The sequence below is a fragment of the Pseudonocardia terrae genome (assembly GCF_021343995.1).
Taxonomy (GTDB): domain Bacteria; phylum Actinomycetota; class Actinomycetes; order Mycobacteriales; family Pseudonocardiaceae; genus Pseudonocardia; species Pseudonocardia terrae.
On sequence record NZ_JAJTTE010000023.1, the window covers coordinates 1 to 56501 of the forward strand.

A 56501-nucleotide genomic window follows, 5' to 3' on the forward strand; every position below is an offset into this window, starting at 1 on the left:
CGCCCCCCACGCCCGCGATCCGGGCCGGGCACGCCGGATCCTCGACGAGCGGCTGGCGGCGGGTGAGATCGACCTGGTCGAGCACGAACGGCTGCGGGCCGCGCTCGCGGGCCGGGAGGGAGCGACCGGTGACCGCGGGAACTGAGCGAGCACGGTCGGCAGACGTCTGCCGGGCCGTCGCGCGGTCTGCCGTGGAGACGACCCGCCTGCTGGTCACGGGTGCCCTCACGGCGCCGACCGGCCTCGTCGGCCACTGGGTGAGTTGCGACGACGGCTCGCGGTCGTTGGTGTTTCGGGAGACCGCCGTCCGGGGGCGCAACCCCGCGGACCCGGTCGTGCTCGTCGTCCGGTTCCGCCTCCGGTGGATCGGCCGGAGGCGTTGGGCGCACGCCGTCTTCCGGTCCACCTGCCCGATCAACACGCCCCTGTTCGCCGGTTCTCCGGGCTTCGTGACGAAGCTCTGGCTCACCGACCCGCGCACCGGGGTCTACCGCGGCCTCTACGAATGGGACGGGGCCGAGCGCGCCGAGCGGTACGCGACGCAACTGGCCCGCGTGCTGGGCCTCGTCGCGATGCGTGGCTCGATCGCCCACACGGTGGTCGAGGGCGTGGACCGGACGGGATACGTCGACGGTGGCCGGCCCCTCCCGGCCAACGCGCGTGCCGATCGGAGAGCCGCCTCGTGACGAACAGGAAATCGACGGCTGATCCCGATGTCGGCCCGGAATCCGGGGAGTGACGATGACCGTGACAGCTGGATCCGGCACCTTTCGGACGCCGGTAGGGAGTCCGCGGCGGATCGTCGTGCTGGCCTGCTCCGCCGGAGGGCTCGACGCGCTCTCCCGCGTACTGCAGCCCCTTCCCGCGGACCTGCCCGCCGCGGTCGTCGTCGTGCAACACCAACGGCCGGAGCAGGGGAGTCTGCTCGCCCCGATCCTCGCGCGGCGGTGCCGCTTGCCGGTCCACGACGTGCATCACGGGGAGCAGCTCAGGGAAGGCCACGTCTACGTCGTCCCGCCCGGCCGGCACGCGCTCGCGACGACCGCCGGGACACTCGCCCTGATCTCGACCGACGGACCGCCTCCCTACCGGCCCTCGGCCGACCTCCTACTGACCTCGTTGGCGGTCACGGCGGGTCCGCGGACCACCGCGGTCATCCTCTCCGGGGGTGGTCGGGACGGGGCCACGGGCGCGGTGGCCGTTCACGACTTCGGCGGTACCGTGCTGGCGGCCGACGAGGCCTCGTCCGCCCACTTCGCCATGCCCGCAGCGGCGATCGCGCGCGACGACGCCGTCGACCGGGTTCTCCCGGTCGACGACATCGCCGCGGCCCTCGTCGCCTCGCTCGGCCACGGTGACAGCCCGCCGACGACCGCCGGACCGGTCACCGGTCCGGTCGGTCGTGGCGGTGGCTGAGTTCGGCGGAGGGGCTCATGGGCCTCCGTGCGGCGGGCACGACGGCCCTCCTGCCTTCGCCGCGACAGGTGGAAGGTCGCACGAGGACCAGACGACTACCGGGAGGACACCGTGCACGAGGCGAAGCGCTGGACCGTGTCGATCGACATCGACGAGTACGAGGGCAGGACGCGCGCGGTGGCGCGGTTGCACACGCGTGACAGCGACCGCGTGGTGGGGACCGGGCTGGCCCGGTTGAACCCCGCCGATCGCGACGTGCCCGAGATCGGCGACGAGCTCGCGGCCGCGCGCGCGTTGTCGGAGCTCGCCCACCGGCTGCTCGACGTCACTGCGAGCGACCTCGAGCGGGCGAACGAGAAGGTCCGGCACGGCTGACGGGCCACCGCGAGCGGCATCCGTCGCTGCGGTCGCACCGCGTCATCGTCCGGGCCCACCGCCCGGTCCTCGTGGCTCCGCCGGAGGAACGAGAAGCTCGGGACGCCCCAGTAGCCGGACGGTCTCGCGCAGGAGCCGTCCACCCGTGGCTCCGTCGCTCGCCCGGTGATCCGCCGCGAGCGTGAGGTCCACGATCGGGCGGGGGACAACGGCGTCGTCGACGACCCACGGCCGGGTCCGTACCGCACCGACGCCGACCAACGCCACCTGCGGCGGGTAGATGACGCCGACGACGCTGTCGACGCCGAGATCACCGAGGTTGGTGACGGTTGCCGTGGCCCCGCCGACCTCGGACGAGCGAAGGTGCCCGTTCCGGGCGCGTGCTCCCGCCTCGGCGAGGGCTCGCATGAGCGCGTCGAGAGCCAGGGTGTCGGCGTCGCGCAGCACCGGCACGGCGAGCCCTCCGCCCCGCAGCGAGACGGCGACGCCCAGATGGACGCGCTCGGACGGGCGAAAGGCGTCCTCGACCCAGTGCCCGTTGAGCTCCGGGACCGCGCGCAGGCCCAGCGCGACCGCGCGCAGGAGCAACGCCGCCGGCAGCACCCGGTCCGGCATCGGGATGCTCCGGTTGTGGGCGCGGAGGCACTCCAGCGCCGCGGTCAGGTCCGCCTGAGTGCTGAGGTAGTAGTGCGGGATCTCGCGCTTCGACCGTGCCATCAGGGCCGCCGTCACACGGCGCGGGTCCGGGACGGAGCGCGAGCCGGGGGCGTCCGCGGTCAACGCCGGCAGATCACGGGCTCGGACGAGCCCGTGCGGCCCGGAGCCGCGGACCGCTTCGAGGTTCAGCCCGCGCTCGACGGCGAGGCGCCGCGCGTACGGGGTCACCCTTTGACGGTGCGGCGGGACGCGCCGCGGCTGCGCCTCGGGATAGAGGACGCGATCGAGGTCAGCCTTCGTGATTGTGCCGCCAGGCCCCGTGCCGGGCACGGTACGCAGGTCGACCCCGGCCTCGTGGGCGTGCAGACGGACCAGCGGGGACGCGACCCGCGGCTCGCGTGGCGCGAGCGGCGACGGCCCGGGCCCCGGCGTGGGACCGGGCTCCGGTGGCGGACCGGGTTCGGGCGGGGGCACGGGCGGCCCGGGTTCGGGTGGCGGTCCGGGCTCGGGCGGCGGCACCGGCTCCGGCGGGGGATGCGGCGGCGGAGGTCCGGGCGGCGGCGCCGGCGGCGGAGGCACGGGTGGTCCAGGCTCGGGCGGTCCGGGCTCGGGCGGCGGCACCGGTGGCCCGGGCTCGGGTGGCGGCACCGGTGGCACCGGGGGCGGCTCAGGACCAGGCGGCGAAGGCGGCCGGGGCGTAGGCGGCGGCACCGGCTCCGGGCCGGGCCGCCGGGCCGGGGTCTCGGACTCGATCACGGCGAGTGGCGTGCCCACCGGGACCTTCCGTCCGACATCGACCAGAAGCCGTTGCACCACACCCGATTCGAAGCACTCGACGTCGATCACCGCCTTGTCGGTGTCGACGACCGCGATCACGTCTCCGCGGTGGACGTCGTCGCCGGGGGACACCAGCCATTCCACGACCGTGCCCTCGGTCATGTCGGCCCCGAGGGCCGGCATCGTGAACTCGTTCATGTCAGCCGACCGCCCGGCGGGCCGCCTCGACGACGCGTCCCACCGAGGGCAGCGCCGCCTCCTCGAGCTGCCGTGCGTAGGGGATCGGCACCTCGACCGCGCCGATCCGCTCGACCGGCGCGTCGAGCTCGTCGAGCGCCTCCTCCGCCACCCGTGCGACGACCTCGGCCCCGGGGCCTCCGGTGCGCCAGGCGTTGTCCACCACGACGAGCCGGTGGGTGCGGGCGACCGACCCGATCACGGTCGCCGTGTCGAGGGGGCGCAGTGTGCGCAGATCCACGACTTCGGCGGACACCCCGCCCGACGCCAGCTCGGCGGCGGCCTCCAGGGCCGGCGCGAGCGTGCCGCCGTAGGCCACCACCGTGACGTCGGATCCGGGCCGCCGGACCGCCGCCCGGTCGAGGCCGACCGGACCCGCGGGAGCGGCCAATTCCCCGCGCACCCCGTAAAGCCCGATCTGCTCGAAGACGAGCACCGGATCGGGGTCGGCGAGCGCGGCGGCGAGCATGCCCCGGGCGTCCTCGAGGGTCGCGGGAGCCATCACCCGCAGGCCCGGGACGTGCGCGAACCACCCCTCCAGGGTGTGCGAGTGCTGAGCGGCGAGCTGGCGTCCCGGCCCGGTGGGGATGCGGACGACGAGCGGCACGTTGAGCTGCCCACCTGACATGTGCCGCAAGGTCGCGGCGTTGTTGACGATCTGGTCGAGCGCCAACATGGCGAAGTTGACCGTCATGATCTCGACGATCGGGAGCGTGCCGCCGAGGGCGGCGCCGATCCCGGCACCGACGAAGGCCGACTCGGAGAGCGGGGTGTCCCGGACTCGCTCCTCGCCGAATTCCTCGAGCAGGCCCTGACTGACGGCGAAGCAGCCGCCGTAGCGGCCGACGTCCTCGCCCATCAGGAAGACCCGCTCGTCACCCGCCAACGCCTCACGCAAGCCTTCCCGGAGGGCCTCACGGAAGGTGAGGGTGCGGGGCTCGGCGGTCAGGTTCACGTGCCGACCTCCGGATAGATCGTGGTCACGAAGCGGGTGAGGTCCTCGACCGGCTCGAGCGGAGCGGCCTCCGCCGCGCACACCGCCTCGTCGATCTCCCGGCCGACCGCCTCCTCGAGCTCCTTGCGGGCCGCCTCGTCGAGGAGGCCGTCGGCGGTGAGGGACCCGGCCAGCACCTCGACGGGATCGCGTGCACGCCAGGCCTCGATCTCCGCCCGGTCCCGGTAGCGGTCGGCGTCGTACATCGAGTGGGCCCGGAAGCGGTAGGTGCGCAGCTCCAGGAAGCAGGGCCCACCGCCTGCGCGGGCGGTGTCGACCGCGAGCGCGGTCGCCTCGTGCACCGCCACGGCGTCCATGCCGTCGACGGCCCACGACCGCACCCCGTACGACCCTGCCCGAAGCGCGAGATCGGTCTCGGCGTGGCTGCGGGCGAGCGCCGTGCCCATCGCGTACCGGTTGTTCTCGCAGCAGAAGACCACGGGCAGGTGCCACAGGGCGGCGAGGTTCAGCGACTCGTGGAACTCGCCCTCCGCCACCGCACCGTCGCCGAACAGGCAGGCGGTGACCCGAGGACGGGCCCGCAGCCGATCGGCGAGGGCCAGGCCCACGGCGACCGGGATGCCACCCGCGACGATCGCGTTGCCGCCGTAGAACCGCCGGCCCGCGTCGAACAGGTGCATCGAGCCGCCCCGGCCGCGGCTGCACCCGGTCGCGCGGCCGAACATCTCGGCGAGCAGCGACTCCATCGGCATGCCCCGCGCCAGTGCGTGCCCGTGCTCGCGGTAGGTGGAGACGACGGCGTCGTCGGGGGCCAGCGCCGAGAGCACGCCGGCGGCGACCGCCTCCTCGCCGACGCACAGGTGCAGGAAGCCACGGATGGCGCCCGCGCTGTAGAGCTCGACGCACCGTTCCTCGAATCGCCTGATCCGCAGCATCGTGGACAACAGCTCGAGGGCGTCGGCGCGGCCGCTCATCGTGGGACCGCCTCGGCGTTCTCCAGCGTGGAGAGATCCCCCTCGGGCAGCCCGAGCTCCCGGGCCCGGAGCAGCCGGCGCATGACCTTGCCACTGCGGGTGTGGGGGAGCGCCGGGGAGAACTCGATCGACTTCGGGGCCACCGCGCCGAGCTCGCGGCGGGCGAAGGCGAGCAGCTCGCGGCGCAGCTCCTCGGACGGGTCCGTCCCTGCGCGCAGCGTGACGAAGGCCTTGACCAGCTCGCCTGCTGTCGCGTCCGGCACGCCGATGACGCCGGCCTCGGCGACCGCCGGGTGCCGCACGAGCGTGCTCTCGACCTCGAAGGGGCCGACGAGGTGGCCCGCGGACTTGATGACGTCGTCGGCCCGGCCGACGAACCAGTACCAGCCGTCCCGGTCGCGGCGGGCGATGTCGCCGGTGAGGTACCAGCCGTCGGCGAAGCACGCGGCGTAGCGCTCCGGAGCGCCCAGATAGCCGCGGAACATCGAGGGCCATCCTGTCCGGAGGGCGAGCTCGCCCTCCGCTTCGCCGTGCAGCACCTTGACCCGGCCGTCCGGTGCCACCAGAGCCCGCCCGTCCGCGCCCTGCTCCAGCAGCCCGGCGCCGATCCCCGGCACCGGACGCCCCATCGAGCCGGGTCGGATGTCCGAGGCGGCGAAGTTCGCGATCATGATCGCGCCGGTCTCGGTCTGCCACCAGGTGTCATGGACCGGCCGGCCGAGCACCGTGTCCGCCCAGGCGACGACCTCACCGTTCAGCGGTTCGCCGACACTCGCGATCAGCCGCAGCGCCCACAGGTCGTGTCGCGCCGCCTCCTCCGGCCCGGCGGCCATGAACATGCGTAGCGCGGTCGGCGCGGTGTACCAGACCGTTACCCGCTGTTCCTCGAGGACGCGGTACCAGCGCCGCACGTCGAACTCGCGGGCGTCGGCGACGAGGGTCGCCCCGCCCACGAGCGGTGCGACGATCCCGTACGAGGTCCCCGTGACCCAGCCGGGATCGGCCGTGCACCAGTAGACGTCCTCGGCGCGCAGGTCGAGGGCCGCCCGGGCGGTGGCATGGTGCGCGACCACCGCCTCGTGCACGTGCAGAGCGCCCTTCGGTGTGCCGGTCGTGCCACTGGTGAAGTGCAGCAACGCCGGGTCCTGCGGATCGGTGGGGCCGATGACGTGGTCCGGGGCCGCCGCGTCGAGCAGGGCGTCGAGCGAGCAGCCGTCGCCGCCGGTCGGCCCGACGAGCAGCACGTGGCGTAGGCGCGGCAGGCTGTCGCGGATCGGGGCGACGGTCCGGCGGTACAGCGCCGGGGTCGTGACCAGCACCGCAGCCTCGCCCAGCTCCAGCCGTCGGCGCACCGGTTCCGGGCCGAAGGCGGAGAACAGCGGTGCCAGCACCGCCCGCGCCTTCAGGGTGCCGATCGCGGCGATGTAGAGCTCCGGCCGGGGGCCGAGCAGTGTGAAGACCCGCTCACCGGGCCCGACGCCGAGCGTGCCGAGGAGGTTCGCGAACCGGCTGCTGCGGCCGGCGAGCTCGCCGTAGTTCAGGTCGTGGACCGAGCCGTCGCGGTCGAGGAACCGCACGGCGGTCCGGTTGCGACGAGCAGGGTGCGCGGCGTGCCGGTCGACGGCCTCGTGAGCGATGTTCAGGCCTGCGCCGCCCGGTAGCCCCGACAGCTCCAGCCGGGCGTGCGTCCAGCTGAACTCACGCCGGGCACGGGCGTAGTCACCCATGACCGCGGCGCGCCGCACGTGGTCCGGCTTGCCGATCGTGGCGTAGGACATGCAACAAGGCTGGCCAGGGCCGTGCGGACCTGGCAGGGGCCCGGGACCTCGCGTCGCGGGGACCTCCGTCCCCGATGGACCGGGCGGGTCGGCGTAGCCGATGGGATAGGCGAGCGCGGCGCAGGCCCCGTACTCGGTGAGCAGATCCGAGAGGTTGGCGCAGCCGGTGCGGCCCGGCAGCAAGGCCGCGAGGACCGGCTCATTCGCCGGCCGGAACCACCCGCACGTCGACCACTCCCGCCACGTTCTGCGCGATCACCATGGCGATGTGGCGCTCAGTCGGATCGCCGTCGTCTTCCGCGAGTGTCACCACGCCGTCGCGCACCGACACACCCCATCGGTCCCGGCCGGCGTAATTGCGCAGTCCGCGCCGCACGGCGTGCTCGATCCGGTCGTCCGGGCGCCCGACGGCCCCGAGGACGTCGCGGCGGCTGACGATCCCGACCAGCCCCCGCCCCGGCTCGACGACGGGGACCGAGCGGATGCCGCGGGTGGTCATGTCCTCGACGAGGTCGGCGGCGTCGGTCCACGGGAGGGCGGTGACGACCTCGGTGGTCATCACCTCGCCGATCAGCGCAGCCGGGGGGCCGGTCGAGAGCTCGGCCGCCAACAGGGGAGAACGGGCGTCGTGCCGCAGACGCCCGGCGAGCAGGTCCGCCTCGGTCACGATCCCGAGCAGCTCGTTGTGCTCGTCGACGACCGGTAGCGCGGTGAAACCGCGGGCGGCCAGGAGACGGGCCACCTCGCGGACCGTCGCCTGCGGTCGAACGGTCACGACGTCGCGGGTCATCACGTCACGGGTGAGCACGGCACGGTCCTTCCCGAGCGGACGACGTACGGTTCCGTCGTCCTCGCGTCGACACTGCTGCCCGTTGTACGGCGGTGTCGACCGTCCCGGGCAGGGCCGCCCGGCCCGACCCGCCACGGGCCAACGCCCGGAACGCGTTCGGCGTGCTAAGGATGCGTGGTGAGATCGGCTGCGGCGCGGTCCTGTCCGCTGTCCGAGGCCGCGGCGGCGAACTCGCGGAAGGCGTCGAAGGCGCGCGGGCCGTAGACGGTGGCGGGGCCGCCGTTCATCAGGATCGCGACGCCGATCGCCTCGGCCACTTGGGCTTCGCTCGCGCCCTGTCCGGATGCGCCTTGCGCGTGCGCCGCGATACAGCCGTCGCACTCACGCGTCACCGCGATCGCGAGCGCGATGAGCTCCTTGGTCCGGCCGTCCAAGGCGCCGTCGCGCAGCGCGGCGTCGTGGAGTGCGGCGTAGCCGCGGTAGACCGCCGGGATCGCCCGGCGCAGCTGCCGACCGAGATCGCGGACCTCGTCCCGCACCGTCGCCCCGTGCTCGTGATGTCCCATCCTCGACCTCCGCTCCTCGACGTGCTGCCTCCGGCAGGTCGAGTCTCGCGGTCGGCACGCCGCCCGGCCCCTGCCGGACGCACGGTGTCCGGGCGCCGACCGGCCCCCTCCACCCGGATCGCCTGCGGGCCCGCCGTGCCGAGGCCGAAGGTCCCCTCACGACGGGCCGATGCTCCGCGGCGGCGGGATGGCCGTGGGTCGGATCCTCGGATCAGACGGACGGAGGCGATCATGATGGAGGGAACACGCCGGGATTCACCGCGGGACCCCGCGCTGGCTCCGGCGCCGGCGGTGGTCGTGGGCATCGACGGCTCGCGCATGGCGATCGACGCCGCCACCTGGGCGGCCCGGGAGGCGGATCGACGGGGCGCGGTGTTGCGTCTGATCGAGGTCGTCGAGTGGCAGGCGGACGCCACCGACCATCCCGAGGCGTCCGACGCCGCACGGCGCAGCCGCTCGCTGCTCCGTCGCGCGGCCCGCCGGCACGTCGACCGGGCGGCCGAGCACGCCGCGTTCCTGGTACCCGGAGCGCGGATCGTCCGGCAGGTGCTCGAGGGTGCCCCTTCGGAGGTGCTCGGCAGGGCCTCGGACGAGGCGGATCTGGTGGTCGTCGGCGGTCCGGTCGGCGGGTGGTCCGGATCGCTGCTCGCCCTCGCGCTCGCCGCCCGCAGCAGCTGCCCGCTGGTCTTCGTGGAGCACGCCGGTGATGCGCGGGCTGACAGCCCGGTCGTCGTCGGGGTCGACGGGTCGGCGGGCGGCGACGCCGCGTTGCGGGTCGCGCTGCGAGAGGCCCGCGACCGCGCGGTCCCGCTGGAGATCGTGCACGCCTGGAGCGACACCCCGCTCGATCCCTACCTCGAGCCGACCGTGGACTTCGCCGCCTTCGCCCCGGACGTCCGCGTCGCGCTGGACGAGCGGGTGGCGCCGTGGGTCGGCGCGTTTCCCGAGGTGGAGGTCCGACACACCATCGCGCGGGACCGGCCCGAGGCCGTGCTGGCCGAGGCCTCGCGGGGAGCGCGCCTCCTCGTGGTGGGTGGCTGTGGACGGCACGAGCGCGCCGGACTTGCGCTCGGTGAGGTCGCACGCCGCGTCGTCCTGCTGGCGCACTGCCCCGTGGCGGTGGTCGGACCGCGCTGGCGCGGCCCCGGCCGGTCCGCCACCGCAGGCGCCGCCCCCGTCGCGGACCCCACACGGCCGGCGGCCGGCGCCGCCGGCTGAGGCGCGGTCTCCGCGAGCCGTAAGAGATCACGTCCGGATAAGGGGCACGGCCGCGGCCGCCGTGGCCTGACGAGGGACGAGGGGTGTGGCCCCTGATCAAGCTCCGGTGAGCAGCCGGATCCAACCTGCCATGTCCGCCAGGCCGTCGTAGTCGTCCTCCTCGATCCTCCGCCCGGTCCGCTGCGAGACACCGATGACCAGGTTCCGGAAGTCCAGGGAGTCCAGACCGAGCATCTCCCGCAGATCGTCGTCGGGCCGGAGCGCCTCGAGCTCGGGGCCCGGCGCGATCCCGCGCAGGACGTCGACGACGAGCTCGCGGGCGTCGTCCGCTGTCGGGGTGGCGGCTGCGATCGGGTCGGTCATGGCGCACCTCGATGTACGACTCGGCGTGGATCTCGCGGTCCGGCCCGGACGACCGGGTGCCCGGTCCTGCCACGGTGCGCCGCGATCCCCAACTCGCGGCAGGGCCGGAGGGCCCGGACGGCTCAGGCCGTAACCGATGGCCCTTTGTCTCAAATGGACAGGGGGCCGGGCGTCTGGCCGCTGACGATGTAGATGATCCGGCGGGCGATGGACACGGCGTGATCGGCGTAGCGCTCGTAGAAGCGCGCGAGCAGGATCGCGTCGACCGCGGCGGCGACGCCGTGCGGCCAGTTGCGGTCCATCAGCTGGCGGGACATGTGCTCGTGGAGGTCGTCCATGGCGTCGTCGTCGGCCTCGAGCTGCGCGGCCCTGACCAGGTCGCGGCTCTCGATGTCGCCGGCGGTATGGATGGCAGAGCGACGCTGCGCAGGTCGGTGGCGATCGGGGCCTGTAGCACCAGCAGCTCGAAGGCTTTCTCCTCGGCCTCGTGCCACGTGAGGTCGATGCTGCGGTCCTCGTCGACGACCTGCCGTCCGTCCACGCCGGCCGGCCCGGGGTCCCGGCCCTTCGGTGCGGCCCGCCCCGACGACCGGGGACGTTCGCCCCTGATCGCCGCGCCGCGACGTTCCTAGCGTCGGTGCCACGCCGAAGGAGAAGCCATGCGCGCCAGCACACCCTCGACCGACAGGGAGCCCGACGACGGACCCGGGGGCCGAAGCCCCGCGCCCGAGTCGCTTCCCGGAGTCCTGACGGTCGGGCGGGTCCCGGGGGTGCCGGTCGGGTTGCACTGGTCGGTGCTGGTCGTCGTCGCCGGGCTGTCCTGGTTGCTCGCCGTCGGGGTGCTGCCTGCGGCCGCGCCCGGCTCCACACCGGTGACGATCTGGCTGGCCGCCGGCGGCGCCGGCGTGCTGTTCGTGGCGACCATCGCCGCGCACGAGCTCGCGCATGTGATCGTGGCGCACCGGTTCGGGGTCGACGTCCGGAGGGTCGTCCTCTGGGCCATCGGCGGGGTCTCGGAGATGGCGAGGGAACCGCGCGGGCCGCGCGCGCTCGCCGTCGTCGCACTGGCCGGTCCGCTCGTGTCGGCCGTGCTCGGCGGCGGCTTCCTGGCGCTCGCCGCGCTGGGCCACGCCGAGGGGTGGCCCGCGATACTGCCCGCCGTGCTCGGCTGGCTGGGTTCGGCCAATGTGCTGCTCGCCGTGTTCAACCTCCTACCGGCCGCCCCGCTCGACGGTGGCCGGGTGCTCCAGGGGCTGCTGTGGGGACTCACCGGTGATCGTGAGCGGGCGCGCAGGGCCTCGGCCGCGGCAGGCCGCGTGCTCGGCCTGCTACTGGTCCTCCTCGGCGCGATGCTGCTGTGGCGCGGCGAATGGTCCGGGCTGTGGGTCGCCGGTATCGGGTGGTTCATCAGCGGCACCGCGGCGACCGAACAGGCCGGCGGCAGGGTCGTCGCCGCGCTGGCCGGCCGGACCGCCGCCGACGTCGCGCACCCACCGGACTTCGTCGCCCAGGCCGGCTGGACCGTCCAGACCCTGGCGGCCGAGCTGCGTGCACGCCCGTGTCGCGACGCTGCGCTGCTCGTCGTCGGCCTCGACGGGGATCCGATCGGCCTGGTGACGATCCGCGACCTCACGCGGGTCGGAGCGGACCGGCGGGCGACGACCCGGGTCCGGGAGGCCGGCCGGCCGTTGCCGCCACAGCGCGTCGTCGCCCCCGACACACCGCTCGAGCGGCTGGTCCGACCGGGACCCGTTCCCGGCACGGACCTGCTGGGAGTGGTCGTCGACCACGGCCGGGTGACGGGGCTGGTCACCACGACGAGCGTGGCTCGTCTCGTGGAACTGGAGGCGCTGGGCGCGCAGGACCGGTCGTGACCGCCCCCGTACGGGCCCGGGACGACTGGACACTGGTCTTCGAGGGGTTCGACCCCGTCGACGAGGGCCGCCGTGAGGCCCTGTGCACGCTCGGCAACGGCTACCAGGCGGTGCGGGGTGCGGCTCCCGAGAGCCCGGCCGGCGGTCCGCACTACCCCGGGACGTACGCCGCCGGGTTCTTCAACCGCCTCGTCGACGAGGCCGGCGGCACGGTCGTCGAGACCGAGAGCATGGTCAACCTCCCGAACTGGCTGCCGCTGCAGGTGGCGGTGGCGGGGGAGTGGCTCGACCCCCTCGATCCCGAGCACCTGCTGGAGCACCGCCTCACCCTCGACATGCGCCACGGGCTGCTCGACCGGGTCCTGCGCTTCACCGACGCCGCGGGCCGGCGCACCGCGGTGCGCCAGCGCCGGTTCGTCCACATGGGGCGCCGGCACCTCGCCGGGCTCCAGACCGTCGTGACGCCGGAGAACTGGTCGGGACGCCTGTGGCTGCGCTCCGGTCTCGACGGGCGGGTCACCAACTCCGGTGTGTCGCGCTACCGGGACATGGCCGGGCGGCACCTGCGGGTGGCGAGGATCGACGAGGCCGACCCGGAGACCCTGCTGCTCGTCGCCGGGACGACTCAGTCCGAGCTGCTCGTGGCCGAGGCGGCGCGTACCCGGATCGACGGGAACGGGGGGGCGACGGCCCGCCGCCGGACGGTGCGCGAGCGCGAGCGGGTCTTCCACGACGTGCACCTCGAGGTCACCGAGGGTCGCGCGCTGACCGTCGAGAAGATCGTCGCCCTGGTCACCTCACGAGACGTCGCGATCTCCCATCCCGCCCTGACGGCCGTGGAGCAGCTCGCCGACGCACCGTCGTTCCAGGACCTGCTGACCGGCCACGAGCTGGCCTGGGAGCAGCTGTGGCGACGCTTCCGCGTCGATCTCACCGACGGCCGACCCACCACGGCCGAGACCCTCCGGACCCTGCGGCTCGGGCTCTTCCACGTGCTCCAGACCGCCTCGCCGCACGACCTCGACCTCGACGCCGGAATACCGGCACGAGGGCTGCACGGCGAGGCCTACCGCGGCCACGTGTTCTGGGACGAGCTGTTCGTGCTCCCGGTACTGACCCTGCGCATGCCGCAGCTGACGCGTGCACTGCTGCACTACCGGGTGCGCCGGCTCGATGCCGCCCGCCACGCCGCCCGCAGGGCGGGGCACCGCGGGGCGATGTACCCCTGGCAGTCCGGCAGCGACGGCCGGGAGGAGAGCCAGCGGGTGCACCTGAACCCCCGCTCCGGTCGCTGGCTGCCGGACACCAGCGAACTGCAGCGGCACGTCGGCCTGGCGGTGGCCTACGACATCTGGCAGTACTACCAGGCGACCGGCGACCTGGACTTCCTCGCCGGGCACGGTGCCGAGGTGGTGCTGGAGGTCGCCCGGTTCTTCGCCGACCTCGCCCAGCACGACCCCGCGCTGGACCGCTACCGGATCCGCGGCGTGATGGGACCCGACGAGTACTCGACCCGCTATCCCGGCGCGGCCCGGCCGGGCATCGACGACAACGCCTACACCAACGTCATGGCGGTGTGGGTGTGGCACCGGGCCCGCGACACCCTCGCGGTACTGCCCAGCACCCGCCGCACCGAGCTCGTCGAGCGGCTCGGGCTGACCCCCGCAGAGCTGCTGCACTGGGAGGACCTGTGCCGGCGCACGTACGTACCCTTCCGGGCCGACGGCGTCCTCGAGCAGTTCCACGGGGCGAGCCGGCTCCCCGAGCTGGACTGGGACGACTACCGGCGCCGTTACGGCGACCTCCAACGGCTCGACCGGATCCTCGAGGCCGAGGGCCGTTCCGTCGACGACTACCAGGTCACCAAGCAGGCCGACGCCCTCATGCTCTTCTACCTGCTCTCGGCGGACGAGCTGCGCGAGCTGCTCCGCGGCCTGGGGTACGCACTCCCGCCGGACGCGATCCCGCGCACCATCGACCACCACCTCTCCCGCACCGTGCACGGGTCGACGCTCAGCGCCCTCGTCCACGCCTGGGTGCTCGCCCGCGCCCACCGCGAGGACGCGCTCGACCACTTCGAGCGGGCCCTGCGCAGCGACCTCGCCGACGTGCAGGGCGGCACCACTGCCGAGGGTGTGCACCTGGGGGCGATGGCCGGATCGGTCGACCTGCTGCAGCGCTGCTTCGCGGGCCTGGAGACGCGCGCCGACGCACTGTGGTTCAACCCGCACTGGCCCGAGCGGTTCGGGGCGCTCGAGTTCGGCGTGGAGTACCGCAGCCTCACCCTCGACGTCCGCGTCAGCGGCCGCGAGGTCCGGGTCACCGCCGCGCCCGGGCCGGGCACGCCCGTGCGGGTGGGTTGCGGCGACGACGTCCGGCTCCTGCATCCGGGCGAGGCGCACCGGTTCGTCGCGTTCTCCAGCGTGTCCGATCAGTCCGCGGCGACGGACCCGGCTCGGATCGCGTCCTGCTGACGCTTCGACGCCGGCTCGGCGAGTCAGCGGCGGCGGGTGAGGCCGCCGTCGTCGACGCGCCAGGTCAGGTGCGACACCACGTCCACCACGCCGTCGAGCCGGCGTACGAGCCGCTCGGCCGCCTCGGCGGTGCTGCGTTCGCCCAGCTCACCCGACAGGGAGACCACCCCGTCGACGACGTCGACCTCCACGGCCGTCGGGTCCTGCCAGAGCAGGTGGACCAGCACCTCGCCGAGTACGTCGGCGCGGATGTCGTCGTCGGACCGCAGGAATGCCCGGAGCAGGTCGGTCCGGCTGACCACGCCCACGAGATGCCGACCGTCGCCGTCGAGCACCGGTAACCGCTTGACTGCATGGCTGGTCATCGACCTGGCGGCGCGGGCGAGGGGGACGTCGGCGAGGGTCGTCACGACCTTGGTCGTCATGACGTGGCCGACCGTGTCGCCGGCGCTGCGCCGGAGCGTGTCGCGGCGGACCGGGGACTCCCACCAGTGCGTGTCCCGAGGAAGCTGCGCGGCCTGGGTGAGGAGAAGGTCGCGCTCGGACACGATCCCGACGAGCTGGTCGTCCTCGTCGAGCACGGGCATCGCGCTGATGCGCCGTTCGTGGAGCACCCGCGCGGCCTCCTTGAGGGGCATTGCGGGGCGAGCGGTGACCACGTCCGCGGTCATGACGTCGCCGACGGTCAGGGTCTTCATGGACCGAGCATCACCCGCTCGGGGTGTCGTCGAGCAGGTGCGCCGGTCCTGAGCAGGCAGGGCCCCTCGTCGTCGGTGGGAGGGCCGAGCGGCCGCCGGGTCGTGTCATGCCGGAAGCGGTGCTGTACGGTCCTTGCGTCGTGCCGGCCGGCCCCCGGTGTCGGGGCCCGGCACCACGAGGACGGGACAGTGAGCTGCCGCGACGACCGCGGCGGCAGGCGCGCCGGCCAGGGTCCGGGTGAGCCCCCCGCGGCCCGAGCGACCGACGACGAGCAGCTCCGCGTGGCCCGACAGCGAGGTGAGCAGAGGCGCGGCGTCGTCGTGCACGACGAGGGGGTGCAACCGCAGCGCGGGACTCGCTTCCCGCCAGGGGCGCAACGCTTCCAGGAGCTCACGTTCCGCGCGGGCCGCCCGGTCGTCCCACCGTGTGAGCATCGCCGGGAGGACTCGGCCGAGATCGACCAGCCGGCTGCTCCACGCCCGCACGGCGACCAGTTCGGCGTGACGCCCGAGGGCCTGTTCGACCGCAGCGTGGAGCACCTCGCTCCCCGTCCAGGGCGCGACCCCGACGATCACCTTCCCCCGTTCCGGCTCGCCGGCCGGCACGACGGCTGTCGGGCACCCCGCGGAGGAGAGGACCACCGCAGTGGCCGGAAAGGGCAGGACGAGCAGGGCGGCGTCGTGGGTGAGCCGGGTCAGGGACCGGTCGACCGGCGCGGGCAGGGACCGCAGGTGGACCGCCAGCCCGGGGTGCGCCTCGCGGAGTCGGTGCACCGTCCGGGCCGCCGCCACGTCGTCGCGCGGCACGAGCACGTGCAGCGGCACTCGGCGACGGGACGCCTCGCGCGCCGCCCACTGCTGGGCCGCGGTGCGGGCGGCATCGCCGACACCGTCGCCGCCGGCGTCCAGAACGAGCACGGAGCGTGGGATGGGGCTCGCCCGTGAGGCGTCCATTCTGCTCGGCTCGTTCACGACACCGAGCGTCCGGGCCCGGGTCCCCGTCGGCCAGAGCCCCAGGTCCCCGTCCGGCTCGGGCGGTGCATCGGGTCCTTCGGCAGGATTGCCCCCCGGGGGCGACACGTTCGGCCCGTGCGACCGGTGGCCACCGGCGCGCGGGCGGCGGACCTAGGGCCCTGACGGACATGCCGCAGGCGTCGAACCATTATCGGCATGAACGCGTTGCTGGACGTCCGGGCCGATCAGGCCGCGCCCGAGGCCGGCGACGGCATGCTCGGGGCCGGCGACGGACCCGGCGACGAGGAGCACGTCCTCGAGGCCCTGTACGGCGACGAGGCCGATGTCGATACCCCCGTCGACGCGGCGCTGCTCGCCCTACCCGACGTCCCGGGCGTGCGGGTCGATGACGAGGGGGAGACACGATGAGTCGCACCGGCCCGGTCGTCCGGACGGTCGCCTCCGAGGAGGTCACCTCTGATGCGCGCCGATGAACACGCCAGTCCGTCGCGACGCAGCGCCCACAGGCTTCCCCGCCGGCGGTCGGATCGGGTCGCCGACCTGACGGCCTGGGGGGTCTGCGCTGCCGTCCTGTTGGTGCTGGGCGCCGCCGTCGTGGTCGGACTCGGGGTGCACAGCAGCCTGTCCGAGCGGGCGAGCTCCGAGGCCCGGGACCGCACCCGGATCACCGCGGTCATGACCGAGGACCTGCCCGTCCTGCCCGAAGGCGGCAACCGCATCCCGGCCGCCGTGCGCTGGACCGACCGCGACGGCGTCGTGCACGTCGGGCGGACCACGGTCAGCGGTCCCCGGCAGGCCGGGGATCCGGTCGATGCCTGGGTCACGACCGACGGCCGGTTGGTCCCTGCTCCGTTGACCACGGTCGAGGTCGCCTTCTGCACCGTCGCGACCGCAGGCGCCGTCCTGCTGATCGGCGAGTTCGTGGTCGCCGCGCTCGGTCACTTCGCCTTCCTCGGGATCGGCCGGATGCACGCCGCCGAGTGGGAGCGGGAGTGGGACGAGGTCGAGCCGAGCTGGCGGAGCACCCGATGAGCCCGGCAACGGGGAGCGGGCTGCGGGCCGACGACGTGATGAGCAGCCCCGTCGTCACCGTCCGAACCGGAACCCCGATCGCTCCGGCTGCAGCACTGCTGGCTGCGCACGGCTACACGGCCGCGCCGGTGGTCGATACGGAAGGGCGGGTGCTCGGCATCGTGACCGAGGCCGACCTGGTCCGTGACCGGTTCCGTCCCGAGGGATGGCCGGAAGGGCGCCCTCCCGAGAGCGTCGACGACGTCATGTCCGGGACGCCGCTGTCGATGCGCCCGGAGGACGACCTCGCCGACGTCGTGTCGCTGATGCTGGCCGCGCACGTGCGGTCCGTGCCCATCGTGGACGACGGTGATCTGGTCGGCATCGTCACCCGCAGGGACGCGCTCAGAGTGATCGCGCGCGAGGAGCACAGCGCGGAGCAGGTGCGCAGCCGGCGGGGCCTGCCGGATCGGCCGGCGCCGCGTGTCGAGTCCCCGCGCGGCCGGATCGTCGTGGGCGACGACGGCTCGCCCGGCGCCGCCGTCGCGCTCCGGTTCGCGCTGCGCGAGGCGGCTCGCCGGGGGACACCGGTCGAGGTGGTCTCGGCGTTCACCGTGCCCGCGCCCTGGCCGGAGGTGTACGGCGTCCCGCAGGTCCCGACATCCCGCGGACTGGCCAGGGAGATCGAGCACGAGCTTCGCGTCCGGGCCGCCGAGGCGACCGAGGAACTACGAGCTGAGTACCGGGGCGTTCCGCCCGAGGTCGCGGTGCGAGCGGTTCCGGGTGAGCCGGGCCAGGTGCTCAGCGGTGCAGCGGCGGGAGCCGATCTGCTCGTGGTCGGGTCTCGCGGACGCGGAGCGGGCGCCAGCCTGCTCCTCGGGTCGGTGGGCCTGCACTGTGTCCTGCACGCACCCTGCACGGTCACCGTCGTGCGGACGCCGGGTGGGCGCGACCATGCTCCGCGACGCGGAGACCGCGCGGAAGCCGTGGGGGTGGCCCGATGACGCCGATGCGCCGGACCCTCGTCGCGGACGTCATGACGACCGATGTCGAAGCGGTGAGCCCGGATGCGCCGGTGGCCGAGGTGGTCGCCGCACTTCGCCGGCGTGGAGTTCGTGCCTTGCCCGTGGTCGACGGTGAACACCTGCTCGGGGTCGTGTCCGAGGCCGACGTCCTGCGCCTCGTCGAGCACGACGACGTGGAGCCACCCGTGTACCACCGGCGCCGGCGCTGGCGGCAGCGATCGGAGATCCATCCCCACACCCGAGCCCGGGACCTGATGACGACCGATGTCGTCGCCGTCGCGCCCGATGCGGGCGTGGCCGAGGCGGCGCGTGTCATGGCAGAGCACCGGTTGGGATGGCTCCCGGTGGTCGACGGACCCACGGGGAATCTGGAGGGCAGGCTCGTACGCCTTTGCGGCGTGCTCGGGCGCTCGGACCTGCTGGAGGTGTTCGAGCGGCCGGACGACGACATGATCCGCGAGGTCCGCGAGGAGGTCCTCGGCCGCATACTGCTGATCGACCCGGGGCGGGTGGACGTGACGGCGTCGGGCGGAGTGGTCGAGCTGAAGGGCCGAGTGCCCACGCACGCCGACGCCGTGGTGGCCGTCGCCCTCACCCGTCGGCTGGAGGGTGTGGTCGACGTGGTCGACCGGCTCACGCACGACGTGGACGAGCGGACCGTCGACGTGAAGTCCCTCTAGTCAGCGGCCCGGAAGGGTGCGCGCCATGATCCCGAGGAGGTCGGCCACGCGGTGCACGTGCCCGGCTTCCGGGTCGTACCAGCCGATCACGGAGACCAGCTCCCCGCGCGTGCGGATCAGACCGAGGTCGGCGAGACAGGAGGCCGTCTCGCCCACCACATCGCGCGAGACCAGTGGCTCGCGCGTGCAGTCCAGCAGGGCCTTCAGCGCACCCTCCGACGCGGTGGTCAGGCAACGGCGGACCTGACCCGGTGTGGCGGGGGCGCTGAGCCGAGCGGTCACGTCGACGAGGGCGGCGTCCACGGTGGGCACCCGCAACGCCAGCCCGTCGATCCGCTCCCGTAGCTCCGGCAGCAGTGCGCCGATGTCCGCGCCCACCCGGTCCGCGGTGGGGACGATGTTCACCGCGGCGTCCCGGACGAGATGGGGGTCGGTGGGATCCGTGATGGGCGCGGTGCGGCCCCCCACCGTGGTGACCAGCGCCTCGACCACGCCGAGCCCACGATGCAGCGGGGCGAGGAGAGCCGCCGCACAGGCGGCCTCGGCCGACGACGCCGAGACCACCCGGTGCCGCGGAGCGTCGTAGACGTCCTCGTTGAGACCGGGCACGACGGTGACCTCCGCTGCCGCGTCCGCCCCGCCGGCGACAAGGACCGCCCGCACACCGTGCGGGAACCCGGCATCGGCGGGGGTCGGCGCGCCCGCGCAGGTGTCCCCGGTGCGGACGACGATCTCCACGTCGGCGCCGGCCCAGTGCGGATGGTCCTCGTGGAGGACACGGATCGTGTGGTCGTCCACACCCAGGTGCTCGTCGGCGATCTCGACCCGATGATCCCAGCGCCCGTGCGTGGAGTCGTGCAGGAGGCGGCGACCGATGTCGGCGGCCGGTGCGGCGTCACGCAGGGCGACGACCTCGAAGTCGGGCTCGTGCCGGTCGGCGATCGTGCGGAGCAGCTGCCGGCCGAACCGTCCCGCGCCGTCGACGCCCACGCGGACGCGCATGGCGGCTCCTCTCGTGCCGGAACGGCGTGCCGCGCCCGGATCGGCGCGGCACACAACGCAGGGTTCAGGAGCTGCTGACCGGGATGCTGGTCGGCTTCTTGGCCTCCGGCACGGGTGGCATCGGGATACGGATCTCGAGCATCCCGTCCTTGTAGCTGGCCGTGATGTCGCCCTCGCTCACGTTCTCGGGCAGCGGGAGCGTGCGCATCATCGAGCCGTAGCGGATCTCGTGGCGGGTGTAGCCCTTGTCCTCACGGTCCTGCTCGATGCGCCGCTCGGCCCTGATACGCAGCATGCCGTCGGCTGCGGTGATCTCGACGTCCTTCGCCGGGTCGATGCCCGGCAGGTCGGCCTTGATCACCTGGGTGTCACCGTCGCGGTACTCGTCGACCCGGATCAGCTCCTCGCCGGCCGGCCAGTCCAGCCCGAAGGGCCGGCGCATGGGCAGCGCGCGGAACCACTCGTCGAACAGACGGTCCATGCGGGTGAACGACGTGACGTCGGCGCCCTTGTCTCGGCGCGAGATCATGCTCATGGAAGATCCTCTCCTCGTGGGTCCCCCGGGCGCGTCCTGTCCGGCGGGACACCGTCGACACTCCGCTTCCGTCTCGCCGGTGCTCAGGGCCGTCCGCCCCGCGACGGACCCGCCGGACGTCACCGTCCGGAGAGGCCGTGTGACGGTGAGGATCGAGGACGCGGGAGGCCGGCCGGTGCCCGACTCAGGACGAAGCCCTGTCGTCGGATCCCGGTCCTCTCCGCTCAGGTGGACGACGGGGCCAGCGCCGGCTCCTTCTGCTTGCGGGGCTTGGTTGGTGGGTCGTGCGGGAGGTTCCGGGTGGACATCAGGGCGAGCAGGGCGAGCAGGGCTGCGGTCAGCAGGCCGACCTTGAGCGAGCCGAGCTGGGCCTGGCTGTAGTCCTGCGCGATCGCCGTGGTGGTGGCCGGGTCGAGCCCGGCCTGGTCGGCGGCGGCGTGCACCTGGTCGGCCGAGACGAAGTCGATGCCGTTCTCGACGGCCACGCCCACCTGGGCGGAGACCTCGGCGGTGATCCGCGGGTCCGCCTCGACGGTGCTGACGAAGCCGCTGGTCAGCCCGGTGAGCACGATCGCGCCGATCAGCGCGACGCCGAGGGAGGAGCCGAGCTGCTGCCCGGTGTACTGCAGGCCGCCGGCCTCGCCGCGCCCGGAGGCGTCGACCGAGGACTGCACGACGTTGCCGAGCTGGGAGGCGATGAGGCCCATCCCGATGCCGAGGATCGCCATCGAGACGGCGAACCCCGCGTCGCGCAGTTCGGGCTGGACGGTGGCGAGCAGGATCAGGATCGCCAGCACGGTGGTGGTGAGCCCGGCCCGGACGATCCCGCGCACGGTGAAGCGGGTCGACAGCCGCGAGCCGGCCGCGGCGGCCAGGAACATGGTGATCGAGATGGGCAGCATCTTGATGCCGGTCTGCAGCGCGTTGAGGCCGAGGACGAGTTGCAGGTACAGCGGCACCACGAAGAAGACGCCCATGAGGATGAGGTTCTGGCCGAACAGCCCGGCCAGGCCCGAGCGCAGGGGCGGGATCCGCAGAAGGCTCAGGTGCACGAGCGGGTCGGCGCCGGTCTTCTCCCGGTGGCGCTGCCAGACCGTGAACGCCCAGAGCAGGACGGCGCCGCCGGCAATCATCCAGATGGTCAGGGAGAAGCCCAGCGGCGTGATCGGGGAGGCTTTGGGCACCACCCAGCCCCAGGTGCTCGACTGCAGCGTGCCGAGCACGATGACGCCGAGGCCCACGGCCGACAGGACGGCGCCCAGGTAGTCCAGCCGCGGTTTCGGCCCGCTGCGCTCGGCGTCGTCGACCTTGCCGGTCATGGCGAGGATGAACACGACCAGCACGACCTCGCCGGCGAACACGGCCCGCCAGGTGAGCTCCGTCGTCGCCCAGCCGCCGAGGATCGGGCCCACGGCGATGCCGGCCCCGGCGACGCCGCCGATCACCGCGTAGGCCACCTTGCGGGAGGCCCCGGTGAAGTTCCCGGCGATGAGCGCGGCCAGCGCCGGCAGGACCAGCGAGGCGCCGAGTCCTTCCAGGACCGACCAGCCCAGGGTCAGCACCGCCACGGTCGGCGCCAGCGCGGTCACCAGCGAACCGCACCCGTAGATGACCAGCCCGACGACGAACGCGCGGCGGCGGCCGATGATGTCGCCGACCTTGGCGCCGGTCAGCATGAACATCGCCATGACCAGGCAGTACAGCGTGATCACGGCCTGGATCGTCGTCACCGTGGTGTCGAAGTCGACGACCAGCGTGCTGATCGACACGTTCATCACCGACTGGTCGAGCACCATGACGAACTGCGCGGCGGCCAGCGCGATCAGCGCCACCCAGCGGATCGCCGGTCCGGCCGACATGCCGGGCGTCGCGCTGACGGCGTCCGTCGTGTCGGTCATGGTCGGGTCCCTTCAGCGCTCCGGCCCGCCGGCCACCTCCTGTGATCCGCCCGACACGCCGGCAGGCACGGCGATCGGGAAGCCGCGTCGGTCTTGCCCGACTTCCGGACACAGAATGTTCGCTCGTCAGTTCTTTCTCGGAGGCACGCCGAGGAGGCGGCCAACGATCGAGAGGGGCGCGAGCGGCGGCATCGCCCAATCGGGGTGAACCGCGTTTCGCCGTCGTGGAGCCGGCACGGGATGCACGCTCCGGCCGGCCGTTGCTGCACACAGACCGTCGCGGTCATCTCGTCGGAGAGCTGCCGCCACGATCACGACGACGAACACGACGGGAGCGGACAGGCCTTGACGCCGTCCTGGTGCGATGTTCGTGTTGCCCGGTCGGTCGTGAACCCCGGGCCTCGGCTCCGCGCGTGAGAGGGTCCGAACGAGCCGGCTCCCGCCGGATAGGGCCGGACGACCCTGCTCCGCGGTCGTGTCCTCGTCCTCTCGCCGTGCCGCGGTGCCCTGTCCCGGCCGGCCCCGCGGTGGGAGCGTGGCCCACGACGACAGGACCGGGGACGAGGGGGATGTCGTGCTGGACTTCGAGCGGGGTGCGACCGAGCACCCGGTGGTGGTGGGCGTCGACGCGACGCGCTCCTCGCGCGACGCCGCCACCTGGGCGGCCGAGATCGCAGACGCCCGTGGCGCGCCTCTCCACCTGGTGCTCGTCGGGTTCGACATGATGCCCGGCTGGCTGAGTGAGCTGGCGGCGCGCCTCGGCGCCCATGCTGACCTGGCTCCGGGGCCGGCCGACCCCGAGGCGGTGGCGGACGCCCTGCTCGGCCGGGCCGGCGGCGCCGACCTCCTGGTGGTGGGCAGCCATGGCGAGGGGAGCTCCTCGGGGCTGCTGGCGGGGACCGCCGCCCTCCGGCTTGCGGGCGCGTCGCCGTGCCCGCTCGCCGTCGTGCGTGGGGTCGCCTCGGACCGCACCGCGCCGACGGCCGGGCCGATCGTCGTGGGGATCGACGGCACCGAGGCAGGGTTCGACGCACTCGACCTCGCCGCCGACCTCGCCCGCGACCTCGGGGCGCCGCTGCTGGTGGTGCACGCATGGTCCGACGTCGTCCCCGGCGCCGGCGGTGGCGCCCACCGCCGTCCGGAGGACTGGTCCGAGCTCGCCGCGCAGGGGGAGGCCGTCGCGGCCGAGGCACGGCGACGCGTCCTCGCGCGGGTTCCCGGCGTGGACGTCGAGGTGCGGGCGGTGGAGGGCACCGCTCTGCGCACGCTGCTGGACCTCGCCGAGACGGCCCGGATGGTCGTCGCGGCGCCTCGGGCCGGCGCGCGGACCCCCCGGCCCGACGACGGTGTTTTACTCGGGTCGACCAGCCGCGGGCTCGTCGGGTTCGCCCCCTGCCCGGTGGTACTGGCCGCGGTCCGGGTGCCGGCACGGAGCCGCTGAAGACGCGCGACGCCGGGCGTCACGCCGCCGGAGGCCCACCGCCGGCAACAGGACCCGGTGGATCGGTCGACTCGCCCGTGGCGGTGCTGTAGGCGGCCACGGCCGTCGGGAGCGTCGGGTAGAGCCGTTCCCGGGGGATGGTCTCGAGTACGCCGCCGGCGGCGAGGTCCTCGATCAGCTCGCGTTTCGCGCGGGCCACCCCGACGACGACACCGCGCCCGGTCAGCTCCCGGGCGAGCGCGCAGAGCATGTCCGCCGCGGTCACGTCGAGCTCGGTGACGGCCTCGAGGTCCAGCACCACCCAGTGGGCCGACCCCGGGCCGTCGGCGGCGGCGAGCACGCTGGCGCGGAAGTCATCGGCGTTGGCGAAGAACAGCGGCGCGTCGTAGCGGTGCACGATCAGCCCCGGAACGGGTTCGGTGCCGGGCAGATCGTCGACGTCGTGCATCCCGGGCACCCCAGGGGCGAAGCCGAGCACGGCCGAGTGCGGCCGGGCGATCCGGCGGACCAGGTCCAGCAGGGAGAGGCCGACGGCCGCCAGCACCCCGTACAGCACTCCGAGGGCGAGCACGGCGGCGACGGTGGCGAGGGCGAGCAGCAGCTCGCTGCGCCGGAACCGCGCGATTCGCCGGAACTCACCGACCTCGATCAGCCGCAGCGCGGCGTAGACCACGAGTGCGCCGAGGGCAGCCCGGGGCAGCGTCGCGAGGACCCGGCCGCCCACGAGCAGCACGGCCAGGACGGCGAGCAGGGCCACCACCGAGTGCAGCTGGCTCCGCGCGCCGGTCGCGGCACCCAGCGCGGTCCGGCTGCCGCTGCTGCTCACCGGGAAGGCGCCGACCAGGCCCGACGCCAGGTTCGCCCCGCCGAGTGCGACCAGCTCCCGATCGGCGTCGAGCGGGGTCGTCGTCCGGTCGGCGAAGGCCCGGCCGGTCAGCACCACGTCGGTGTAGCCGACCACGGCGACTCCGAGCGCCGGGAGCACCAGCGACCCGTAGTCGGCAAGCGAAAGGGCCGGGAGGCCGGGCACGGGCAGTCCCGAGGGCACGGTGCCGATCGTGGCCACCCCTATCCGGTCGAGCCCGAGCGCGGCGACCGCGCCGGCGGCGAGCAGCACCGCGAGCAGCGGGACCGGAGCGCGGGGGGCCAGCAGTGCGCCGAGACCGAGGAGCGTGAGCACCGTGAGCCCGACGGCCAGCGTAGGGAGGTGCACCTGGTCGACTTGGGCCGTGAAGGAGCGCACCTCGCTCATGGCGCTCTCGCCGTCCACGGGGACGCCGGTCAGGGGCCCCAGCTGGCTGATGATCATGATCACCGCGATGCCGGCCAGGTAGCCGACGAGGACGGGCCGGGACAGGAGGTCGGCCAGGAAGGCGAGCCGGGCCACCCGGGCGGCCAGACACACGACGCCGACGACGAGCGCGAGGCCGGCGGCGAGGGCGGCGTAGCGGCCGGGGTCGCCCCCCGCCAGCGGTCCCAGCGCCGTGGCGGTGAGCAGTGCGGTGGTCGACTCCGGGCCGATCGACAGCAGAGGCGAGGAGCCCAGCAGCGGGTACACGGCGAGCGCGGCTCCCGCGGCCCAGAGCCCCGCCACGGGCGGCAGGCCCGCCACTACGGCGTACGCCAGCACCTGGGGCACCAGGTACGCGGCGACCGTCAGGCCACCGAGGAGATCCCCCCGGAGTGCGCCCCAGCGGCGGCGCCGCAGCGCGTCGGCTCCCGGGGTCAACCCGGGTGGCGCGCGCAGGGCGACGCGGACCGGCCGACTCACGGGCGCAGCAGGACCGATGCCAGGGGCCGGCGTGGCGTGGGCGCGAGCGGCGCGGCGTCGGGCAGGGGGAGGCCGAGGCGGATCACGAGTTGCGGCTCGTCGGGCAGGCCCAGCGCTGTGCGGAGCCGCTTTCGGGCCACCGGCACCTCGACGGCCTGGCTCAGCGGCTCCGTCGCCAGGCCGGCACGGGTGGCGGAAAGGAGCACCGCGCTGGTGGCCTCGCCGGCGGCGAGCCGGGCCGCAGTGTCGTCCTGTGGTGTGGCGAGGAGCAGGAGGGTTCCGCCGTCGGCGCCCAGGTTCCGGCCGGGCGCGAGCGTGCCGGAGGGGAACCGCTGCAGGTGCGGTTGGTCCCACTGCCCGGAACGGGCCGGCACCGCCATGGGAGGAACACCGTCGCGCGCGTCCGCGTACCGGTGCGTCCACATGAGCAGTTCGGCGAGGTAGCCCGGCTCGTGCCGCTGCTCGCGCGCGGCGAGGTGCAGCACCTCGTTCATCCGCTGCAGGACCGCCGGATCCGTCACGGGGAGCGCGAGGACCCCGAAGCCGCGCGCCCGAGCGACGAGGGCGTCCAGGCGCTCCGGCGCGACGGGCTCGGAGGAGTACCGCCGCCGGTCGGTGTGGCGCCTCCCGATCTGGCCGTACAGGGCAGCGGCGGACCGGTCGGGTGGTCCGTCGACGAGGCGGATCGTCGCCAGGTGCCGGGCGTTCTCCGGGGCGGGTACGCGTTCGATCTCGACGGCCGCGCCGAGCCCCGCGGCGGCCACGCGCAGGTGGTGCAGGGCTGCGCCGCAGCTGATCACCAGGTCCCGACGGTTCGGATCGGTCCCCGGCAGATGCCGGGCGAGATCGGCGTGCAGCTCCACCTGACGCTGCCGCAACCGCCAGCGCCAGGGCTGGGTGTTGTGCACCGACGGCGCCCGCAGGGCGAGCCGGACGGCCCGCTCGAGCACTGCGGCGTCGAGCTGCGGGGACATCACCGATCCGCCTGCTCGACGGACCGCAGGCTCTCCGCGATCGTGCGCGCCCAGGTGCGGATCCGCTCCGGGTCCCGGTAGTCGCCGCCCAGCTCGCCGCGGGCCATCCACCGACCGACCCCGCGCGCCGCGGCCGGGTCGAGCACGCCACCGAAGGTGATCGGCGGCCCCGCCTGGATGCGCTCGCGGAGCCGCTTGACCCGAGCCGGCTCGGGCATGCCCTGCTCGGCCTGGCGAGCTGCGTCCGGCCCACACGGACCGGACTGGAACAGCCAGACGCGACGGGAGGACAGAGTCGCCGCCTGACGACGGAGGAAGCGCACGGCGTCGCGACGCCAGTGCCTGGCGTACAGGGCGCTGCCGAGCACGACCGCCCGGTAGCCGGCGAGCGAGACGCCGTCGGCGGCGTCGGCGGCCGTGGTCACGTCGACCCGCAGCCCCCGGGCGCGCAGCTCATCGGCGATCAGGGTCGCGATGCCCGCCGTGCCGCCGCCCTTCGACGCATGGACGACCAGGACGTCGGCGTGTCGTTGCTGCGTAGCCGGATCTGAAGTGGACATCGAGGGCCCCCACTCGTCGTTGTCGCATCCAGCGTTCTCCCGTCGGCGTGTCGTCAGGAGAGCCTGCGGACCCCGCGCCGGCGGGCCTTCCGCCCCGCTCCCTTCGACCCCAGGTCCCGCCAGGTCTCCACCGCCTCGATCGGCAGCACCGGGGGGTGGGTGCGGACGCGCACGTCCCGTGGTCCCCGGGCCCTTCGACTCAGCCGACCGGGTCGGAGAGCCGATGTGGACGAACGGTCGGCGACGGACCGTAGGGCAGGGCCTGTCGACGGACACGTCCGCAGACGTCTGCTTACGGAGGAACCATGAGGAGCGACCACGCCGGCTCGGTGGTGGTGGGCGTCGACGGTTCGGACAGCGCCCTCGATGCGACACGGTGGGCGGCCGCCGAGGCGGCACGCCGCAGCTGCGGGCTCCGGCTGGTTGCTGCCGTGGCCCACACGATGTTCCGTCCGATCGGCGTGCCCCAGCTCGGGCAGGAGTACCAGCGACGGGTGTGGGAGCGGGCGGCCGAGGAGCACCTCGCTGCCGCGGTCGACGCCGTCCGGGAGGTCACGCCGGAGGCCCAGGTGCAGCACGAGGTACGCGGCGGTGAGGCGCGAATGGTGCTGCACGCGGAGTCGGAGGGCGCGGCACTGGTCGTGCTCGGGAGCCGGGGGAGGGGAGGGTTCACCGGGCTGCTGCTCGGCTCCGTGGCGATCTCCGTGGCGGCCGACGCCGTCTGCCCCGTGGTCGTGGTCCGGGGGGCACACTCGCCGGACGGGCCGGCAGTTGTGGGGATCGACGGCCGCGGTGCGGCGGACGAGCCGGCGCTCCACTTCGCCTTCGAGGAGGCCGCCCTGCGCGCCGTGCCGGTGGTCGCGGTGCACACCTGGAGCGGTGCCGTACTCGACCCGTTCCTCGTCCCGACGCTGGACCCCAAGGCGGTGCTCGTCGAGGAGGAGCAGCTGCTCGACGAGCGGATCGCCCCGTGGCGCAGCAAGTACCCGGGCGTCGAGGTGCGCCTCGCGGTCGCCCTCGACGGCGCCGCACGGGAGCTGGTGACCCACTCCGAGGGGGCGGGCCTGCTCGTCGTCGGCTCTCGGGGGCTCGGGCCGGTCGCTGGGCTGACGATGGGCTCGGTGAGCCAGGCCGTGCTGCACCACGCTGCCTGCCCGGTCGCGGTGGTTCGCCCCGAGACCGCCGACCAGGACGACTGACACCGGCCGAGCGGAGAGGACCCGAGGATGAACCAGAGGCGCCCGGAGGGCCCCGTCGTCGTCGGCGTGGACGAGTCGGAGTCGGCGCTCGATGCACTGCGCTGGGCCGCCGGCGAGGCGATTCTGCGGCACGCCCCGCTCCGTGCGGTTCTCGCCTTCGCCCCGGTCCCGGCGGGCCATGTGGGTAATCCAGGTCTGGGCACCGCCTACCGCCATCAGATGGCGGAGACCGCCCGCGCGGTGCTCGACGGCGCGGTCGAGCTGGCTCGGCAGGTGGCCCCGGGCGTGGCCGTCGAGTCCGAGCTGTGCCAGGGCTTCCCCGTCCCGGTGCTGCTCGACGAGTCGGACCGGGCACAGCTGACCGTCCTCGGCAGCCGCGGGCTGGGCGGCTTCACCGGCCTGCTCCTCGGTTCGGTGGCCGGGTCGCTGGCCGCCCGGGGCGGATCCCCGGTGCTCGTGGTCCGGGGACGCCGGGACGAGCAGTCCGGACCGGGAACCGGCTCACCGGACCCGCGGCCGATCATCGTCGGGATCGACGGGTCGCCGACCAGCGAGGCCGCGGTCGCGCTTGCCTTCGAGGAGGCTGCGCTCCGCGCCGCACCGCTGCTCGCGGTACACACCTGGCTGGACGACGTGATCGAGCCGACCCTCTCGCCCCTGATCGACTGGCAGTCGCTCGAGGCCGAGGAACGGTCGCTGCTCGCCCAGCGGCTGGCCGGATGGTCGGAGAAGTACCCGGACGTCGAGGTCCGCCGGCTGGTGGAGCGGGACCGGCCGGCCGGCGTGCTGCTGGCCGAGACCGCGCAGGCACAGCTGGTGGTCGTCGGCTCACGCGGACGGGGCAACGCCACGGGACTGCTGCTCGGCTCGGTGAGCCATGCCCTGCTGCACCACTCGCACTGCCCGGTGCTGGTCGCTCGCCCCGATCCGGCGGAGACAGCCCGATGAGCCGTCCGGGCAACGGTGTCGTCGTGGCCGGGATCGACGGCTCCGACCTCGCGGTCGAGGCCGCCCGGTGGGCCGCGGCGTACGCCGCCCGCCACCATTGCACGCTGCGGCTCGTCCGTGCCTCTCAGCTGCCGCGGTCGTCTCCGCCCGAGGCGATGGAGCGAATTCGGCACTATGCGGAGAGGCAGCTGTGGGTGGCCGCCCGGCTGGCCCGTGGGGTCGCCCCGGAGATCACCGTGGAGCAGTCCTTCGTCGAGGGGGACCCGATCGACGTCCTGGCCACCGCGACGGATGCGGCGCGGCTGATGGTGATGGGTACGCGTGGCGTCGGAGGCTTCGCCGGCCTGCTCGTCGGCTCCACGGGCGACGCGCTCGCCCGGCTCGCGCGATGCCCCCTGGTCGTGGTCCGCGGGCCCGTGGAGTCCGACGCTGCGCTCGCCCACGGCGGTCGGGTACGGCCTGTGGTGGTGGGAGTCGATGGCTCTCCGGCGGGGGAGGCCGCGCTGGCGTTCGCGTTCGCCGAGGCCGACGCGTGGTCGGCTCCGCTGGTCGCCGTGCACTCCTGGCTGGAGTACCTCGAGGACCCGGGCGGGACCACCCGGTCCGAGCTCAGCGAACTCGAGCAGGAGGAGCGCGAGGTGCTCGCCGAGCGGCTGGCGGGCTGGGGAGCGAAGTACCCCGGGATCCGGGTGTCGCGTGAGGTGGTGAACGGCCCGGCGGCGAAGGCGCTGGTCGCGCGGTCGGTGAACGCGCGGCTCGTGGTCGTCGGTTCGTTCGGCCGCGGAGGGCTCGCCCGCCTCGTGCTCGGCTCGACGAGCAGGGCCCTGCTCCACCACGCGCACAGCCCTGTCGCGGTCGTCCGGCCGGACGCCGCCGCGGACCACGCGGAAGGACACGAGACACGATGACCGTCTCGACCGACAGCGAGAGGATCACCCCGGAGGACCCGGTGGTGCGGATCATGCGTGTGCCGGTGGCCTCCGTGCCGGCCGAGCGGACGGCCCGCGAGGTCGCCGAGGAACTGGCGGCCGACGAGGTCGGTGCGGTCCTGGTCGACGGACCGCACGGTCCGATCGGGTTGGTGTCGGAGCGCGATGTCGTCACCCTGCTCGGCACTGGCGGCGACCCGGACGTGGTGCAGGCCGTCGACCTGATGGACGGCGAGCTCGTCTGGGTCGGCGCCCGCGAGTCCATCGCCACTGCGGCGATGCGGATGAGGCACACCGGCGTCCGGCACCTGCCCGTGAAGCGGTCCGACGGCGTCATCGTCGGCATGGTGTCCGTGCGGGACCTGCTGACGGTGCTCGCCGGGACCGAGCGCTGACCGGGACGACGAGGACTTCCTGCGCGGCTGATCGCGACCCTGGGGCGGTCAGCTCGTGGCGACGTGCCCGAGCCTGATCCCGGAGAAGTCGACGGCGACGCCGGACCCGTCGGGGCGGATCGAGCCGATGCGGACGCCGGCGAAGTCACGCACCTGCCCGTCGTCGTCCACGATCGCGATGCGCACACCGCTGTCGTCGACGACGATCGCGGTCGAGGGGGAGGATGTCGTGGCCATGATGGCTCCAGGAGGTGTCGAAGGGGCTCACCGTGTGGCGATCGCGGCGAGTGCGTGGATCAGGTCGGTGGCCGTCAGGATGCCGATCGGGCCGCTCTCGTCGTCGCCGACGAGCAGGACGTCGACCTTCGCGGCGTCCATCAGCGCAGCGGCGGCGTGCAGCGAGGTTCCCGGATCGACGGTCCGGACCGGCGTGGTCACGGCCTCGAGGGGAAGCGTGGTGGACCCGAGGGGGCCATGGCACGCGACCAGGCCTCTCAGCAGGTCGGTCTCGGTGACGATCCCGATGCAGTGCGTGCCGTCGATGACGGGTAGGTGACGCACGCCCCCGGCGATCATCAGCTGAAGCGCTGTCGCGAGCGGCACGGCCGGATCGACTGCGACGAGCCGGTGGGTCATGACCGTCCGCACCGTGGGGTCGTGGTCCAGGGCTTCCGGGGGTGCGGGTCGTTCGCCGGTCGTGTGCTCGGTCATGGCTGCTCGAGACCTCGAGCCTGGTCGGCGAGGGAGCGGCGGGGCGATTCGGGAACGGCGTCGCCGACCGGGGCCCACCCGACGCGCAGGACGATCTGTGGGGACAGCGTGCCGTCGAGGACCTGGTCACGGATGAGCACACGGGTGCCGACGAGCTCGAGAGGCTCGGACAGCGGGCAGGAGGCCAGCCCGAAGGTGGTGGCGCGCAGCAGGACCGCGCTCGTCGCCTCGCCGGCGCGGAGCTGTGAGAGCCGGTCGTCGGACGAGGTGCCGAGGACGAGCAGGGTCGCGCCGTCAGCGGGCGCACTCCCTTCCGGAAGGGCACTCGAGGCGAAGTGCCGCGGCGGCACGCCCGGGGCGGGTTCGCCGGGCACCGGCACGGCACTGGCGAGGATGCCGTCGTCCGAGGTCTCCAGACCCGACCAGAGCGCGAGCTCCGTGTCGTAGCCGGGGACCGCCGCGTGTTCCAGGGCAGCGGTCCGCACGGCCAGCTCCAGAGTGCGCAGGGCCGCACCCTCCGGCACCACGCGCAGCAGCGCTCCGCGTTCCGCCGCCCGCTCGGCCAGGTCGGAGAGGTGCTCGGGCGGGACGGGCCAGTCCGTGTAGCGGCGGCGGTCGGTGCGCCGCTTCGTGATCGCCGAGGCCATGTCCAGATCGGTCGCCGTCCCGGCCCCGTGCCCGGTATCGGCGATCCCGAGGCGGACGGTCGCGAGCAGGTCGGGTCGCTCGGGATCCGGCATCCGGAGCACCGTGCTCGCCACGCCCAGTCCCCGCAGCGCGACCTGGAGGTGGTGCAGCGCCGCACCGCAGCTCAGCACCAGGTCCCGGCCGTCGGTGTCGGTGAGCGGGAGCCACCGGGTGAGGTCGGCGTAGAGGTCGACCGCTCGGTCTCCCACCTCCCACCGCCAGGGCTGGGAGTTGTGCACGGACGGCGCCCGGGCGGCCAGTGCGAGCGCTGCTCGCACGGTGCCGAGGTCGCCTCGGGTCGTGGTCATGATGCTCGGTCCTCCGCCGGTCTCGGGTGCCTCTCCATCGAGCCAGAGCGGAGGCGCCGGCCACAGGTGCCGCTGGTCGGCGTCGGGCAGGACTTTGGGTCCCGCCCGTGCAGGCCTTGCGGGGCGCTCACCCGGCCGCGTCGTCCCAGGCCTGCGCGGCCTGCGCCAGGCTCCGGTCGAGCGGGCTGTCGGTCCGGACGATGACCGCGCCGGGCCAGGGATCCGCCACGGTCGCCATCCGTTCCGCGATGGCGACGGTGGCGTCGGAGGCCGACCGGCGGCGGGTGCGGATCCGCTCGGCCGCGACGGCGGCGGGCGCGGCACAGCAGAGTGCGAGCAGTTCGGCGGCCGTCGTACCGGCGACAGCGGCTCGGTCCCGCGGGCCGGCGGCGGTCCACGAGGCGTCGAGGACGACGGACTCACCCAGGGCCAGCAGTCCGGTCGCGCGATGGAGCAGCTCGGCGTAGACGTCGGCGGTGTGGGAGGCGTCGTAGAGCCCGGCGCCGAAGTCCGCTGACGCAGACGTCCGGGGATCGAGTCCGGCGCGTTCCTTTCGGAGGCGGTCGCTGGACAGCAGCACAGCGCCGGTCCTGTCGGCCAGCGCGCCGGCGAGGGTGGACTTGCCGGTGCCGGGCAGCCCGCCGACCAGGGCGAGCCGGGGTGCTCCGCGCCGCAGGTGCGCGGCGGCCAGGGAGAGGTGGGCGCGGGCGTCCTCGGCCGCCCGGTCGTCCCGGTTCTGGTCCCACCGCAGGCAGGCGACCTTGGCCCGGACGCCGGCCCGGTAGGCGACGTAGTGATGGGCCAGGGTCGCGGGTGCCGGGTCGCCGGCGAACTCGGCATAGTCGGTGAGGAACCGCTCCGCCGCGGTGATCGCGCCGAGGTGTTCGAGGTCCATCGCGAGAAAGGCAGCGTCGTCGAGCCCATCGACGTAGCGGAGGCGGTCGTCGAAGTCGAGACAGTCGAGGACACGGGGACCGTCGTCGAGGCAGAAGACGTCGTCGGCGATGAGGTCGCCGTGGCCGTCCACGATCCGGTCGGTCCGGTGGGCGAAGAGCGGGCTCCGTCCGTCGAGGAACCGCAGCGCGAGTCGACCGACTGCATCGAGCTGATCGCCGGGCAGCGGAGCGTCGCGGTAGGGCTCCATCTCCTCCAGGTTCCGCTGCCACCGCTCCCGCAACGCGTCCCGGCCGCCCTCGCGTGCGATCGTCGCCGACCGGCGGGCGCCGGCATGGAACGCGGCGAGCAGGCGTGCTACCTGTCGCAGCTGGGCGCTGGGATCGGCGCCCCCGATCACGAGTGCCGAAAGCCGCCGCGCTTCGGGCATGCGGCGCATGACCAGGACCGGTTCCGCGCAGCCCGCCCCGGTGAGCTCGGCCGCGCCGAGGTACACGTCGGGCGCGAGACGACGGTTCAGCTCGAGCTCACGGCGGATCGCGACGCGACGCAGCTCCGGGGTGGAGAAGTCGCAGAACGCGGTGCGCACCGGCTTCTTCACCTTGTAGGCGCGGTCGTCCACCAGGACGACGATGCCCACGTGGGTCTCCCGGACGGCGGCCCCGGGCCACGGGGAGAAGGCCGTCACCGCTCCTCGTCGGGCGTCTCGGGCTCGGGGACGGCGACCAGCACGGGGCAGCCGGCGAAGCGGATCGCCGTCCGGGTGGTCGAGCCGAGCAGGTGCCGGTGCCCCCGACCGGCACCGATCACGAGGAGCCCCGCCGACCGCGAGTACTCCACCACGGCCTCGTAGGGGCGTTCCCTGGCCACCTCGACGGAGACGGTGACTCCGGGTTCGGCCAGATCGAGCGTGCGCAGGACGCGTTCGAGCCCGTCCCGGGCCTCGGCACCCTCGGAGGCGTTGCGCGCGGCGTGGACGACCTCGAGGCGGACCCCGTGCCGGGCGGCGGCGCGGTGCGCCTGGGTGAGGACTCCCAGATCCGTCACGGGATCGCCCACCGCCGCCACGACAGGGCCTCCCGGGGCTCCGGCAAGTGGGCCCACGACGACCACCGGCCCCTGCGCCCGCGACACCACGTGGACGGCGAGCGAGCCGACCAGCGCGTCGCTCGCGTGGCCGGTGCCGGTCCGCCCGACGACGAGCAGGCCGCCCAGCCGGCTCGTCTGCCGCGAGATCTCCACGAGGGCGCCGAGTGGGTCCTGGTCGAGCAGGACGGTATGCGCGGGCACCTGCGGAGCGTGACGGCGGGCGACCGTGTAGGCGCGGGCGAGGATCCGCGACGCGTGGGCGCGCAGGGAACCCGCGGAGCCGGCGGCATACGGGGCCGCGTGGACGAGGGCGAGGGAACCGCCACGTGCCGAGGCCTCGTCGGCCGCCCAGCGGACGGCTCGCAGGCCCGTGTCGGTGCCGTCGACGGCGACCGTCACTCCATTGCGTTCGGCCGTCGGCCCCGGCCCGGGACGTGGTGCGGTCGTGGGCGCGGTCATCGCGGGTCCTCCTGACTCGGAATCTCGTCGACCAGCAGGTCTCGCACCTGCCGGCGGGGTGTGGCGGGAACCGGCCATCCGTGCCCGATGCGCAGGACGGCCTGAGGGGGGCGCGTGCCGCTGATGAGGCGCCGCATCTGCTCCCGGATGTCGGGCACCTCCACGAGCTGGGAGAGGAAGGAGGTGGCGAGCCCGTGCGCGGTGGCGGTCAGCAGGACCCGTTCCATGGCCTGGCCCGCACGGATCTCCTCATGGGGTCCGTCGCCGTGCACGCTCAGCACCGCGATCAGGGGGTCAGCCTCGTAGCCGTGGCCCGGCCCGCTGCCGGCGCTGAAGTCGCGCATGACCCACGTCGCGTTGGGCCACGGCACGGGGCCGGCCGCCGACAGGGGGACCCCGTCCGCCTGCCCGTGGTCGCGCGCCGTCCACGACTCGAGCTCGGCGACGAAGTCGGGATCGGCGATCTGCCGTTCGTGGGCGTGTCGGGCGAGACTGCTCAGCGCGGTCCGCTGCACGGGGTCGGTGACGATGTCGAGCCAGGCTCCCTCTTCCAGGGCGGCACGGCGCAGGGCGTGCGTGGCCGAGCTCGCCACCGGCGCCGTGGTGAAGGGCCGTCGGTTGGTGTGCCGTCGAGGCACCGCTGCCAGCAGCCGACGCTCGGCCGGGGTCGGCGGGCGGCTGCCGCCTCGTCGCACGACGGCGATCAAGCCGGTGTCCTCCGGGTTCGGCAGCACTGTGAGCAGCGGGCGCACGCCGTGCCCGGTGAGAGCCAGCCGGAGGTTGTACAGGGCGGCGCCACACGCGATGCGCAGCTCCCGCCCGGACGGGTCGGCCACGCGCAGCTGGCGCTCCGGGTCGGCGCGCAGCTCGATGCCGTCGGCCGTCGTGCGGAAGCGCCAGGGCTGGGAGTTGTGCAACGAGGGCGCGAGGGCCGCCGCCTGCAGGACACTCTGGACCTCGGGCCCGGTCAGCCCCAGCCCGCCGCTCGTCTCGATCATCGCCACGTCCCTCGCCACCCCCCTCTGCGGGGAAGCCTCCGGGAGAGGCCCCCGCGTCACCAGCGACGAAGGTCCCGGTGGGAAGGGGTGTTCGGCCTCGCCGGGAAGGACCACCGCGCCCGTGCCGCGCCGCGGTCACAGTGACACCGTTACTGCTGTGGACCAGGGAAGGGCGCCATCGGGACCGCGGGATACCCGGACGGCCCCCGTCGTCTCCGGCGTGCTCGCCGGACTCCGGCTCGACGAGCTGCTCGGCGAGGTGCACGAGCGGCTGGACCAGATCGTCGCCGCCCGGGACCGGGTACAGGGGCTCCTCGACGCGGTCCTCGCTGTCGCAGCCGGCATCGAGCTGGAGACCACACTCCGCCGGATCGTGCAGGCCGCCGTCGATCTCGTCGATGCCCGCTACGGCGCGCTGGGTGTGCTGGCGCCGAACGGGTCGATCGCGCGGTTCATCGACGTCGGTCTACACCCCGGCGTCCGCGAGACGCTCGGGCCGCCCCCCACCGGCAAGGGCCTGCTCGGACAGCTGATCCTCGATCCCGAGCCGTTGCGGCTGGCCGACCTCACCCGACATCCGGCGTCGGTCGGCTTCCCCGCCAACCACCCGCCGATGCACAGCTTCCTCGGCGTCCCGGTCCGGGTTCGCGACTCGGTCTACGGCAACCTCTACCTCACCGAGAAGGTCGGCGGCGGCGAGTTCACCGCCGACGACGAGGTGGTCCTGCAGGCACTCGCCGCCGCGGCCGGTATCGCCGTGCAGAACGCCGACCTGTTCGAGCAGAGCCGGGTCCGACGGATGTGGCTCGAAGCCCTCGGCGAGGTGCGGGGCGAGGTGCTGGCAGGCGCCTCCGACGAGGACGTCCTCCGGTTGGTGGCCGCACGCACGCTGGAACTGACCGCATCGGCCGCGGCCCTCGTCCTGCTCGGTCCCGACGAAGAGGGCCGGGTCCGGGTCGCGAGCACCGCAGGTGCTGATCTCGGCCTGCCCGCCGGGTCCTTCCGTCCGGGCGCTGATCTCGACGATGTGGCCGAGAGCCGCAACCCGGCCCTCGCCGAGGCGCCCGCCGCGTTCCTCGACGCCCTCGATTCCGACGTGGGACGCGAATTCGGCCCCTCGATGGCCGCGCCGATGCGCTCCGGGGAACGGGTGATCGGCGTGCTGATGGCGGTTCGCAAGGCCGAAGCCGAGGCGTATCTGCCGGCGGAGGTGCCCCTGCTGACCTCCTTCGCCGAACAAGCGGCACTGGCCCTGGATCTGGCCGAGAAGTCGCGAGCGCAGCGACAGCTCGACGTGTTCGCCGATCGGGACCGGATCGCCCGGGACCTCCACGACCACGTCATCCAGAGGCTGTACGCCACCGGGCTCAAGCTGCAGAGCACCGCGCGTCGAACGCTGCAGCCGGACGTGCAGGGGCGGATCCAGCAAGCCGTCGAGGAGCTCGACGAGACCGTCCGCGAGATCCGGACCTCGATCTTCGACCTGCAGACCGCCGACCAGCACGACGCAAGCCTGCGACGCCGCCTCCTCGACACCGTCGACGACGTCGTGGCGGACTCGGGCATGGCGTCTTCCGTGCGTACCTCGGGCCCCGTCGACACCCTGGTACCGGCCGACCTGGTGCCGCACGTGTTGGCGGCCGTACGGGAGGGTACGAGCAATGCCGTGCGGCACTCGGATGGCCGGACGGTCACGGTCACCCTGGAGGCGGGGGCCGAGCTCGTGCTGCAGATCGTCGACGACGGCATCGGAATGCCCGACGACGTCGCCCGCAGCGGGCTGCACAACCTGGCCGACCGGGCCGAGGCACTGGGCGGCGCCCTGGAGGTCTGCCGCCGGCCCGGCGGCGGCACGCGATTGACCTGGCGAGTCCCGCTGTCCGACGAGAGCTCCGAGGGCGTCGGATAGCCGGATCAGCGAGAGGTGCGCCGCCGCTCGGTGGCGTAGACGGCCGCTTCCGTCCTCCGGGCGAAGCCGAGTTTGTGGAGCAACGAGGATACGTAGTTCTTGACCGTCTTCTCCGCGAGATAGAGCTCGGCGCCGATCTGCCGGTTGGTCATGCCGTCGGCGATCAGATCCAGGATGCGCCGCTCCTGCGGGGAGAGGGCCGCGTAGCGCGGATCGTCCTCCTCCTCCTTGCCGTGGCGTAGCCGGTCGAGCACCAGGGCGGTCGCCTTGGCGTCGAGCAGCGAGCCGCCCGCGGCGACGGTACGCACGGCCCCGATGAGGTCCGTACCGGCGACCTCCTTGAGCAGGTAGCCCGAGGCGCCGGCCATGATCGCACCGAACAGCGCCTCGTCGTCGGAGTACGAGGTGAGCATCAGACAGGCCGGAGGCGGCTCCACCGAGGCGCGGACATCGCGGCACACCGACACGCCCTCGCCGTCGGGCAGGCGGACATCGAGGACGGCGACGTCCGGCCGGGCGGCGGGGATGCGAGCGAGCGCCTGGGCTGCGGTGGACGCCTCGCCCACGACTCTGATGTCGTCCTCGGTCTCGAGCAACTGGGCGATGCCGCGGCGGACGATCTCGTGGTCGTCCAGCAGGAACACGGAGATGGACACGAGGACTCCTCGTCGTCGGTCCGTCCGACGGTAGCCGGGGCCCGCCTCCCTCTCATTGATCAGTTGGTCCCTGCCGGTAGGGCCCAACGGCCCGGTACGGCTGCTGGAGGGCAGGGGGGTGCGGGGCCGCCGGCGCTGGTCGATCACCGGCTCGTCCGGCAGGATCGGAGCCGATCCGCCGCGGACCTCGGAGTCGAACGGGAGCGCTCGTGTCCTCCTTCCAGACCGACGATCTGACGTTGCTCGACGCCTGGTGGCGTGCCGCGAACTACCTGTCGGTCGGGCAGATCTACCTGCTCGACAACCCGCTGCTGCGTGAGCCCCTGGCCGCCGAGCACGTCAAACCGCGGTTGCTGGGACACTGGGGCACCACGCCCGGGCTGAACCTGCTGTATGCGCACATGAACCGGGCGATCCGGGCACGTGACCTCAACGCTCTCTACGTGACCGGGCCCGGGCACGGTGGGCCGGGGCTGGTCGCCAACGCCTACCTCGACGGGACCTACACCGAGATCTACTCCGGCGTCGGGGAGGACGTCGAGGGGCTCCGCGCGTTGTTCCGGCAGTTCTCCTTCCCGGGTGGCGTGCCGAGCCATGTGGCCCCGGAGACGCCGGGGTCGATCCACGAGGGCGGCGAGCTGGGCTATGCGCTGGTGCACGCGTACGGGGCGGTGTTCGACAACCCCGATCTGCTGGCGTTGTGCGTGGTCGGCGACGGCGAGGCGGAGACCGGCCCGCTCGCGGCGAGCTGGCACTCGAACAAGTTCCTGGATCCGCGCCGCGACGGCGTCGTCCTGCCGGTCCTGCACCTCAACGGCTACAAGATCGCCAACCCGACGGTGCTGGCCCGGATCCCGGAGGAGGAGCTCGCCTCGCTGATGCGGGGCTACGGCTACGCACCGCGGTTCGTCACTGCCGGGCTCGAGACGGACCATGCGGCAGTGCACGAGGATCTCGCCGCGACGCTCGACGCCACGTTGGACGAGATCGCCGCGATCAAGGCCGACCCGCCCACGAGCCGTCCGGCCTGGCCGATGATCGTGCTGCGTACCCCGAAGGGCTGGACCGGTCCGCGGGAGGTCGACGGGAAGCCGGTGGAGGGCACCTTCCGCGCCCACCAGGTCCCGCTCGCCGGCACCCGCTCGAACAAGCGCCACCGCGCCCAGCTCGAGGAGTGGATGCGCAGCTACCGCCCGGAGGAACTGTTCGACGAGTCCGGGCGGATCGTGCCCGCGATCCGGGCGCTCGCGCCGGTGGGGGAGCGGCGGATGAGCGCCAACCCGCACACCAACGGCGGTCTGGTGCTGCGCGACCTCGCGATGCCGGACTTCCGCGCCCACGCAGTCGTGGTCGACAAGCCCGCGGTGGAGACGAGCGAGGCGACCCGCGTGCTCGGTGAGTTCCTGCGGGAGGTGATGCACCGCAACCGTGACCGCTTCCGGCTCTTCGGGCCCGACGAGGTGGCGTCGAACCGACTACAGGCGGTGTTCTCCGAGACGGACCGGGCATGGTCGGCACGCATCGAGCCGGGCGACGAGCACCTCGCTCCGGACGGCCGGGTCATGGAGGTGCTGTCCGAGCACCTGTGCCAGGGCTGGCTGGAAGGCTATCTGCTGACCGGACGGCACGGGCTGTTCACCAGCTACGAGGCGTTCATCCACATCGTCGACTCGATGCTCAACCAGCACGCCAAGTGGCTCAAGACCACCCGGCAGATTCCGTGGCGGGCGCCGATCGCGTCGCTGAACTACCTGCTGTCCAGCCACGTCTGGCGGCAGGACCACAACGGCTTCTCCCACCAGGACCCCGGCTTCCTCGACCACGTCGTGAACAAGAAGGCCGAGATCACCCGCGTCTACCTGCCGCCGGACACCAACACCCTGCTCTCGGTGGCCGATCACTGCCTGCGCAGCCGGCACTACGTCAACGTGATCGTGGCGGGCAAACAGCCTCAGCTCAACTACCTGACCATGGACGAGGCGATCGCGCACTGCACCCGCGGCCTCGGCATCTGGGACTGGGCCTCGACCCCCGCATCGGACGGCGCGGACGAGCCGGACGTCGTGCTCGCCTGCTGCGGGGACATCCCCACCCTGGAGACCCTCGCAGCGGCGGCCCTGCTGCGCGAGCACCTGCCCGAGCTGAAGGTCCGGGTGATCAACATCGTGGACCTGATGCGGCTGCAACCCGACCGCGAGCACCCGCACGGGCTGTCCGACCGCGAGTTCGACGCGCTGTTCACCCCGGACCGGCCGGTGATCTTCGCCTTCCACGGGTATCCCTGGTTGATCCACCGGCTCACCTACTCCCGCAACGGGCACCGCAACCTGCACGTGCGCGGCTACATGGAGGAGGGCACCACGACCACGCCCTTCGACATGGTCATGCTCAACGACCTCGACCGCTTCCACCTCGTGATGGACGTGATCGACCGCGTGCCGTCGCTGGGCAGCCGAGCCGCGGTGCTGCGTCAGCACATGGCCGATCGGCGCCTCGCCGCCCGGGCCTACACCCGCGAGCACGGCGAGGACGACCCGGAGATCGCGAACTGGCGGTGGGCATGAGGGTACTGACCGTCAACGCGGGGTCGTCGAGCCTCAAGCTCCGCCTCCTCGGCCCGAACGACGAGGTCGAGCGGAGCACCGACGCCGAACCGGGCGTCGACCTGGAGGAGGTTCTCCGGGCTTGGCCGGCCCCGGAGGCGGTGGGCCACCGGGTCGTGCACGGGGGCACGCGGTTCACCGAACCGATCGTGATCGACACCGGTGTCCGTAAGGAGCTCGAGGACCTCACCGCCCTGGCGCCCCTGCACCAGCCCAAGTCCCTCGCCGGGCTTGACGCAGTCACCGCGCAGTTGCCGGAGGTGCCCGCGGTGGCGTGCTTCGACACCGCCTTCCACACGACGATCCCGCAGGCTGCGGCGACCTACGCCGTGCCGGGGGAGTGGCGCGAGCGGTATGCCATCCGCCGTTACGGGTTCCATGGCCTCTCCCACGCATGGTGCTCGGCCCGCGTCGCCCGGTTCACGGGTGCCCGGCGCATCGTGACCGCGCATCTCGGCGCGGGGGCGTCGTTGGCCGCGGTCCTCGACGGGCGCAGTGTCGACACCACCATGGGCTTCACCCCGCTCGAGGGGCTGGTCATGGCGACCCGCTCGGGCAGCGTCGACCCGGGCCTCGTGCTCTGGCTCGAGGAGCACGAGGGGCTGAGCCCGCGCGAGGTCGCGGAGACCCTGGAGAAGCGCTCGGGGCTGGCGGCGTTGGCAGGGAAGGCGGACATGCGTGAAGTCCTGGCGGCCGCCGGCCGAGGCGACGCCGGCGCGGTCCTGGCCCTCGACGTCTACGTCCACCGGCTGGCGGCGGGGATCGCCTCGATGGCGGCCGCGGCAGGAGGTATCGAGGCTCTGGCGTTCACCGGCGGGGTCGGCGAACACACCCCCGAGATCCGCGCCCGAGCCGCCGAGCGGCTGGCTTTCCTCGGCCTGGCCGTCGACCCCGCACGCAACGACACCAACGAGGGCGAGATCACCGCAGCCGGCGCCGCGGTCCGCACCCTTGTCGTGCCTGCTCGCGAGGACCTGGAGATTGCCCGCGGCACGCGTGCGGCGCTGCGGTAGACACGCCGGTCCGCCGGGACGGAGGTCCTCGCCGGTCCGCGACCAACGACCCCGAGCCGGGTGTCGATCGACAGCGGCGACATCCGGGCGACGCGACAGAGGGTGGAGGTCTCGGACGACGACGAGGAGCATCCATGAACGACACCTCCGGGCCGGCCGTGGTCGTCGGTGTCGACGGCTCGGACTCGGCGCTCGACGCAGTGCGATGGGCGGCCACCGAGGCCGATCGGCGAGGAGCAGCCCTGCGTCTCGTCGAAGCCGTGCCCTGGACCGTCTACACGTCGATCGGTGTTCCGCAGCTCGGGGCCGACTACCAGCGGCGGGTCCTGACCGAAGCGGCTGAGCAACACCTGAAGGCCGCATCGGAGGCCGCACGGCAGACGCGGGCCGAGATCACGGTCACGACCGAGGTCCGCGGCGGGGACGCGGCACCCGTGCTGCGTGACGAGGCGACGAGCGCACTGATGATCGTCGTCGGCACCCGGGGCCTCGGCGGCTTCACCGGGCTCCTCCTCGGCTCGGTGGCGACCGCCGTGGCCGCGCACGCGGCGGCACCGGTCGTCGTGGTGCGCGGCGGAGGTGCGCAGCGCGAGCCGGTCGCTCCGGTCCTGGTCGGCGTCGACGGCGGTCCGGAGGGCGAGGCCGCGCTGGCCTTCGCCTTCGACGAGGCTGCACGCCGCCAGGCCCCCCTGGTCGCAGTGCACACGTGGGGCGACCCGATCACCGATCCGTACCTGGCCGGCTACGTCGACTGGCCCGTCGTCGAGGCCGATGAACAGCGGATCCTGGACGACGCCCTCGCCGCGTGGACCGCCAAGCACCCCGAGGTGCCGGTCGAGCGGATCGTGGTGCGGGCCCGTCCGGCGGCGGCGCTGGTCGAGCGGTCACGCGATGCCGGGCTGGTCGTCGTCGGCTCGCGCGGCCGCGGCACGGTCCGCGGGGCGCTGCTCGGGTCGGTGGGGCAGGCCGTTCTGCGCCATGCCGACGCCCCGGTCGCCGTCGTCAGACCGGAGGCGGCCCTCGAGCAGCAGGAATAGTCCTCCTCAGAACCTCTGCCCAGGTTGAGCGCGTGCGTTCCGCGACGTCATGCGGCGGGGAGGAACTCCTCGGAGGACGGGGCATTGCGGCCCTGTCCGTGGAGGGCGGGGCTGCGATCGACTTCGTGTACCCGCTCGGGGACCGGTGTCCGCACAAGCCGGGACGCACGAGGAGAGCCAGGAGGGCGCGGTGAGCGCGGTGCAGCCGAAGGTCCGGCCCCGCACTGATCGAGCGGCGGGGTGGGAGCGTACGAGCCGGTTGGTCGAACCGGGATTGCTGACGATCACCGTGGTCGCTCTGCTGGCCGGAGCGCTCGCGTGGCTTCTCGGCGACCGTGAGTTCGCAGCCTGGTGCTGGGTCGTCGGCACGGTGAGCGCGGTGGTTCCGGCCGTGTGGTGGGTGGTCGTCGCGCTACGCCGCGGGCAGGCGGGCGTCGACCTGATCGCGGTGTTGTCCCTCGTCGGCACGCTGCTGGTGGGCGAGTACCTGGCCGGGGCCCTGATCGCGGTCATGCTGGCCACCGGCCGTGCGTTGGACGCCGCGGCGCAGCGGCGTGCGGCCCGGGACCTGACCGCGTTGCTGGAGCACGCCCCGCGTTCCGCGCGGCGCCGGGCCGGCGACCGGCTGGAGGTGGTTCCGGCGGACGAGGTCGCGGTGGGCGATCTCCTGGTCGTGGGCTGCGGGGAGGTCGTCCCGGTCGACGGGCGGGTCGAGGCCGCGGTGGCAGTGCTGGACGAGTCCGTCCTGACCGGCGAAGCACTGCAGGTGGAACGGCAGATCGGCGATCCGGTACGCAGTGGTGTCGTCAACGCGGGCGCCGCCTTCGAGGTACGTGCGGGCGCGACGGCCGACGAGAGCACCTACGCCGGGATCGTGCGCCTGGCACAGCAGGCCGGGGCGGAGAACGCACCGGTGGTGCGGTTGGCCGACAGGTACGCGGCGTGGTTCCTGCCGGTGGCGCTGGTGATCGCCGGTGCCGCGTGGCTGGCGAGCGGGTCGCCCGTGCGGGCCGTGGCCGTGCTCGTGGTGGCGACCCCGTGCCCGCTGTTGCTGGCCGCGCCGGTCGCCGTCGTCTCGGGGCTCTCCCGTGCTTCGCGGCTCGGGGTGGTGATCCGCAGTGGTGGCGCACTGGAGAACCTGGGGCGCGCCACCACCCTGGTCATGGACAAGACCGGCACGCTGACCGCCGGAAGGCCGGCGATCGTCGAGATCCTCACGGCGCCCGACCGGAGCGCCGGTGAGGTGTTGCGCCTCGCGGCCTCGGCCGACCAGCTGTCCCCGCACGTGCTGGCGAAGGCGATCGTGGACGAGGCTCGTGGCCGGGGCCTGCCCCTGGCCCTGCCCGTCGATGTCGAGGAGCGGCCGGGGCGGGGGGTGCGGGCGTCGGTGGACGGGCACGTGGTCGAGGTCGGCAAGCCGGCGCGCGCGGTGCCCGGCGCGGACTGGGCCCGCACCGCGGTGAACCGGGCCTCGCTGGACGGCGCGGCGGTCGCCTGGGTGAGTGTGGACGACCAGGTGACCGGCGCGATTCTGCTGCGTGACCCGCTGCGCCGGCACGCCCCCCGGACCCTGCGCCGGCTCCGCTCCGCGGGACTGACCCGGATGATCATGCTCACCGGTGACCGCGCCGAACCGGCCCAGGAGATCGGGTCGGTCCTCGGGCTGGACGACGTGCTGGCCGAGCAGTCCCCGGCGGACAAGGTCGCGGCGGTGCGCGCGGAGCAGCAGCAGGCGGTGACGGCGATGGTGGGCGACGGCGTGAACGACGCGCCCGCGCTCGCCGCCGCCTCCGTCGGGGTTGCGATGGGCGCCCGCGGTGCCAGCGCCTCGTCCGAAGCCGCCGACGTCGTGCTGACCACGGATCGCCTGGACCGGCTGGCCGACGCGATGGAGATCGCCCGGCGGTCCCGACGGATCGCCGTGCAGAGCGCCGTGGCCGGGATGGGGCTGTCGCTGCTGGCCATGGTGGTCGCCGCGCTCGGCATGCTCGCCCCTGCAGCGGGCGCGCTCCTGCAGGAGGGCATCGACGTGGCGGTGATCCTCAATGCCCTGCGCGCGCTGCGCGGACCCGAGACGCAGGCCGAGCTGCCCGCGGACACCGAGCGGATGTTGCGCCGCTTCGACGGGGAACACGACGAGCTACGCGATGCACTCGGGCAGGTACGCGACGCTGCCGATCAGCTCACGACCAGAAGGGACGGGTCGGCGCTGGAGGCCCTGCGCCGGGTCCACACGTTCCTGACCGATCGGTTGTTGCCGCACGAGCACGGCGAGGAGTCGCGGCTCTATCCGGCGCTGGCCCGGTCACTGGGCAGCGCGGAGGCCACAGCGACCATGAGCAGAACCCACGCCGAGATCGACCGGCTGGCCAACCGGATCGGCACCCACCTCGCTCTGGCCGAGACGAGCGGTGAGGTGGGCGCCGACCAGCGCGTCGACCTGCTCGCCTCCCTCTACGGCCTCCACGCCCTCCTCCGGCTGCATTTCCTGCAGGAAGAGGAGAACTACTTCGTGCTTGCCGACGACGCCACCGACGCCTAATCGAAGTGCCGGGGGGGGGGGGGAGAGAGAAAATTTGCCGCCCGCTCGCCTGGTGCTCACCCTTCAACAATCCAAGGGCGGCAGTCTGATGGCATGGAGTGCAGGAGATCGGGGCAAAAAGATTCCGGAAATCCCGTCGGATCCGATCTGTCAGAAGTGAGGCCGAGAGCTCGAGACCAGCGTGTCCGAGGTTCTGATCCGCTCATTCATGGACAAACTTCATGCACTATCGGGAATGCTTAGCCTCGATTTTCCGAGTGTCGTTCATTCAGGTGGTTATCGACGCAACGGGAAAACGGGAGTCGGGTTGACCGCGCTTCCTCGTCGCGAGTCGTCGGAGGGGCGGCCCTGCTGGTGTTCGTCGGCTACCCCGACCCAGCTCTACACGCCGGTGCAGGAGCTGGGGTCGCTCACGAACTCGGTGTTCGCCGCGGCCGCAGGCGGGGAGCGCGTCCTCGAGCTGCTCGCGGCCCCGCCGGCTCTACCCGAGCGCGCGCCCGCCCGTGCCGCTGCAACGGCCGGCAGCCGTGCCGAGCCGGTGCCGCCGTCGCCCCGTAGGGCCGGTGAGGTGGCAGTGCGCGGCGCATGGGTCACCTACGCCGGGTGTGAGTCCCCGGCTCTCGCGGATGTGTCGCTGACCGTGCGGGCCGGCGGGTTCGTGGCCGTCACCGGGCCAAGTGGCGCCGGGAAGTCGACGCTGGTCAAGCTCCTGCTACGGCTGCTCGCCCCACAGCGGGGTGCGGTCCTGCTGGACGGCGTGGACCTGCGCGACATCCCGGCGGTCGAGCTGCGCCGGCGGGTCAGCGCGGCGTTGCAGGATCCGCCCGTCGTCGACGTCTCGATCGCCGAGAATGTCCGCTGGGGAGACTCGGAGGCCGACGACGAGACGGTCCGCGCGGCCGCGCGGGTGGCCGACGCGCACGGCTTCATCTCGCGGTTGCCCAACGGCTACGAGACGCGGGTCGGGCAGCGTGGCCGGCTGCTGTCGGGTGGGCAGCGGCAACGGATCGCGCTCGCCCGGGCCGTCGTGGGCGGCCCCGAGCTGCTCGTGCTCGAACACGCACACTGCCGCATCGAGCACAGTCGCCTCGGCCAGCACCGGAAGGCTGAGAGACCGAACTCGGCCTCGGTCCTGGACGGTGTCGGGATCTCGCGGCTGCAGGTCACGCTGTCGTTGCTGGTACGCCTCGTCGGGCGCTGGTTCCCTGGCGGTGTGGAGCAGCAGAACGCCGCCCCAGGTGGGGCACATCCCGACGAACCGCACGCCGAAGGGCTCGGCGGTCGGCTGAACTGGCTGCGCGCCGGGGTCCTCGGCGCGAACGACGGCATTGTCTCCGTCGCCGGGCTGGTCGTCGGTGTCGCCGGCGCGACCACCGACCGCGGCGCGATCTTCGTCGCCGGACTGGCCGGGCTCGTCGCCGGAGCGGTGTCGATGGCCCTCGGCGAATACGTCTCGGTCAGCAGCCAGCGCGACACCGAGCTGGCCATGATGGCCAAGGAGAAGCGGGAGCTGCACGAGGACCCGCAGGCGGAGCTGGCCGAGCTGGCTGACCTCTATCGCGCCAGGGGCCTCAGCGCCGAGACCGCGGAGACCGTGGCTCGCGAGCTGACCGCCCACGACCCGCTCGCCGCGCACCTCGAGGCCGAGCTCAACATGGACCCCGACGAGCTCACGAGCCCCTGGCAGGCCGCCGGCGCCTCGGCCCTGTCCTTCGTCGTGGGCGCCGTCCTGCCACTGATCGCCATCCTGCTGCCGCCGCCCTCGTGGCGCGTCCCGATCACCGTGGCCGCCGTCCTGCTCGCGCTCGGGCTCGCCGGCGCGCTCAGCGCCCGCATCGGCGGCACCCACCCCCGTCGAGCCGTCCTGCGGGTCGTCCTCGGCGGCGCCGCGGGACTCGCGATCACGTACTTCGTCGGCCACTTCTTCGGCGCCGCCGTCGCGTGAGCCCGGACCTCGCGATGCGGCACAGGCGGCCGGCGGCGGCTACTTCCGTGCCAGCCGATCGTCCACACCGACGACCTCGATCAGGCCACCGAGCCGAGAGCTTCGCTGCCGGGCTTGTGACCCTTCGGGACGTTGGCAGGGTCAGGATGGGAACTGCGACGTCAGGGAGGGGACCTTCGATAAACGTCCGAGGGCGTTGTGCTCTGCGCGTGCGGTCGTCGCGCGGCGCACGCTGAGGTCGCCGGTAGCACTTCTCGCCGCCGACTACGCGGAAGGAACGGCCGATGATGTACTGGTGGGACGGCCACATGAGCGCCTGGGGTTACGCCCTGATGGCCCTCAGCTCGGTCGTGTTCTGGGCGCTGGTGATCACCGCCATCGTCGTGGGGGTCCGCGCGGTTCGGCACACTCGAACAGGCCCCGGGCCCGCTGACAGGTCAACCCCCGAGCAGTTGCTCGCCGAGCGGTACGCCCGCGGTGAGATCGACGACGACGAGTACCGCCGCCGTCTGCACACCCTCACCAACGAATTTCGAGCCGACTCGCGTCCTTAGCGACTCGAGGTCAGCCCTCGCCTGCCGCGCATCCAGAACGAGCGTCGACGATCTCGAGATCTGGCGAGTGCGCGAGCGTGGGTGGGGTCGACGGCGGACCATGAGGAGGGCCACAGCAGATGATGGGTGCCGGAGGGATGGGCCTGTTCTGGATCTGGCCGCTGCTGATCGTGGTGGGTCTGGGCTTGCTCGGTTACGTCGGCTACCAGCGCGTGCTAGGCGGGACACCAGGCCTCGAGCAGCGCGGAAACGGTGCCGACGGCGGTGAGGCGCGCCGGATCCTCGACGAGCGCTTCGCACGGGGCGAGATCGACGAGGAGGAGTACCGGCGCCGCCGTTCCGTGCTGGGATGACTCCTCGCCCGCTCGGTCGGGGGCGTGTCCTCGCCAGCGCCCGTGCCCTGCGGTCGCTTCCCCCAATCTGTGACTCTGATCTTTCAGGCCTCCGGAGTAGTTCGCGGTACCATGGCGTCATACCCCCCGGGGTACGAGCGAGGGCGGGCCCGACGGAGGGGAAGTGTCATGGATGTGAACGCTGCGAAGCTGACCGATGGGGTGGCTCGGCTCAAGCGGGTGCAGGGTCAGCTCGGCGGGATCATCCGCATGATCGAGGAGGGCCGTGACTGCGCGGACGTGGTCACCCAGCTCGCGGCGGCTTCGCGTGCGTTGGACAAGGCCGGCTTCAAGATCATTTCGACGGGGCTGCGGCAGTGCATCGCCGAGGACACGGACGGCACGCAGCGGGTGAACGAGGCCGAGCTCGAACGCCTGTTCCTCTCGTTGGCCTGAGCAGGCCCGGAGCGGCCGGAGACGAAGAGAGCTGCGCGGTGGACATCGCCCGCACCATCACCCTCAGCCAGCCCTACGCCGAGGTGGTGCCGCGGGTCCGTGAGGCCCTGGCCGGCCAGGGGTTCGGGGTGCTGACCGAGATCGACATGACGGCGACGATGAAGCAGAAACGCGGCGCCGACATCGAGGACTTCGTCATCCTGGGCGCCTGCAATCCCGAGCTCGCCGAGCGGGCCCTGAACATCGACCGCCGGGTCGGGGTCCTGCTGCCGTGCAACGTCGCCGTCCGGGCGATTAGCGACGGCAGGGGGACGATGGTGCAGCTGATGAACCCGCAGCTGCTCGCGGTGGTGACCGACAATCCGGACCTCGCCCCGATCGCCGACGAGGCCGACCGGCGGATGAGCGCAGTCCTGGCCACCCTCCAGCAGTAGCCGCTCCCGCGCCGCGGAGCGGCACCAGCTCGTGATCTGACCAGCCGACACATCCACACGCCGGTGCACGCAACGCAGGTACCCTACGGGGTAGGGAATCAAGCTGCTCATGGCCGCAACGCCCGACACCGTGCAGGAGGGCCCGGCGCAGTTCCGGGTCGAGACGACCAGGCTGGATGCCGCCTCGCCCGCCGAGTCCCCGCCGCGAGGCTGCAGCGCTGGCTCGCCTACCTCGTCTTCGTCGTCGCCGGGTTCGTCCTCATCCAGGTCGCGGTCGGAGGACCCGGCTGAGTCGCGTCGGGTCCTCGGCCCCTTCTCCGACGCCGCCTCACAGCAGAACCTCTGACGCAAGGAGTGAAGTCCAATGATGAATTCGACAGGCATGGCCCTGTTCTGGATCTGGCCGCTGCTGGTGGTCGTCGGCCTGGTGTTGCTCGGCTACGTCCTCGTCCGCGCCCGCTCCGGCACTCGGACTGGAGCCTCTGACGCCGCTGGTCGGGTCCTCGACGAGCGGTTCGCGCGCGGCGAGATCGACGAGCAGGAGTACCACCAGCGGCGCTCGGCGCTGGAAGACCGGGCGCGTTGAACCCGCGACCCATCAGCCGCCGTCGGGCACTGGTGCTCGGCGGAGCGGGTGTCGCTGCCCTGGCCGCCGGCGCCGCCGGTTGGATCTCCACCGCCGGCTCACCGGCCGCCGGCACGACCCTGGACGCTGGTGCAACCAGAGAACCCCTCGCCCCACCCGCCGAGCTCACCGCTCGGGACGGGCGGCTGCAGGTCGAGCTGGTCGCCGCCACCGGGGTTCGGCTGGCCGGCCGGGACACCCGGGCGCTGGGATTTAACGGCACCTCGCCCGGGCCAACCCTGCGCCTGCGCCCCGGAGACGAACTGGCCGTGCGGCTGACCAACCACCTCGACCAGCCCACCAACCTGCACACCCACGGCCTGCGGGTCTCCCCTCAAGGCAACTCCGACAATCCCTTCCTCCGGATCGACCCCGGCGCCTCGTTCGACTACCGAATCCCCGTGCCGCCTGACCACCCGCCGGGGACGCACTGGTACCACCCGCACTACCACGGCACGGTGGCCGACCAGCTCTTCGGCGGCCTGGCCGGCGCCCTGCTCGTCGACGGCGGCCCGCCCCTGCCCGTCGACGACGACCGGGTCCTGCTCATTACCGACACCACTCTCAACGCCGATGGCACCGTCCCAGTCGCCAGCCCCGCCGAGCGCATGCAAGGCCGCGAGGGACAACTCGTGCTGCTCAACGGCCAGCACCAGCCGGTCGTGTCGGCCGCGCCGGGCCACGCTCAACGCTGGCGGCTGATCAACGGATGCATCTCCCGCGTGCTCGCCGTCCGCCTCGAAGGCCACACCCTGCAGCAGATCGCCCAGGACAGCACCTTCCTGCCTGCTCCGACTCCGCACCGACAGCTCGTGCTCGCCCCCGGCAACCGCGCCGACGTCGTCGTTCAACCCGACCGGGCCGGCCGTTTCACCCTCCTCACCGATCCCTACGACCGTGGCACCGCCATGAGCGGAATGGGCGGCACCCCGCCGGCCGCAACCGGATCGACCACCCTCGCGACGCTGGCCGTTGACGGTCCCGCGGCGACAGCACCCGCACTACCGACCACTCTGCCCGCCGAACCCCCGCCCGCTGCGGCCACAGCGACCCGCTCGACCGCCTTCCAGATGGGCATGGGCGGCATGCGCGGCGGAACCGGCAACACCACCACGGACGCGCTCCCGATGAGCTTCACCATCGACGGCCGCTCCTTCGACCCCAACCGCGACGACCAGATCGTCACCGCCGGCACCGTCGAGGAGTGGACCGTGACCAACACCGGCCCGCTCGCCCACCCCTTCCACCTGCATGTCTGGCCCTTCACCGTCGTCGCGGCCAGCGACGGCCGCCCGACCACCGGCGTCCCCCAGGACGTGGTGCTCGTGCCCGCCACCGGGTGGGTGCGGCTACGAATCCCCTTCACCAGCCACACCGGCCGCAGCGTCTACCACTGCCACATCCTCGACCACGAAGACGCAGGCATGATGGCGACGATCGTCGTCCGATAAGCCCCTCCGTGAGAGCGTCCGACGACTCCGCAGCCTTCCCCTGGATCGACAGAGCCGATCGTCGCGGTGGCCTGGGCACGAGGACCCTGGGGCCGCATGCGTCCGGCGGGCAGGGTCGGACGATGCCGAGACGGAGCGGACGAGGAGCACGATCGTGAAGAAGGAGGCTTTCGATCGCGGCACGGTGCGCCTGGCCGCCACGTTGCTGCTCGCGGGCCAACTCCTCCACATCCTGATATCCTGATTACTCAGTTCCACGCCGATGGGGACGCCAACGACCACCCGGCTGTGTTCGCTGAGTACGCCGGCAGTGGGATTTGGACGGCCGTGCACGTCGGTCAGTTCGCCGCTACAGCGATCCTGCTTGCCGGGTTGTTCGTGCTGTTCTCTGTCCTGGCCAGCCGGGTGCGGACGACGAGATTTGTAAGCCGCCTCGGCGCCGCCTTGGCAGCGGTGGCGCTGGGCTTGTACGGCGTTGTCATGGCGACCCGCAGGATCCCGGCCTGGGGTAGCCCGCACCGAGTGAGGGCGATCGGCCAGCTGCGTGAGGCGGGCGCTGGCCTGCGCTTGATCCGCGGCCGCCGAGGTCATCGACAGCGCGAGGTCAACGGGAAGCCTGAGATGATCCGAGCCCTGGAGCGAGCTTGGTCCGCCCTTTGAAGCCTCTACGCCAAGGTCTCCGCGGCCGTGATCGTGGTCGGCGCGGGTCCGGGCACAGGGCCAGGCCTCAAGCTGGGCCAAGTCGCCGTGATGCGCGGGGCGCCGTCGGGACCACCAATCTTGGGGATCCTTCGCGACGGCGATCCCGAGCTCGTCGGCGGACGGATTGCGCGATCGGGTCATGTTTCGATAACAAGCTGCAACAGCAACGATCGCAGCGGATACGCGGCTCCGCAAGTTGCCGGCAAGTTCACAGAGGGGATGGACACGATGCTTGGTCCCTGGGTTCCCGTGTTGGCGTTCGCAGCGGCGATGATCGCCCTCCTCGCCGTCTAAATCGTCACAGCGGTCATCGCAAGCCACCAGCCTGGCGGTGCTACACCGCCTGAAGACACCCGAAACTCCGGCCTCGGCGGGCCACCGACAAGTCGGCTGTAGCTGCGTGAAGGATGCGCCGCGCAGTGCCACGATTTGCCGCGATACTGGTGGCATGGCGTGGCTGCCCGTGCATCCTGCGTGGTCTCCGCGCGCGTGCCGCGCGCTCGATGACCTGCATTGGATCGCCTATGCGGTGGACCGGGAGCAGCAGTCGGCCTTCGCTGCGGGTGTGGCGGCCTGCCTGGGTTGGGTTCGTGGCGGGAGGGTTGCTCCTGTCACGGAGCGGGACGAGTCGCCGGTGACCCGCGAGTTGGCGACGGCGGAGATGTGGGCCTGCGCGGCAGCCGCGACTCCCGGAATCCCGCCGCCTCCGATGGCCGAGATCTGCGCCGAGCTCGGTGTGCAGAACTGGCCGGTGTTGCCGGCGGGGGTGGGCTGGGCTGAGGGCGGCGAGGTGTGTTTGCGGTGGTTGTTGGGTCGGCAGGACCGGCCGCCGTTGCCGACCCCGGAGCGACTTGCTGACGGGTCGCTGCCGTCGCCGGAGGAGCTGATGGAGCGGGAGATCGCCGCGCGACCGTGGGCGTTCGAGGAGCCCGAGCGGCGGCTGGAGCTGCACCGTCGCGCCGAGCGCGAGGCTCGGCGTTCCCGGCAACTCGTGGACCTGATCGCCCGAACGAAGGCCTCGCTCGCTTCCTGTCAGCGCTCGTAGGCGGCTTCCTGCTCCAGAGCCGCCTGCTGGGCCCGGTTCTGCTCGGCCCAGAGTGTGAGCTGTTGGGCGCGTGACTGTTCGGCGGACTCCTCCGTTCCGTGGGCGAGGTCGAGCTGTTCGCGCGCGTGGATCTCGGCGAGGGCGTTCTGCGCGCGCCGAATCGCCTCGACGGTGCTGTCGTCGGTCGTGCTGTACGAGGCTTGCTCGGTCCGAGCGTTCGGCGCGAGCTGCCTTTCGTCCTCGGCGATGTCGAGGCCGGTGATCTCTCGGTGCTGGTCCTCGAGGAGTTGGTCGGCATGGTGGGCGTCGAGCCACTGTTGGGCGGTGACCTGGTCGGCGGGGCTGTCGAGGTCGACGCCGCGGGCGGCGAGTTCGGATCGGGCATGGTCGGCGTTGACGCGGGTGACGGCGGTGTGGGCGTACCAGGTGGCGCGGGCGTCGTCGATGATTTGCAGCTCGGCGGCGCGAGCGGCGGCCCGCTTGGCCTCGTCACGCGCTTCGGCGGCCGCGGCCAGGAGCTGCTCGCGCTCGGCGGGGTCGCCAAGGGTTCCTGCCCGGGCGGTCCACAGTTCGGCGTTGGTGTGGTGGCGTTGGGCTTGTTGGTGGGCGGCGGCGAGGTCGTCGGCGACCCAGTCCGGTGCCCAGGTTCTCTCGCGGTCGTAGGCGGCGACGCGGACGCGGAGTTGACCGTCGGTCATCTGTTGTTCGTCCGCGCCGCGGTCGGGCAGGTCCAGGGCGGTGTGCGCGGCGTACCAGGCGGCGTGGTGTTCGGCGACGCCGGCAGGGGGTGGCGGGCCGAGGGGGTCCTGGTCGTCGGTGTGGTCGGCGAGTTCGCGGTAGGCGGCGGCCCAGCCGGCGCGGTGCTCCCACTCGGCGCGGGCTACCGGGTCGTTGGGGACGCGGCCGAGGGCTTCGATGGCCCACTGCGGGGCGTGGTCGGCGGTCTCCGCGCCGAGTTCGTGGCGTCGGTCGTCGGCGGCGTCGGCGAGGTCGTGGAGCCGCTCCCGGCGGTGTTCGGCGATGTCGGTGGGGATGAGCTCGGCGTAGCTGGTGATCTCGGGCGCGGGGATGCCGTCGAGAGTTTTGGTGATGCGGGCGTGTAGGACCTGGGCGGGGTGGTCGGCGCCGTCGAGGCTGCGCGCGGTGACCGCGGTGCCCAGGAGCGTGTCCGGGTGGTGGCCGGCGAGTTCGCAGCTGCGCAGCAGTCGGTCGAGGCCGGACAGGGCGGGGTCGGCGGCCAGGTCGAGGCGCTGGGTTGGGGTGAGATGCCCGTCGTCGGTGAGCCGGTCGAGCAGGGTGTGCAGGCGCCCGGCGGTGGCGTCGGCGATCTCGGCGGCCAGCCGGTCGACATGCCGCCGCATCGACTTCGCCTCATGTTGGGCGTGTTCGTGTTCGGCGAGGGCGGTGCGGTCGGTGTGGTCGCGGTCGAGGATGTCGGCGAGCACCGCGTGGCCGGTGCGGGGTGCGATGGTGGTGGTCTGTCCGGCGGGGGAGTCCTCGGGTGCGGGGCGGGTGATGACGTGGGCGGTGTTGTGGTGGCGCCCGCGGGTCAGCGCGACGTAGAGCGCGGCGGTGTCGGTGCCGGGGCCGAGGACGGCGTGGGCGGTGTCGACGGTGCGGCCCTGGGCGGCGTGCACGGTGGCGGCGTAGGCGAGGGTGAGGTGCTCGGCCACGTAGCCGCGGGGCAGGGACAGGGTGACGCCGGTGGGGTCGGTGACCTGCAGGCCGCCGTCGTCGCGGGTGGCGGTGACCCGGTAGGTCTGGCGGTTGATCGGGGCGCGGGTGTTGCCGTCGTGCCCGAGGAGATGCCAGGCGTTGCGGCGGGCCTGCACCAGGTCCCCGACGCCGGCGACGGTGCCCTGGGCGGTGAGCTCGACCCCGTGTTCGGCGACCCTACCGAGGGCGACGAGCTCGGCGCGTAGCTCGGCGGAGAGGCGGGCGGCGGCTTCGTTGGAGCCGACAAGCAGCAGGGATTCGCGGCCGGCGAGGGTGTCGGCGAGCCAGGCCCGCCGGGCGGCGGTCTCGGTCTGCTCGCGGGCGCCGCCGTCGCGGATGCGTCCGTGTCGCTGGTAGGCGTCCAGGGCAGCGGGGTTGCCGTCGCGGAGCTGGAGTGAGGCGGTGGCTTCCCAGGGGTGGGTGAAGCGGCGGACCTCGGCGAGTTCGTAGCGCAGGCCGCGTTCGCCGAGATCGGACAGCGCGCCGCCGGGTCCGACGGCGGCGAGCTGGCGCGGATCGCCGACGAGCAGGAGCTTGCCCCCGGCGTCGGCGACGTGCTGGTGGATGCGGGCGAGATCGGCGGTGGTGGCCATGCCGGCCTCGTCGACGACCACGAGATCGCCGGCCTGCACAAGCGGTGTCGAGGTGAGCCAGCGGGCGATGTTGTGGGCGGGCAGGCCTTCCTCGGCCAGGACCTGCGCGGCGATCTGCGACGGGGCGAGCCCGATCACCCGACGGCCGGTGGCGGTCCAGGCGTCGGCCAGGGCGGCGACGGTGAAGCTCTTGCCGGTGCCGGCGGCAGCAGACAAGACCTCGACCCGGGCCCCCGACGACAGCACCCCGACCACGGCGGCGGCCTGGTCGGCGCCGAGCTCGCGGCCGGACTCGGCGAAGCGCGACACCACCGCGCGTGCCTCGTCGACGGCGAGGGCGGGGGCGCCGCGGACGACCGCGGCCTTGCGGAGTTCGCGTTCGGCGGCGATCTGGCCGTGCGTGGTGTAGCGGGCAGCGCCGGGCTTGGCGTAGACGGAGCGGCCGTCGGCCCGGACCAGTTCCTGTGGCAGCCCGGCGGTCTCCTCCTCGACGTTGAGCCGGACCGCGCGGTCGATGGCGATGTCGGTGAGCCCGTCGAGCAGCTCCCGCACCTGCGTGGGGTCGAGGTGGAGGTGCCCGGGGAGGGCGTCGGAGATCGCTCGGGTGAGGTCTGATCGGGACCAGGATTGGCGCCGCTCGGCCACTGCGGCCAGGGCTCGCTCCACCACGTCGTCGACCGACCACGGCTCGGCCGGCCCGGCCTGCTGACCGAGATCCAGGACGTCGTGGGCCACCTGGGCCAGTCCTCCGGCGACCAGGGTGCGGGTCTCGGCCTCCCACCGGTCCAGGCGCTGGGCCACGGTCTCGCCCCGGTGTGATTTGCCGGCGCGGGTGAGCAGGGTGGCCTGCTGGGCGACGCGGGTGCGCTCGAGGTTGGACGGCTCGCGCCCGAACCGGTCGCTGAACGCCCGCACCAGCTCGGTGGTCTTGGCGGTGACGGCGCGGCGGCGGGTGGAGAACAGCTCGAGCACCTCCCGGCGGACTCCCACGATCTCCCGGGCCCTCCCGTCTGGGCGGGTGGCGAACCGCACCCCGAGGGTGCGGGTCAGGTGGGCCTCCATCACCCGTTCGCCGATGGCGCCCGCGGCGCCGCGGTGATCGTGGATGGCTCGCCCGTCGATCGCCCGCCAACTCCCATCCGCACACGGCACCCGGTTCAGCACCGCCTGGTGCACGTGCAACTGGGGGTCGCGGTCGCGGGAGTCGTGCTGCAGGAACTGGGCGACCACCCACTCATGGGCATCGG

52 protein-coding genes and 2 pseudogenes (1 of these 54 running past the window's edge) are annotated in these 56501 nt (G+C 73.3%); 29 read left to right on the forward strand and 25 right to left on the reverse strand.

Going from position 1 to position 56501, the window contains the following annotated elements; translation table 11 throughout:
- The first annotated feature begins 191 nt into the window (after nt 1-191).
- The 3 genes from LWC33_RS16845 (at nt 192) to LWC33_RS16855 (ending at nt 1791) form a co-directional block, all read left to right on the forward strand.
- Nucleotides 192-686, forward strand: a complete 495-nt coding sequence (locus tag LWC33_RS16845; protein WP_233305344.1) for a YdhR family protein — start codon at nt 192-194, stop codon at nt 684-686.
- Nucleotides 687-741: 55 nt separating this feature from the next.
- Complete coding sequence (locus LWC33_RS16850; RefSeq protein ID WP_233305345.1) at nt 742-1416, forward strand: chemotaxis protein CheB; 675 nt, start codon at nt 742-744, stop codon at nt 1414-1416.
- 111 nt (nt 1417-1527) lie between these two features.
- Entirely contained in the window at nt 1528-1791 is a 264-nt protein-coding gene (locus tag LWC33_RS16855) for a DUF1876 domain-containing protein (RefSeq protein WP_233305346.1), read from the forward strand.
- 42 nt (nt 1792-1833) lie between these two features.
- Here LWC33_RS16855 and LWC33_RS36075 read toward each other — a convergent pair whose 3' ends face one another.
- From LWC33_RS36075 to LWC33_RS16890, 7 genes and pseudogenes are all read right to left on the reverse strand, one after another.
- Nucleotides 1834-2676 (reverse strand): 2-oxo acid dehydrogenase subunit E2, encoded by an 843-nt coding sequence (locus LWC33_RS36075; RefSeq protein ID WP_233305429.1) that lies wholly within the window; start codon nt 2674-2676, stop codon nt 1834-1836.
- 69 nt (nt 2677-2745) lie between these two features.
- Nucleotides 2746-3423 (reverse strand): annotated as a pseudogene (locus tag LWC33_RS36080) (biotin/lipoyl-containing protein); the annotation flags it as partial.
- Nucleotide 3424: 1 nt separating this feature from the next.
- Nucleotides 3425-4417: an alpha-ketoacid dehydrogenase subunit beta gene (locus LWC33_RS16870; protein ID WP_372476618.1), complete on the reverse strand. Its 993-nt coding sequence runs from the start codon at nt 4415-4417 to the stop codon at nt 3425-3427.
- Nucleotides 4414-5391, reverse strand: coding sequence for a pyruvate dehydrogenase (acetyl-transferring) E1 component subunit alpha (pdhA, locus tag LWC33_RS16875; protein ID WP_233305347.1), 978 nt, complete (start codon nt 5389-5391; stop codon nt 4414-4416). Before pdhA ends, LWC33_RS16870 begins: the two co-directional genes overlap by 4 nt.
- A complete protein-coding gene (gene acsA, locus LWC33_RS16880; RefSeq protein WP_233305348.1) occupies nt 5388-7169 on the reverse strand; it encodes an acetate--CoA ligase in 1782 nt (593 codons plus the stop codon). The genes pdhA and acsA overlap by 4 nt, the downstream gene beginning before the upstream one ends.
- Before the next feature lie 199 nt (nt 7170-7368).
- Nucleotides 7369-7977 carry a CBS domain-containing protein gene (locus LWC33_RS16885; protein ID WP_233305349.1) on the reverse strand — a complete coding sequence of 203 codons (609 nt, stop codon included), beginning with the start codon at nt 7975-7977 and terminating at the stop codon, nt 7369-7371.
- A gap of 146 nt (nt 7978-8123) precedes the next feature.
- Complete coding sequence (locus tag LWC33_RS16890; protein WP_308190956.1) at nt 8124-8498, reverse strand: carboxymuconolactone decarboxylase family protein; 375 nt, start codon at nt 8496-8498, stop codon at nt 8124-8126.
- 258 nt (nt 8499-8756) lie between these two features.
- On the opposite strand from LWC33_RS16890, the gene LWC33_RS16895 reads away from it, so the two are divergent.
- Complete coding sequence (locus LWC33_RS16895; protein ID WP_233305351.1) at nt 8757-9743, forward strand: universal stress protein; 987 nt, start codon at nt 8757-8759, stop codon at nt 9741-9743.
- Between the two features lie 96 nt (nt 9744-9839).
- Here the strand turns inward: LWC33_RS16895 and LWC33_RS16900 are convergent, their stop codons facing one another.
- Together LWC33_RS16900 and LWC33_RS16905 are read right to left on the reverse strand one after the other, a co-directional pair.
- Nucleotides 9840-10106, reverse strand: a complete 267-nt coding sequence (locus LWC33_RS16900; RefSeq protein WP_233305352.1) for a phosphopantetheine-binding protein — start codon at nt 10104-10106, stop codon at nt 9840-9842.
- 149 nt (nt 10107-10255) lie between these two features.
- Nucleotides 10256-10444: a PhoU domain-containing protein gene (locus LWC33_RS16905; protein WP_233305353.1), complete on the reverse strand. Its 189-nt coding sequence runs from the start codon at nt 10442-10444 to the stop codon at nt 10256-10258.
- 321 nt (nt 10445-10765) lie between these two features.
- On the opposite strand from LWC33_RS16905, the gene LWC33_RS16910 reads away from it, so the two are divergent.
- Nucleotides 10766-11980: a site-2 protease family protein gene (locus LWC33_RS16910; protein WP_233305354.1), complete on the forward strand. Its 1215-nt coding sequence runs from the start codon at nt 10766-10768 to the stop codon at nt 11978-11980.
- Nucleotides 11977-14454, forward strand: a complete 2478-nt coding sequence (locus LWC33_RS16915) for a glycoside hydrolase family 65 protein (protein ID WP_233305355.1) — start codon at nt 11977-11979, stop codon at nt 14452-14454. Before LWC33_RS16910 ends, LWC33_RS16915 begins: the two co-directional genes overlap by 4 nt.
- A gap of 23 nt (nt 14455-14477) precedes the next feature.
- On the opposite strand, the gene LWC33_RS16920 is transcribed toward LWC33_RS16915, so the two are convergent.
- Both LWC33_RS16920 and LWC33_RS16925 read right to left on the reverse strand, forming a co-directional pair.
- The gene (locus LWC33_RS16920) at nt 14478-15152 is read right to left on the reverse strand and encodes a CBS domain-containing protein (protein WP_233305356.1); all 675 of its coding nucleotides are present in this window, start codon (nt 15150-15152) and stop codon (nt 14478-14480) included.
- A 105-nt stretch (nt 15153-15257) separates the two neighbouring features.
- A complete protein-coding gene (locus LWC33_RS16925; protein WP_233305357.1) occupies nt 15258-16070 on the reverse strand; it encodes a universal stress protein in 813 nt (270 codons plus the stop codon).
- Between the two features lie 252 nt (nt 16071-16322).
- On the opposite strand from LWC33_RS16925, the gene LWC33_RS16930 reads away from it, so the two are divergent.
- The 4 genes from LWC33_RS16930 to LWC33_RS16945 are packed head-to-tail and all read left to right on the forward strand — an operon-like array spanning nt 16323 to nt 18843.
- The gene (locus tag LWC33_RS16930) at nt 16323-16535 is read left to right on the forward strand and encodes a hypothetical protein (protein WP_233305358.1); all 213 of its coding nucleotides are present in this window, start codon (nt 16323-16325) and stop codon (nt 16533-16535) included.
- A gap of 51 nt (nt 16536-16586) precedes the next feature.
- The gene (locus tag LWC33_RS16935; protein WP_443719748.1) at nt 16587-17159 is read left to right on the forward strand and encodes an Rv1733c family protein; all 573 of its coding nucleotides are present in this window, start codon (nt 16587-16589) and stop codon (nt 17157-17159) included.
- The gene (locus tag LWC33_RS16940; RefSeq protein WP_233305360.1) at nt 17156-18142 is read left to right on the forward strand and encodes a CBS domain-containing protein; all 987 of its coding nucleotides are present in this window, start codon (nt 17156-17158) and stop codon (nt 18140-18142) included. Before LWC33_RS16935 ends, LWC33_RS16940 begins: the two co-directional genes overlap by 4 nt.
- Nucleotides 18139-18843: a CBS domain-containing protein gene (locus LWC33_RS16945; RefSeq protein ID WP_233305361.1), complete on the forward strand. Its 705-nt coding sequence runs from the start codon at nt 18139-18141 to the stop codon at nt 18841-18843. Before LWC33_RS16940 ends, LWC33_RS16945 begins: the two co-directional genes overlap by 4 nt.
- On the opposite strand, the gene LWC33_RS16950 is transcribed toward LWC33_RS16945, so the two are convergent.
- From LWC33_RS16950 to LWC33_RS16960, 3 genes are all read right to left on the reverse strand, one after another.
- Nucleotides 18844-19845 (reverse strand): glyceraldehyde 3-phosphate dehydrogenase NAD-binding domain-containing protein, encoded by a 1002-nt coding sequence (locus LWC33_RS16950; protein WP_233305362.1) that lies wholly within the window; start codon nt 19843-19845, stop codon nt 18844-18846.
- A gap of 64 nt (nt 19846-19909) precedes the next feature.
- Nucleotides 19910-20380 (reverse strand): Hsp20/alpha crystallin family protein, encoded by a 471-nt coding sequence (locus LWC33_RS16955; RefSeq protein WP_233305363.1) that lies wholly within the window; start codon nt 20378-20380, stop codon nt 19910-19912.
- A gap of 224 nt (nt 20381-20604) precedes the next feature.
- Nucleotides 20605-22278 carry an MFS transporter gene (locus tag LWC33_RS16960; RefSeq protein WP_233305364.1) on the reverse strand — a complete coding sequence of 558 codons (1674 nt, stop codon included), beginning with the start codon at nt 22276-22278 and terminating at the stop codon, nt 20605-20607.
- 535 nt (nt 22279-22813) lie between these two features.
- Here LWC33_RS16960 and LWC33_RS16965 point away from each other — a divergent pair.
- Nucleotides 22814-23719 carry a universal stress protein gene (locus LWC33_RS16965; protein ID WP_233305365.1) on the forward strand — a complete coding sequence of 302 codons (906 nt, stop codon included), beginning with the start codon at nt 22814-22816 and terminating at the stop codon, nt 23717-23719.
- A 19-nt stretch (nt 23720-23738) separates the two neighbouring features.
- Here LWC33_RS16965 and LWC33_RS16970 read toward each other — a convergent pair whose 3' ends face one another.
- Genes LWC33_RS16970 through LWC33_RS16980 form a run of 3 tightly spaced genes read right to left on the reverse strand, consistent with a single transcriptional unit; the run spans nt 23739 to nt 27024 of the window.
- Entirely contained in the window at nt 23739-25490 is a 1752-nt protein-coding gene (locus LWC33_RS16970; protein ID WP_233305366.1) for a SulP family inorganic anion transporter, read from the reverse strand.
- Nucleotides 25487-26464 (reverse strand): Acg family FMN-binding oxidoreductase, encoded by a 978-nt coding sequence (locus LWC33_RS16975; protein WP_233305367.1) that lies wholly within the window; start codon nt 26462-26464, stop codon nt 25487-25489. Before LWC33_RS16975 ends, LWC33_RS16970 begins: the two co-directional genes overlap by 4 nt.
- Entirely contained in the window at nt 26464-27024 is a 561-nt protein-coding gene (locus LWC33_RS16980; protein WP_233305368.1) for a flavodoxin domain-containing protein, read from the reverse strand. The genes LWC33_RS16975 and LWC33_RS16980 overlap by 1 nt, the downstream gene beginning before the upstream one ends.
- A gap of 305 nt (nt 27025-27329) precedes the next feature.
- Here LWC33_RS16980 and LWC33_RS16985 point away from each other — a divergent pair, with 305 nt between their 5' ends.
- The 4 genes from LWC33_RS16985 to LWC33_RS17000 are packed head-to-tail and all read left to right on the forward strand — an operon-like array spanning nt 27330 to nt 30495.
- A complete protein-coding gene (locus LWC33_RS16985; protein ID WP_233305369.1) occupies nt 27330-28223 on the forward strand; it encodes a universal stress protein in 894 nt (297 codons plus the stop codon).
- Between the two features lie 27 nt (nt 28224-28250).
- Complete coding sequence (locus tag LWC33_RS16990) at nt 28251-29171, forward strand: universal stress protein (protein ID WP_233305370.1); 921 nt, start codon at nt 28251-28253, stop codon at nt 29169-29171.
- A complete protein-coding gene (locus LWC33_RS16995) occupies nt 29168-30079 on the forward strand; it encodes a universal stress protein (RefSeq protein WP_233305371.1) in 912 nt (303 codons plus the stop codon). The genes LWC33_RS16990 and LWC33_RS16995 overlap by 4 nt, the downstream gene beginning before the upstream one ends.
- Nucleotides 30076-30495 carry a CBS domain-containing protein gene (locus tag LWC33_RS17000; protein ID WP_233305372.1) on the forward strand — a complete coding sequence of 140 codons (420 nt, stop codon included), beginning with the start codon at nt 30076-30078 and terminating at the stop codon, nt 30493-30495. Before LWC33_RS16995 ends, LWC33_RS17000 begins: the two co-directional genes overlap by 4 nt.
- Nucleotides 30496-30543: 48 nt before the next feature.
- Here the strand turns inward: LWC33_RS17000 and LWC33_RS17005 are convergent, their stop codons facing one another.
- The 6 genes from LWC33_RS17005 to LWC33_RS17030 form a co-directional block, all read right to left on the reverse strand.
- A complete protein-coding gene (locus tag LWC33_RS17005; protein WP_233305373.1) occupies nt 30544-30732 on the reverse strand; it encodes a hypothetical protein in 189 nt (62 codons plus the stop codon).
- 27 nt (nt 30733-30759) lie between these two features.
- Nucleotides 30760-31206 (reverse strand): CBS domain-containing protein, encoded by a 447-nt coding sequence (locus LWC33_RS17010; RefSeq protein ID WP_233305374.1) that lies wholly within the window; start codon nt 31204-31206, stop codon nt 30760-30762.
- Nucleotides 31203-32201: an Acg family FMN-binding oxidoreductase gene (locus LWC33_RS17015; protein ID WP_233305375.1), complete on the reverse strand. Its 999-nt coding sequence runs from the start codon at nt 32199-32201 to the stop codon at nt 31203-31205. The genes LWC33_RS17010 and LWC33_RS17015 overlap by 4 nt, the downstream gene beginning before the upstream one ends.
- A 127-nt stretch (nt 32202-32328) precedes the next feature.
- A complete protein-coding gene (locus tag LWC33_RS17020) occupies nt 32329-33783 on the reverse strand; it encodes a bifunctional aminoglycoside phosphotransferase/ATP-binding protein (RefSeq protein WP_233305376.1) in 1455 nt (484 codons plus the stop codon).
- Nucleotides 33780-34643, reverse strand: a complete 864-nt coding sequence (locus LWC33_RS17025) for a universal stress protein (RefSeq protein WP_233305377.1) — start codon at nt 34641-34643, stop codon at nt 33780-33782. Before LWC33_RS17025 ends, LWC33_RS17020 begins: the two co-directional genes overlap by 4 nt.
- On the reverse strand, nt 34640-35641 hold the full coding sequence (locus tag LWC33_RS17030; protein WP_233305378.1) for an Acg family FMN-binding oxidoreductase: 1002 nt from the start codon (nt 35639-35641) through the stop codon (nt 34640-34642). The genes LWC33_RS17025 and LWC33_RS17030 overlap by 4 nt, the downstream gene beginning before the upstream one ends.
- Before the next feature lie 220 nt (nt 35642-35861).
- On the opposite strand from LWC33_RS17030, the gene LWC33_RS17035 reads away from it, so the two are divergent.
- Nucleotides 35862-37550, forward strand: a complete 1689-nt coding sequence (locus tag LWC33_RS17035) for a sensor histidine kinase (protein ID WP_233305379.1) — start codon at nt 35862-35864, stop codon at nt 37548-37550.
- 5 nt (nt 37551-37555) lie between these two features.
- Here LWC33_RS17035 and LWC33_RS17040 read toward each other — a convergent pair whose 3' ends face one another.
- A complete protein-coding gene (locus LWC33_RS17040) occupies nt 37556-38206 on the reverse strand; it encodes a response regulator (RefSeq protein ID WP_233305380.1) in 651 nt (216 codons plus the stop codon).
- A 209-nt stretch (nt 38207-38415) separates the two neighbouring features.
- Between LWC33_RS17040 and LWC33_RS17045 the strand changes: the two genes are divergently transcribed.
- From LWC33_RS17045 to LWC33_RS17105, 13 genes and pseudogenes are all read left to right on the forward strand, one after another.
- Nucleotides 38416-40770 (forward strand): phosphoketolase family protein, encoded by a 2355-nt coding sequence (locus LWC33_RS17045; RefSeq protein ID WP_233305381.1) that lies wholly within the window; start codon nt 38416-38418, stop codon nt 40768-40770.
- Entirely contained in the window at nt 40767-41822 is a 1056-nt protein-coding gene (locus LWC33_RS17050; RefSeq protein WP_233305382.1) for an acetate/propionate family kinase, read from the forward strand. Before LWC33_RS17045 ends, LWC33_RS17050 begins: the two co-directional genes overlap by 4 nt.
- Before the next feature lie 134 nt (nt 41823-41956).
- Nucleotides 41957-42859: a universal stress protein gene (locus LWC33_RS17055; protein ID WP_233305383.1), complete on the forward strand. Its 903-nt coding sequence runs from the start codon at nt 41957-41959 to the stop codon at nt 42857-42859.
- Nucleotides 42860-43049: 190 nt separating this feature from the next.
- Nucleotides 43050-45401: a heavy metal translocating P-type ATPase gene (locus LWC33_RS17060; protein WP_308190957.1), complete on the forward strand. Its 2352-nt coding sequence runs from the start codon at nt 43050-43052 to the stop codon at nt 45399-45401.
- A gap of 235 nt (nt 45402-45636) precedes the next feature.
- Nucleotides 45637-46443, forward strand: a pseudogene (locus LWC33_RS17065) (ATP-binding cassette domain-containing protein); the annotation flags it as partial.
- A 171-nt stretch (nt 46444-46614) separates the two neighbouring features.
- Nucleotides 46615-47346, forward strand: a complete 732-nt coding sequence (locus LWC33_RS17070) for a VIT1/CCC1 transporter family protein (protein ID WP_233305432.1) — start codon at nt 46615-46617, stop codon at nt 47344-47346.
- A gap of 284 nt (nt 47347-47630) precedes the next feature.
- Nucleotides 47631-47900 carry an SHOCT domain-containing protein gene (locus LWC33_RS17075; RefSeq protein ID WP_233305384.1) on the forward strand — a complete coding sequence of 90 codons (270 nt, stop codon included), beginning with the start codon at nt 47631-47633 and terminating at the stop codon, nt 47898-47900.
- A 119-nt stretch (nt 47901-48019) separates the two neighbouring features.
- Nucleotides 48020-48253, forward strand: coding sequence for an SHOCT domain-containing protein (locus LWC33_RS17080; protein ID WP_233305385.1), 234 nt, complete (start codon nt 48020-48022; stop codon nt 48251-48253).
- A 168-nt stretch (nt 48254-48421) separates the two neighbouring features.
- Nucleotides 48422-48688: a metal-sensitive transcriptional regulator gene (locus LWC33_RS17085; protein WP_233305386.1), complete on the forward strand. Its 267-nt coding sequence runs from the start codon at nt 48422-48424 to the stop codon at nt 48686-48688.
- A gap of 38 nt (nt 48689-48726) precedes the next feature.
- Nucleotides 48727-49122, forward strand: coding sequence for a DUF302 domain-containing protein (locus LWC33_RS17090; RefSeq protein ID WP_233305387.1), 396 nt, complete (start codon nt 48727-48729; stop codon nt 49120-49122).
- Between the two features lie 364 nt (nt 49123-49486).
- Complete coding sequence (locus LWC33_RS17095) at nt 49487-49708, forward strand: SHOCT domain-containing protein (protein WP_233305388.1); 222 nt, start codon at nt 49487-49489, stop codon at nt 49706-49708.
- Nucleotides 49705-51198, forward strand: a complete 1494-nt coding sequence (locus tag LWC33_RS17100; protein WP_233305389.1) for a multicopper oxidase family protein — start codon at nt 49705-49707, stop codon at nt 51196-51198. Before LWC33_RS17095 ends, LWC33_RS17100 begins: the two co-directional genes overlap by 4 nt.
- A gap of 1150 nt (nt 51199-52348) precedes the next feature.
- Nucleotides 52349-52945: a hypothetical protein gene (locus LWC33_RS17105; RefSeq protein ID WP_233305390.1), complete on the forward strand. Its 597-nt coding sequence runs from the start codon at nt 52349-52351 to the stop codon at nt 52943-52945.
- Here LWC33_RS17105 and mobF read toward each other — a convergent pair.
- A protein-coding gene (gene mobF / locus LWC33_RS35200; protein ID WP_308190958.1) for a MobF family relaxase crosses the window boundary here: on the reverse strand, nt 52933-56501 show its 3' portion. The gene runs 625 nt beyond the window's last position; the window shows 3569 of its 4194 coding nt (coding positions 626-4194); the start codon falls outside the window, past its right edge; its stop codon occupies nt 52933-52935. The genes LWC33_RS17105 and mobF overlap by 13 nt on opposite strands.

Excerpts from the sequence above, each read along its gene's own strand:
- LWC33_RS16850 (WP_233305345.1), top strand. The coding sequence starts at position 742 with ATGACCGTGACAGCTGGATCCGGCACCTTTCGGACGCCGGTAGGGAGT.
- pdhA (WP_233305347.1), bottom strand. The coding sequence starts at position 5,391 with ATGAGCGGCCGCGCCGACGCCCTCGAGCTGTTGTCCACGATGCTGCGG.
- acsA (WP_233305348.1), bottom strand. The coding sequence starts at position 7,169 with ATGTCCTACGCCACGATCGGCAAGCCGGACCACGTGCGGCGCGCCGCG.
- LWC33_RS16895 (WP_233305351.1), top strand. The coding sequence starts at position 8,757 with ATGATGGAGGGAACACGCCGGGATTCACCGCGGGACCCCGCGCTGGCT.
- LWC33_RS16900 (WP_233305352.1), bottom strand. The coding sequence starts at position 10,106 with ATGACCGACCCGATCGCAGCCGCCACCCCGACAGCGGACGACGCCCGC.
- LWC33_RS16905 (WP_233305353.1), bottom strand. The coding sequence starts at position 10,444 with ATGGACGACCTCCACGAGCACATGTCCCGCCAGCTGATGGACCGCAAC.
- LWC33_RS16910 (WP_233305354.1), top strand. The coding sequence starts at position 10,766 with ATGCGCGCCAGCACACCCTCGACCGACAGGGAGCCCGACGACGGACCC.
- LWC33_RS16920 (WP_233305356.1), bottom strand. The coding sequence starts at position 15,152 with ATGAAGACCCTGACCGTCGGCGACGTCATGACCGCGGACGTGGTCACC.
- LWC33_RS16930 (WP_233305358.1), top strand. The coding sequence starts at position 16,323 with ATGAACGCGTTGCTGGACGTCCGGGCCGATCAGGCCGCGCCCGAGGCC.
- LWC33_RS16935 (WP_443719748.1), top strand. The coding sequence starts at position 16,587 with ATGCGCGCCGATGAACACGCCAGTCCGTCGCGACGCAGCGCCCACAGG.
- LWC33_RS16940 (WP_233305360.1), top strand. The coding sequence starts at position 17,156 with ATGAGCCCGGCAACGGGGAGCGGGCTGCGGGCCGACGACGTGATGAGC.
- LWC33_RS16945 (WP_233305361.1), top strand. The coding sequence starts at position 18,139 with ATGACGCCGATGCGCCGGACCCTCGTCGCGGACGTCATGACGACCGAT.
- LWC33_RS16950 (WP_233305362.1), bottom strand. The coding sequence starts at position 19,845 with ATGCGCGTCCGCGTGGGCGTCGACGGCGCGGGACGGTTCGGCCGGCAG.
- LWC33_RS16955 (WP_233305363.1), bottom strand. The coding sequence starts at position 20,380 with ATGAGCATGATCTCGCGCCGAGACAAGGGCGCCGACGTCACGTCGTTC.
- LWC33_RS16960 (WP_233305364.1), bottom strand. The coding sequence starts at position 22,278 with ATGACCGACACGACGGACGCCGTCAGCGCGACGCCCGGCATGTCGGCC.
- LWC33_RS16975 (WP_233305367.1), bottom strand. The coding sequence starts at position 26,464 with ATGTCCCCGCAGCTCGACGCCGCAGTGCTCGAGCGGGCCGTCCGGCTC.
- LWC33_RS16980 (WP_233305368.1), bottom strand. The coding sequence starts at position 27,024 with ATGTCCACTTCAGATCCGGCTACGCAGCAACGACACGCCGACGTCCTG.
- LWC33_RS16985 (WP_233305369.1), top strand. The coding sequence starts at position 27,330 with ATGAGGAGCGACCACGCCGGCTCGGTGGTGGTGGGCGTCGACGGTTCG.
- LWC33_RS16990 (WP_233305370.1), top strand. The coding sequence starts at position 28,251 with ATGAACCAGAGGCGCCCGGAGGGCCCCGTCGTCGTCGGCGTGGACGAG.
- LWC33_RS16995 (WP_233305371.1), top strand. The coding sequence starts at position 29,168 with ATGAGCCGTCCGGGCAACGGTGTCGTCGTGGCCGGGATCGACGGCTCC.
- LWC33_RS17000 (WP_233305372.1), top strand. The coding sequence starts at position 30,076 with ATGACCGTCTCGACCGACAGCGAGAGGATCACCCCGGAGGACCCGGTG.
- LWC33_RS17005 (WP_233305373.1), bottom strand. The coding sequence starts at position 30,732 with ATGGCCACGACATCCTCCCCCTCGACCGCGATCGTCGTCGACGACAGC.
- LWC33_RS17010 (WP_233305374.1), bottom strand. The coding sequence starts at position 31,206 with ATGACCGAGCACACGACCGGCGAACGACCCGCACCCCCGGAAGCCCTG.
- LWC33_RS17015 (WP_233305375.1), bottom strand. The coding sequence starts at position 32,201 with ATGACCACGACCCGAGGCGACCTCGGCACCGTGCGAGCAGCGCTCGCA.
- LWC33_RS17025 (WP_233305377.1), bottom strand. The coding sequence starts at position 34,643 with ATGACCGCGCCCACGACCGCACCACGTCCCGGGCCGGGGCCGACGGCC.
- LWC33_RS17030 (WP_233305378.1), bottom strand. The coding sequence starts at position 35,641 with ATGATCGAGACGAGCGGCGGGCTGGGGCTGACCGGGCCCGAGGTCCAG.
- LWC33_RS17050 (WP_233305382.1), top strand. The coding sequence starts at position 40,767 with ATGAGGGTACTGACCGTCAACGCGGGGTCGTCGAGCCTCAAGCTCCGC.
- LWC33_RS17055 (WP_233305383.1), top strand. The coding sequence starts at position 41,957 with ATGAACGACACCTCCGGGCCGGCCGTGGTCGTCGGTGTCGACGGCTCG.
- LWC33_RS17075 (WP_233305384.1), top strand. The coding sequence starts at position 47,631 with ATGATGTACTGGTGGGACGGCCACATGAGCGCCTGGGGTTACGCCCTG.
- LWC33_RS17080 (WP_233305385.1), top strand. The coding sequence starts at position 48,020 with ATGATGGGTGCCGGAGGGATGGGCCTGTTCTGGATCTGGCCGCTGCTG.
- LWC33_RS17085 (WP_233305386.1), top strand. The coding sequence starts at position 48,422 with ATGGATGTGAACGCTGCGAAGCTGACCGATGGGGTGGCTCGGCTCAAG.
- LWC33_RS17095 (WP_233305388.1), top strand. The coding sequence starts at position 49,487 with ATGATGAATTCGACAGGCATGGCCCTGTTCTGGATCTGGCCGCTGCTG.
- LWC33_RS17105 (WP_233305390.1), top strand. The coding sequence starts at position 52,349 with ATGGCGTGGCTGCCCGTGCATCCTGCGTGGTCTCCGCGCGCGTGCCGC.